The following is a 46,078-nucleotide window of genomic DNA, read 5'->3' on the forward strand; positions in this document are numbered from 1 at the left end:
TAATACATTATCTGGTGACGATAGCAGAAGGGTCACACCTGTTCCCATACCGAACACAGAAGTTAAGCCTTCTAACGCTGATGGTACTTGAGTGGAGACACTCTGGGAGAGTAGGAAGTTGCCAGATTTATACATAGAATAGAAGCTCTATCTCGTAGGTCGAGGTAGGGTTTTTTTATTTAAATATTGTATTGTTAATACATATATATTATAATTTAGTAAACTAACTAATAATATATACTGATGGGTTATGTAAAGGGGGATTAGCTTTGGATATTAAAGAAATGTTTTATAATGGTATTTCTTTTGAAGAATTTGTAAATATGGATGAAGATTCTTACAAGGAAAAAACATTGGAAATTTTGAATGGGATATATTTTAATAAGGAATTTATAGAAAGAATTAAATCCATAGATAAAAAGATAAATGTTTTAATTTGTGCAGAAATTTGGTGCCCTGATTGTATGGTAAATGTACCTGTTTTGGAAAGAATGAAAAATATAAACAATAATATTAAAATTTCTATAATAGATAGAGATGAAAACGAGGATTTTTTAAAAAAATTTATTAAAGGTGAAAAAGTCAAGATACCTACTTTTATATTTTTTGATGAGGACTTTAATGTTTTAGGTACTTTTGTTGAGAGACCTAATATTGTAAAAGAAGTTTATAAAATAGGAGATCAAACTGCTGTTATTGTTACAATGAGGAAATATAGAAAGGGAGAATATACAGAAGAGACTCTAAAAGATATACTAAATATTTTAAAATATTAGTATAACAATCATTGATATTTTTAACTCAACTAAATTGGTTTAGAAAGGTACATAAGGGTATGTAATATAAGAGAATATATAGAGAATATTTATATTTTATTCAAGATGTGAAAACAACTATATTATATGTAAAAAACATGGATATTCTAAATGAATTAAAAGGAGATCGATAATATGAGGTATGAAGGTACGGTTTATAGACCCCCAAGTGAAGCTTATAGTCTTATAGTCCAGGCTACTATAGGCTGTTCCCACAACAAATGTACTTTTTGTTCTATGTATAAAGATAAGAAATTTAGAATAAGACCATTAGAAGAAATTATAAAAGATTTAATGATAGGGAGACAAAGCTATAAAAATGTAAAAAAGATATTTATAGCAGATGGTGATGGTCTTATTATGAAAATGGATTATTTAAGAAAGATACTAAGAGCCATAAAAGAGCTTTTTCCTGAATGTGAAAGGGTTGGGATATATGGTTCACCTAGATCTATTTTACTTAAGAGCAAAGAAGATTTGTTAGAGTTAAAGGATTTAGGATTAGGAATTATATATTTAGGAGTAGAATCTGGTAGTGAAAAAATTTTACAGAAAATAAATAAGGGGGTTACTCCTAATGAGATGATTTTAGCAGGAGAAAGAGTTGTAGAATCAGGAATCAAACTTTCAGTGACACTTATATCAGGTATAGGAGGAAAAGATATGTCACAAGAACATGCTATTGAATCTGCTAAAGTTATGAATGAAATTAACCCTGACTATATAGGACTTCTTACACTTCTAGTAGAAGAAGGTACAGAATTTTATGATGAAGTTGAAAATGGAGAATTTCAACTTTTAACTCCCAAGGAAGTCCTTATTGAAACTAGACAATTTATTAGCAATTTAGAAGTTGATAATTGTATATTTAGGAGTAATCATGCTTCTAATTATGTTCCATTGGGAGGTACTTTGAGAAAAGATAAAGATTTAATATTAGCACAAATAGATGAAGGATTAAAATTAGAAGGATTAGAAGAAGGGGAAGTATTTAGAAGACTATAATATATTGCAAAAAATAAAATATAATGTTATAATAGAAAAAATGAGAGGCACACGAATCTTTAATTCAGTCCTGTGAGACTGGCAAGATTGTGATAAACGGTTTAGTTATGCAAAAAACTTCTTGCTAGTGTCAAGAAGTTTTTTTATTACAATCAGATAGTGTAGGCCTTTTAATTCAGTCCTGTGAGGCTGAAAAGGGGAGATCTTAGAATCTCCTTTAATAAAAAAAGGGGGTTTTTTAATGTCTGAACATATATTAAAAGAAGAATCTTGTTCTAAAAATGGCTTAAAAACTAAAGAATCTTCAAGAAAGGCTATTTTAGCTCTTCAACATTTGATTGCTATGTTTGGTGCAACAGTCTTAGTTCCAATTTTAACAGGATTGAATCCATCTATAGCTTTGTTTTCAGCAGGAATGGGTACATTAATATTTCACTTATGTACAAAAGGCAAAGTTCCAGTATTTTTAGGTTCATCTTTTGCATTTATACCTGTTGTACTCACTGTAAAGGAAATGTATAACGGAGATTTATCCTATGCTCAAGGTGGAATGATGGTAGCAGGTATAATATATGTAGTTTTATCCTTTGTAGTAAAGAAGATTGGCGTAGATAAGATAAAGAAATACTTGCCGTCACAAGTAGTAGGACCAATGATAATAGTAATAGGTATGAATCTTATACCTACAGCTTTTGATATGGCTTCTAAAAACTTCTTAATTGCAACAATCACTCTTATAACAGCATTACTTGTGAACTTTAAAGGTAAGGGATTTTTTAAACAATTATCAATTTTAACAGGTGTAGTAGTAGGATATTTGCTTTCATTAAAATTAGAAATAGTAGATTTAGCATTAATAAAAGAAAGTCCTATCATATCATTACCGCCATTTAATCTTCCAAAGTTTGATTTAGGTGCTATATCTATAATAGCCCCTGTAGTATTAGCAGTATTTATGGAGCATATAGGAGATATAACTACTAATGGTCAAGTAGTAGGGAAAAACTTCGTTGAAGATCCAGGATTAAATAGGACATTACTTGGAGATGGACTTGCTACAATAGCTGCTTCTTTAATAGGAGGTCCTGCTAATACAACTTATGGAGAAAATACAGGAGTACTTGCTATAACCAAAAATTATGATCCATCAATTTTAAGACTAGCTGCAATATTTGCCATAATATTAGGATTTGTATCTAAAATAGGAGCGCTCTTAAGTAGTATACCAATACCAGTAATGGGCGGAATAAGTATTATGTTATTTAGTATGATATCCTTAATAGGAGTTAAAACTATAAAAAATGATAAAGTGAAATTTAATTTTAAAAATATATTAGTAATGATAACTATATTAGTACTTGGACTAGGAAGTGGAATTATAGAAAAAAGATTTGGCATAACTATAGGAATACCAGTAACAGAAACTGTTAAGATTACAGGACTAAGTTTTGCAGCTATAGTAGGAGTAGTATTGAATGGAGTACTAAATAGAAACTAAACAACTATTTATAAAGAGCTGTGAGTCAGAATAGAAAGACTGATTCACAGCTCTTTATTTAGCAAAATAGACAAAAGTAAAAATAATGTATAAAATAAGATAAGGAAAATAATATCTTATCAAATATAGAAGGAGTTATATATATGTCTGTGAAAGTAATTGTTGTTGGTGGTGGAGCTGCAGGAATGATATCAGCTATTTCTGCCAAAAAAAATGGTGCAGAAGTAACTATATTAGAAAGAAATTCACGAGTAGGAAAGAAAATATTAGCAACAGGAAATGGAAGATGTAATTATACAAATAAATTTTTGGATGTAAAAAATTATCATGGAAAGAATTTTAAATTTGTTTATAGTCCTTTATCTCAATTTGGTGTAGAAGAAACTATATCTTTTTTTGAAAAATTAGGTATTGTCCCAGCAATTGAGGATAGTGGAAAAGTCTTTCCTCTATCTTTCCAAGCTTCTAGTATATTAGATGTTTTGAGATATGAATTAGATAATTTAGGAATAGAAACAATATGTAATGCTTTTGTTAAAGATATAGAAAATAAAGGTGGAAAGTTTTTAATAAATTTAAAATATGGAAGAAGGTTTAGTGGAGATAGGGTTATATTGGCTACGGGTGGTAAGGCTATGCCTTCTACTGGTTCAGATGGTAATGGATATAATTTAGCTAAAAAATTAGGACATAATATTGTGGATATATTTCCTGGACTTGTACAATTAAAATTAGAAGAAAATTTTCTTAAAAGTATTAATGGAGTGAAAGTTTTAGGTACTGCCTATCTCATAAACAAAAATAAGATTTTAAGAGAAGATAGGGGAGATATACTCTTTACTGATTATGGCATATCTGGCCCTCCAATTCTTCAACTAAGTAGGAAAGCTTTGGAGCTTTTAAATAATGGGAAAAAACCAATATTGAAAATATCAATTTTAAATAGTATAGATAAAAATGAGTTAGAAGAGAGTTTGAAAATTCGGTTTGTATATATGCCTAAAAAGCCTATAGAAATTGGACTCATAGGTCTTATAAATAAAAGGCTAATTCCAGTTATATTAAAAGAAACTAAAATTGATAGATTAAAAAATATAGCTAATTTATCTAATGAAGAGATAGAAAAAATAGCCCATATATTAACGGATTGGAGATTTGAAATAAAAGGAAGTAAGTCTTGGTCAAATGCACAGGTAACAGCAGGAGGTGTAGATACAAGAGAAATAGAAAGTAGTACAATGGAATCTAAATTAGTTGAAGGACTTTATTTTGCAGGAGAATTAGTAGATATAGATGGAGATTGTGGAGGATTTAATCTCCAATGGGCTTGGTCTTCTGGATATATTGCAGGGCAAAATGCTGGGATAAAATAAGTAGGAAGATATGCAGAAAGGAGAAATACAATGTTAAATATGAATAAAGAGTTAGCTAGACTAGAGAAAGAAGGTACTCCTATAAAAGTAGCTATAGTTGGAGCAGGAAAAATGGGTAAAGGTTTAGTTAATCAGATGTCAAGAATAAGAGGAATGTTGCCTGCTTTAGTCATAAACAGAAATGCTGAGAAAGCAATAAATGCACTTTTATCTGCAGGTATTAAAAAAGATGACATGGTTATATCTAATTCTTTGAAGAAGATTAATTTTGCTTTAGAAAAAGGGAAGTATGTAATTAGCGAAGATATAGATATAGCAGCAAAAGCAAATGAAATCCAAGTTGTAGTAGATGCTACAGGTGTTCCTAAGGTAGGAGCAAAACTTTCTATGGATGCTATTCATAATGGAAAACATATAGTGATGTTAAATGTAGAAGCAGACTCAGTAGTAGGTCCAATACTACATAGATATGCTAAAGAAGCTGGTGTTATTTATACAGGAACTGCAGGTGATGAACCTGGAGCAGTTATGGAATTATATGATTTTGCAGTAGGATTAGGATTTGAAGTTTTAGCTATAGGAAAAGGGAAAAATAATCCTATAAACTTAGAGGCAAATCCAATTACTGTATATGATGAGGCATTAAAAAAGAAATTAAAACCCAATATGTTAGCAGCATTTATTGATGGAACAAATACTATGATAGAAATGACTTGCATGGCAAATGCTACAGGTTTTGTTCCAGACATTAGAGGTGGACATGGCATAGTTAGCAATATAGATGACTTAACTAGTTTTATGAGATTAAAAGAAAAAGGAGGAGTTCTCAATAAATATGAAGTAGTAGATTATGTTAGAGGAATAGCTCCAGGGGTATTTTTAATATTTACGACAAATTTAGAAGAAGTTCACAGTCAATTAGAATATTTAAAAATGGGATCTGGACCTAATTATGTTCTATATAGACCATATCACCTTACTAGTCTAGAAACACCTAATACAATATTTGAAGCTTGTATAAATCGAAGAGCTACTATAGCTCCAACGGAAGGGGTTATAGCTGATACAGTAACAGTAGCAAAGAAAAATTTAAAAGCTGGAGAAAAATTAGATGGTATTGGTGGATATACAGTATATGGTAGTATTGAGGAATATAAAGTTGCTAAAAATCAAAATCTAGTTCCTATTGGTCTAATAGATGAAGATACTAAAGTACTTAGGGATATTAAAAAGGGAGAATTTATTACTTATGATATGGTAGAGCTAGACTGTAATAGCTTAATATATAAGTTAAGGAAACTACAAGAGGATAATATGTAGATAAAAATCTGGAATAAAACAAGGAGGTATAAAATGTATGAAATATTAGCATTAGATTTAGATGGTACACTTCTTAATGAGGAACATAAGTTATCAGAAAAAAATAAGGAAGAATTAGCTAAATTAAAAGAAGAAGGTGTGAGAATAATACTAGCTTCAGGGAGAGAGCCTACATCTATTTTACCCTATAGCAGAAAATTAGGTTTAGAAGAAATGGTAATAGGATTTAATGGCGGTATAATATCTGATTATACTGGAGAAGAAATAATATATGAAGAGAATATTGATAGTGAAATAGCAAAAGATATAATTAAAACATGTGAAAAAAAAGATATATATAATGTAGTCTTTATAAGAAATACCTTATATGTTTCAAATAAAAAAGATAAGAGATTTGAAATCTTTAGAAATTATTCTACATCCAAGATTGAAGAAGTAGGATCTTTATATAATTTTATAGAAAAAAATAATATGTGGAATATTATTGGTAAATTACTTCAATGTGGTGAAAATGAATTCCTTTCTATATTTAAAAAAGAATTAGAACGAAAATATTCTGAAGAAATATCTGCTCAATTTTCTTTGCCATGTTTCTTAGAAGTATATAGTTCTAAGGCAAGTAAAGGAAAAGCATTGAATAGAATAACTAAAAGTTATAATTTAAATAGAGAGAGTGTAGTTGCAATTGGAGATGGAGAAAATGATATATCTATGATTGAATATGCGAAGGTAGGCATAGCTATGGAAAATGCATTAGATAGGGTAAAAGAAAAATCGGATTTTATCACCCTTTCAAATAGTGACGATGGTGTAAGCCATGCTATTAAGAAATATTGGAGAGATTAAAAAATCTCTCTTTTACAATTTAAAAAGAAGTTTAAAAAAAATAGTATGATTTTGTTGTTTCTATACATAATAAATAGTTAAAAAATAAACTATTCTTGACATAAAAACGATTCCATAATAGAATGTGTCTGCAAAGAATTTATTAGTCTGAAAAAAATTTCAAGGAAGGGTTGCTATGAATAAAAAAGGATATGATACAAGATTAATGGTAAAATGCTCTCAAATGTATTATGAAGAACATTTAAATCAGGGAGAAATAGCAGAAAAATTGCAAATTTCAAAATCTTCAGTTTCCAGAATATTATCTGCTGCGAAAAAAGCAAAGATAATAAAAATTACAGTAAATAATCCAATAAAAAACCAATACATACAGTTGGAGAAAGAGTTAGAAAAAAGGTTTGATTTGAAAGAAGTGATAGTTGTAGATAGCATGGCTGATGAACCTGAAGAAATAAAGAAAGAATTAGCCAAAGCATCAGCAGAATATCTTGAGAGAATTATCAAAGATGGCCAAACAATAGGTGTGACTTGGGGAACAACTTTAAATAAAATTAAGAATTATATAAATAATGACAAAAAGAGAGATATAACTTTTCTACCTTTGGTTGGAGGAATAGGTGAAACAAATATAAATATACATCCAAATAGTATTGCATTAGATTTAGCTAGAAAATTTAAAGGAGATTGCAAATTATTACACGCTCCTTCTATAGTAGATGATCCTGTCAGAAAAGATATGCTTATTGAAGATAAGAATATTCAGAGTTTATTTAAACTTATGAAAGATGTGGACATTTCACTAATGGGAATAGGTTATCCATTATTAAATACTTCAACCCTTTTAGAAAGTGGATATTTCACTATGAAATATATTAAAAAATTAGAAGAATTAGGGGCAATAGCTGATATTAGTTCATTATTTATTGATAAGTATGGAAAAGGGGACAATTTTGAATTAAATAGAAGAGTTATAGGGATTGATTTAGAAGATATAAAGAAAATACCATTAAAAATAGGTATTGCTGGCTATGTAGCAAAGAAAAGGGCTATATTAGCAGCTTTAGTAGGAGGCTATATAGATGTTTTAATTACAGATGAAAATACAGCAGAAGCAATTCTTGCCTTGTCTGATAAATAGATATTTAAAGATACTAAAATTTTTAGCAATATTATTTTATTAATTGTTAATAAATAGTAGGTGATAAAGTGGATAACATTTCTAAAGCTATGATATTTATCTTTGCTATGTGGATACTTCAAGGTTTATTTGCTTATATTCAAGTGAGACACTTTAATAATGTAATAAAAGATATGAAAAAAGAAGGAAAAATTTTAGTAGGGCAAGAAAAAGGAAAATTTAGTGTAGGTTCTATAGTAATTTTAGTTTTAGATAATAATGATAGAGTAGTTGCAGCGAAAGAAATGAAAGGAATAACTGTATTTAATAGATTTAAAAATAAAAATGAGTTTATAAATAAATCTATAGTAGAGTTAAAAGAAGATATTTCAAATATTAAGAACAAAGCTACTAGAAAAGCATTAAAAACTGCAATTAATCAATGGACAAGCATATAATTTTATAGTAAAGAAAACCTTGTCATAAAAGATATAAATGTGTGAAGCTTTAATTAGTTAAAAGGATAATAGGAAGGAGGAGTTTCATGGAAGCTTTAGCAAAATTAGCAGAAGGATTTATTGGATTATTTGAAGAAGGAGGAAAAACTTTTGTTGGATTAGTAACAGGTATCCTACCTACATTGATTGTACTTATTACTTTTGTTAATGCAATAGTAAAAATTATAGGGGAGGATAAGGTTCAGAGAGTAGCACAAAAGGCAACTAAAAATGCCATTACTAGGTATACAGTATTACCATTGATAGCTGTATTTTTTCTAACCAATCCAATGTGTTATACATTTGGTAAATTTTTGGACGAAAAGTATAAACCTGCATATTATGATGCAGCAGTATCATTTGTACATCCTATAACAGGGCTTTTTCCGCATGCTAACCCAGCTGAATTATTTGTATATCTTGGAGTGGCGGAAGGGATAAAAAAATTAGGACTTCCTTTAGGACAACTAGCTGTAAGATATTTTATAGTAGGCTTAGTTATTATATTTATTCGTGGATTGGTCACAGAATTTATGACTATTCGCATGATGAAAAAAAGACAGGGCTAAACCATTTCAAAAATAAGACATGGGGGGATAAGGTATGGTATATAATGCTGTAAAAGTGGAAAAAGGTTCTGGCGGATGGGGCGGACCTTTAATAATAAAACCAAAACCAGGTAAAGATAAAATATTATCTGTTACTGGAGGAGGAATTAGCCCTGTTGCCAATAAAATGGCTGAGCTTACAGGTGGAACTGTTATAGATGCTTTTAAAACATCAGTGCCTGATGAAGAAGTAATTGTAGCAGTTGTAGATTGTGGGGGAACTGCTAGATGTGGAGTTTATCCTAAAAAGAAAATTTTAACTATAAACTTAACTCCAGTAGGACAATCTGGTCCTTTGGCTAAATTTATAACAGAAGAGCTTTATGTTTCAGGAGTTACTGAAAAAAATATTGTCTTATTAGATGAATCAGAAGTTGAAATCAAAGAAAAAGAAATTAAAGAAGCGGAAATTAATGAAGAAAAAACAGAAATTAAGTTTGAATCACAGAAAAAAACCAATATTGTAGAAAAAATTGGGAAAGGCATTGGAAGTGTAGTATCTATTTTTTATTCAGCAGGTAGAGATTCTATAGATTCTATAATTAAAAATATATTACCATTTATGGCTTTTGTCTCTATGTTAATTGGAATTATTTTAAAAACAGGAATAGGAGATGCTATAGCTAAAGTTATTGCACCTTATTCGGGAAGCATAGGTGGATTAATAGGTATTTCTATTATTGCAGCTATACCAGTATTGTCACCTTTGCTTGGACCAGGGGCAGTTATAGCTCAAGTAGTTGGAGTTTTAATAGGTGTGGAAATAGGTAAAGGAAATATACCACCACAATATGCATTGCCAGCCTTATTTGCAATTAATCCACAAGTAGGTGCTGATTTTATTCCAGTAGGGTTAAGTTTAGGAGAGGCGGAACCCGAGACTGTTGAAGTAGGTGTACCAGCTATACTATTTTCAAGATTAATAACTGGACCTTTAGCAGTAATAATAGCATACTTATTCAGTTTTGGTTTATATTAATTTCAAAAAATATATTTTTGCTAGTATAGGAGGAAGATTATGAAGTATTCAGTAAAAGTAGTTGGACTCGGAGATATGGTAAATGAATTTATTCAAGAAAAAATGCTTATAATTTTCAATGAAGATGCACCAGCAGAATTGGCTGAAATTTCTGTACTTCATACAGTTGATACTTTAAAAGGAGATGTAAATGTTGGAGATATGGTCTCTATTGGAGAATTAAAATATGAAGTAGTAGCTGTAGGAGATGAAGCAAATAAAACATTAAGAGAATTGGGTCATTGTACATTTAAGTTTAAAGATTCTAATACTGTGGACTTGCCTGGAGTTATTAATTTAAAGGGAGAAGAATTAAAAGAAATAGTTATAGGCAATTTAATAAATATATATTAAGTAAAATATGAGGAAATCCTAGATGGGATTTCTTTATATTTTTTCGATAATATAAGATACAAAACTAGATGGAAAAGAAGAAAAATTATAGCTTATTATTGACTATTAAAAAAATAGGTGTATAATTTGTGTGAAATTAAATTAATTGTATGAAAATAATTTCAAAGAACTATTTAATATTAATTATAATATAGGAGGGATATAAAATGTTAGGGCTTAATACTAAATTAGCTAATTTAGATTCTGAAGGCAAGAAAATAAAGGTTGGATTAGTTGGAGCAGGACAAATGGGAAAAGGCATGGTAAGTCAAATGGTATTGATGAAAGGAATACTTCCATCTCTAGTAGTAGATATAAACATAGAGAATGCTATAGAATCTTATAAATTAGCTGGAATTAAAGAAGAAGACATAGTAGTTGCTAAAAATTTAAAAGAGGTAAACATAGCTATGGAAAAAGGCAAATTTGTAGCAGCTGATGATTCAGAATTAGTTACTAAAGCAAATCTTATTGATGTAGTAGTAGATGCTACAGGAGTACCAGATCTTGGTGCTAAATTAGCTATGGATTCAATATTTAATAAAAAACATATTGTTATGCTCAATGTAGAAGCTGATGTAGTAGTAGGACCAATACTTAATAAAATGGCTCAAAATGCAGGAGTAGTATATACAGGTACTGCAGGAGATGAACCAGGTTCAGTCAAAGAAATATATGATTTTGCAGATGCAGCAGGTTTTGATGTTTTAGCTATTGGAAAGGGAAAGAATAATCCTGTAAAATTAGATGCCACTCCAGATAGTGTGTTTGAGCAAGCCACAAACTCAGGAGTTAGTCCTAAGATGCTAACTTCATTTGTAGATGGTACAAAAACTATGGTGGAAATGACTTGTATGGCAAATGCTACTGGATTTATTCCAGATATAAGAGGAGGACACGCACCATCAGCTGTAGTAGATAAGTTACCTAAACTATTTAGTTTAAAGAGTGAAGGCGGAATACTAAATAAATATAAAATAGTTGATTATGTAAATGGAATTGCTCCAGGAGTATTTGTAATAGTTACAAGCAAATTGCCACAAGTTCATCATGAGATGCAGTATCTAAGTATGGGACAAGGACCAAATTATGTTCTATATCGCCCTTACCATTTAACTAGTTTGGAAACGCCACTAACAGTTGCAAGAGCTGCAATATATAATGAACCAACTATTATTCCTATGAATGGAAAGCCAATAGCTGAAACCATTGCTATAGCTAAAAAGGATTTAAAAGTAGGAGAAAAGATGGATGGAATAGGTGGGTTTACTGCATATGGTAGTATTGATACTTATGAAACAGTAAAAGAGGAGAATTTAGTGCCATTTGGTTTAATAAATAAAAATGCTATAGTTAAAAAAGATATTAAAAAAGGTCAACCAATAACTTATGACATAATAGATTTAGATAAAACAACTTTAATATATAAACTTAGACAATTGCAGGAACAACTAATAGGATAAAATATAAAAATTATAATAAAAAATGGAAATCAACTTAATTGATTTCCATTTTTTATATAGAAGAAGGATTCCAATGGTAATTAAATTACCCTCATTAAGTGTAAGACTTTTTTCTAATTAATAAGATTTAATATACAAACATTTAACAATAATTATACCATTCTTTTAACATATGTCAACATCATTGACATATGTTAAAAGAATGGTATAATGAAACTAAAGAAATAAAACTATTTAATTCATAGGTGTAGCTGGGAGGATTGTTATGAATAATAGCCGAAAGAGAAAACTTGCTGAAATAGCCTATATGTACTATATAGATGGAATGAGTCAAAATCAGATAGCTAAAGAATATTCAATTTCTCGATCTAAAGTATCTATGTTGCTGAATGAGGCTAGAGATAAAGGTATCGTAAAAATTGAAATTCAAGATTCAGATTTATATTGTTTTGATCTTCAAAGACAACTAGAAACAATATTTGGATTAAAGAAAGCTATAGTTGTACCAAAGTTATCAAAGGATGAAAATGGTTTAATAACTCAATTAGCAGATGGAGCTGTAGATTATTTGAGTCAAATCATTGAACATAATATGACAATTGCTGTTTCATGGGGGAGAACACTATATGGAGTAGCTAGTAGAATTAGATCTAGTGGTAAAACAAATATAGTTATATCACCTTTAGTAGGTGGCATTGGCAATGAAATGAACATATATCATTCTAATGTGATAGCAGATACTATGGCTAAAAATTTAGGAGGAAGTTCACTAGGTTTATATTCTCCAGTATTTGTAGCAACAAAGGAAGTAAGAGATTTAATATTTGCAGATAAAAGTATTAAAAAAGTTTTAGAAAGTAGTGCAAATGCAGATATTGCAGTTGTTGGAATAGGTGGCATAGTATCTTCTACTATGACAGATATAGAGCTCTTGCAAAAGGAAGATATAGATAAGTTATTAGATTGTGGAGTCGTAGGGGATATTGGAACTTGTTTCTTTGATAAAAATGGACAGGAAGTAGAAAGTATATTTACTGAAAAAACTGTTGCCCTTAGCCTAGATAAATTAGAAAAGATACCCACAATAGTTGCAGTAGCAGGTGGAGAAAAGAAAATAGAGGCTATCCATGGAGCGTTAAGAGGAAAGCTAATGGATGTATTAGTTACTGATGAGAGTGTAGCAAAGAGTATTTTAAAGGATTATATGTAAAAAATTAAACTATTATGCTTTTAAAGCGGGAGGGATATAAATGATTGATATTAGTAAAGAAACAATTTTGGAAATGTATAAAAGAATGAATGAAGCTAGAGCATTTGAGGAAAAAGTAAGCTATTTTTTCGCAAGGGGCATGGTACATGGTACAACTCACCTTTCAATTGGTCAAGAAGCTTCAAGTGTTGGAGCTTGTATGGCATTAAATAATGATGATTTAATAACTTCAACTCATAGGGGTCATAGTCAAGTTATAGGAAAAGGGATAGATTTAAATAAAATGATGGCAGAACTTCTAGGAAAATATACTGGATATTGTAAAGGAAAAGGTGGCTCCATGCATATAGCTGATGTAGATGCTGGAAACTTAGGAGCTAATGGAGTTGTAGGAGGAGGTCATGGAATAGCAGTAGGTGCTGCCCTTACTCAACAAATGAAGAAAACAGGAAAAGTAGTACTTTGTTTCTTTGGAGATGGTGCTTCTAATGAGGGAAGTTTCCATGAAGCATTAAACTTAGCTTCAGTATGGAAATTGCCAGTAATATTCTACTGTGAAAACAATCTATATGGTATGAGTGTACCACAAAATAAGGCAATGAATATAAAAAACATAGCTGATAGAGCAAAATCTTATGGAATTCCAGGGCATATAATTGATGGAAACAATGCGGTAGAAGTATATAATAGAACAAAAGAAATTGCTAAATATGTAAGGGAAGGTAATGGCCCTGTATTAATTGAAAGTAAAACTTATAGATGGCTGGGTCATTCAAAATCTGATGCACAAATTTATAGATTAAAGGAAGAAGTAGAAGAATGGAAAAGCAAATGTCCAATTAAGCAGCTTAGAAATTATATAATAGAAAATAAAATATCAACTGAAGAAGAACTAGATAAGATTGAAAATAATGCTAGAGAATCAATTGAGAAAGCTGTTGAGTTTGCAAATAATAGTCCAAATCCACCAATTGAAACTATAACAGAAGATGTATATGCATAGGGAGGGATAGAAATGAGTGAACAAATGAAGGAAATGACATATAAAGATGCAGTTAAATTAGCAATGGTTGAAGAAATGAGAAAAGATGAAAATGTATTTTTAATGGGAGAAGATGTTGGCTTATATGGAGGAGCATTTGGTGTATCTGTAGGAATGCTTGAAGAATTTGGTGAAGAAAGAGTTAGAGATACTCCTATATCAGAAGCAGCTATAGCAGGAGCGGCAGCGGGAGCAGCTGTAACAGGAATGAGACCTATTGCAGAAATAATGTTTATGGATTTCACTACAATAGCTATGGATTCATTAGTGAATCAAGCAGCAAAAATGCGTTATATGTTCGGCGGAAAGGCCAAAGTTCCAATGGTTCTAAGAGCACCTGGCGGTTCAGGAACAGGAGCAGCAGCTCAACATTCTCAAAGTTTAGAAGCGTGGTTCTGTCATGTACCAGGACTTAAAGTAGTAGTACCGGGAACAGCAGCTGATGCAAAAGGGCTTTTAAAAGCAGCTATAAGAGATGATAACCCAGTAGTATTTGTAGAACAAAAAACTTTATATAAAGTAAAGGGTTCTGTACCAATAGATGATGAATTTATAATACCTCTAGGAAAAGGAGAGATTAAAAAAGAAGGAGAAGATGTAACTATAATAAGCTATGGAAGAATGCTTCCTAGAGTATTGAAAGTAGCAGAAGAATTAGAAGAAGAAGGTATAAGTGTAGAAGTATTAGACCCTCGTACTTTAGTACCTTTAGACAAAGAATTAATCATAAATTCAGTTAAGAAAACAGGTAGAGCAATTCTTGTAAATGAAGCTTGTAAAACTGGAGGATATTTAGGAGAAATAGCGTCGGTTATTTCAGAAAGCGAAGCTTTTGACTATCTTGATGCACCTATTATAAGATTAGCAGGATTAGATGTACCTATACCATATAATCCCGAACTAGAAAGTGCAGTAGTACCAAGTGAAAAGCAAATAAGAGATGCAGTATTCAAAGTTTTAAACCGATAGGGGGGATAGGATATGGCAATAGAAGTAATAATGCCTAAAGCAGGTATGGATATGCAAGAAGGTCAAATAATTAAATGGTACAAGAATGAAGGAGATTACGTAGAAAGAGGAGAAATTCTATTAGAAATAATGACAGATAAGGTAAATATGGAGGTAGAAGCAGAAACTTCTGGTTACCTTTTGAAGATATTAAAAAACAATGGTGAAACAGTCCCAGTAGTAACTCCTATAGGTTATATAGGTGAAAAAGGGGAGGAGATTCCCGAAGTAAAAGAAAGTAAAGAAACTGTTCAAGATAAGTTAGAGATAAAAGAAGAAATTGAAGAAATAAAAACTAAAGAAGAACCTGAAGTATTAGAAATAAAAGATAAGATAAGAGCTACTCCAGCTGCAAGAAGAATGGCTAGAGAAAGAAATATAAACTTATTAGAAGTAAAAGGTTCTGGACCTAAGGGACGAATTCAACAAATTGATGTTGAAAACTATAAAGAAGGAGATATAAAAATTACGCCCCTAGCAAGAAGAATTGCAGAAGTAGAGGGAATAGATTTAGAAAATATTATAGGCAGTGGATTTGAAGGGAAAATAATTAAAGAAGATGTTCTAAAATTAGTAGGAAAAGAAGAAAAAAATATTACTGAAGAAGTCATGGAAGATGGAAGAACTAGAGTAGTTCCTATGTCTAATATGAGAAAGATTATAGCAAAGAGAATGTCAGAAAGTTATTTTTCTGCACCAACATTTACTCTAAATACAGAAGTAGATATGACTAAGGTTATAGAGTTAAGAAGAACAGTTAAGGAACAAATTCTAGAAGAAACTAAAAAGAAAATAACTATTACAGATATAATACTATTAGCTACAGCTAGGGCATTAAAAAATCATCCATTAGTAAATGCAAGCTTATCAGAAGATGGAGAAAATATCATATACCATGATTATGTAGATTTAGCTATGGCCGTTGGATTAGAAAACGGACTTCTTACTCCAGTTATAAGAGGTGCAGATAAAATGACTTTAACTGAAATAGTTGTAGCTGCAAAAGATGTAACTGAAAGAACAATTAATATGAAACTATTACCACATGAATTGCAAGGAAGTACTTTTACAGTAAGTAATTTAGGAATGTATGGAATAACCCATTTTGATCCAATTATAAATCAACCAAATAGTGCAATATTAGGTGTAAATACAATAGTAGAAAAATTAGTCCCTGTAGATGGTAAAGCAAAGGTTAAACCTATGATGACTTTAAGTTTAACAGTAGACCATAGAGTTATAGATGGGGTAGTAGGAGCTAAGTTTTTGCAAGATTTAAAGAGTTTATTAGAAAATCCAATTAAAATATTAATATAAAGTCCTACCATATTTACAGTAAAGGAGGTATTTATCTTGGCAACGGAAGTAATAATGCCTAAAGCAGGTATGGATATGCAAGAAGGTCAAATAATCAAATGGTACAAGAATGAAGGAGACTATGTGGAAAGAGGAGAAGTTCTATTAGAAATAATGACAGATAAGGTAAATATGGAGGTAGAAGCAGAAACTTCTGGTTACCTTTTGAAGATACTGAAAAACAATGGTGAAATAGTTCCAGTGGTAACTCCTATAGGTTATATAGGGGAAAAGGGAGAAAAAATTTCTGAAAGTGAAAATGTTCAAATAGAAGAATTTGAAAAAAAGGAAGTAGAAGTAAGAGAGCTCAAAGAAGATAAGAACAAAGAAATTTATGATGTAATAGTTATAGGTGGAGGACCAGCTGGATATGTAGCAGCTATAAAAGCAGCTCAATTAGGTGGAAAAGTAGCTTTAGTGGAAAAAAGTATATTAGGTGGTACATGTTTAAATAGAGGATGTATACCTACAAAAACTTACTTAAAAAATGTTGAAATAATTGAAGAAATAAAGAAAGCAGATAGAAGAGGAATACTTATAGAAAATCCCCAAATAAAGATAGATATGGATAGAACTGTTGAACTGAAAAATGAAGTAGTTATGACATTAACTAATGGTGTAGTAGGACTTTTAAAGAGTAACGGAGTTGCAATATTTAAGGGTATAGGAAAAATAACTAAGGGCAAAAGAGTAATAATAAATGAAAAAGATATTATAGAAGGGAAGAAAATTATTTTAGCAGGTGGTTCTAAAACAGCTAAAATCAATATTTCTGGTATAGAAAGTAGATTGGTCATTACAAGTGATGAAATTCTTAATTTAAAGGAAGTACCAGAAAGATTAGCTATAATAGGTGGAGGAGTTATTGGAGTAGAATTAGGATTGGTGTTTAGTTCCTTTGGTAGTAAAGTAACCATAATTGAAATGATGGACAGATTGGTTCCAAATATGGACAAGGATGTATCTGCAAATCTATTTCAAAATTTAAAGAGTAGAGGAATAGAAATACTTACTTCTACGAAATTAGAAGAAATAGTTGAAAAAGATAATAGACTAATGTTAAAATTAGAAGGAAAAGATGATCTAATAGTCAATAAAGCATTATTATCAATAGGGAGAGTTCCAGATGTAGCAGGTGTAGGAGAAATTGAATTTGAAATGGATAGAGGAAGAATAAAAGTAAATGATTATATGGAGACTAGTGTAGAAGGAATCTATGCTCCAGGTGATATAAATGGCAAATTAATGCTTGCCCATGCTGCAACTCAAATGGGTGAAATAGCAGCTATAAATGCAATGGGTGGGAAAGAAAAAGTAAAACTTAAAAATACACCAGCTTGTATCTATACTATACCAGAAGTTGCTTCAGTAGGCCTTACTGAAGAAAGTGCAAGAGAAATATATGATATATCTATTGGTAAATTTCCATTTGTAGGAAATGGAAGAGCTTTAGCTTCAGGGGAGACTCAAGGGTTTGTGAAAGTAATAGTGGATAAAAATTACGGAGAGATTTTAGGAGTTCATATGGTAGGACCTAAAGTTGCAGAATTAGCAAATGAAGCAGCTACACTAATGGAGATGGAAATTACAGTATATGAGGCTATAGAAATAATTCATGGACATCCTACATTTTCAGAAGCTTTTGTAGAAGCTTGTGAAGATGCATTAGGAAAAGCTATTCACTTACCTAAAAAAGCATAGAAAATTATGAGTCAGGTATGAAATCCTGGCTCATTTAATTTTTTAATTAATTGCTATTTTGATTTTTCTTATAGAGTGGTTTATAATTTTATTAATATGTAAAAAAGATGGGGGTGTTTACAGATGATATATGTTACAAGTGATTCAACTAAACCTCAGTTTAATTTAGCATTAGAGGAATACGTTTTTGAATATTTAGATGAATATGATGAGATTTTTATGCTGTGGCAAAATGAACCTTCTATCATAGTTGGAAAACACCAAAATACTATAGAAGAAATAAATACTAAATATGTTAAAGAAAATAATATACATGTTGTAAGAAGACTTTCAGGTGGTGGTGCTGTATACCACGATTTGGGAAATCTAAACTATACTATTATATCTAAAGTCGAGGGCTCAAATACTTTTGATTTCAAAACGTTTTCTCAGCCAGTAATTGATGTATTAGCTGATTTGGGAATTAAAGCAGAATTTACTGGGAGAAATGATATAGTGATAGGTGGACAAAAATTTTGTGGAAATGCCCAGTATATGAAAAAAGGTAAAGTTCTACACCATGGTGCTATATTATTTGATACCGAATTAAATATTTTAGGTAAATCTTTAAAGGTATCTAAGGACAAGATCATATCTAAAGGTGTAAAATCTGTAAGAAGTAGAGTGACAAATATTAAAGACCATTTAAAAAAAGAAATTACTGTTGAAGATTTTAAAAATCTTTTATTAAAACGTATGTTTGGAGGAGATAAGGAAATACTCCCATATGAATTATCAGAAGAAGATTTAAAAAATATTAATGAACTTGTGGAAAAAAGATATGGAACTTGGGAGTGGAACTATGGCGAATCTCCAGAGTTTAATATAAGGAAATCTAATAGATTTCAAAGCGGAAAAGTGGAGACTCTCATAGATGTAGATAGAGGAGTTATTAAAGAACTTAAATTTTATGGAGACTTTTTTGGACATGGAGATTTAGAAAATGTAGAAAATAAATTGATAGGTATAAAGTATAATGAAAATGATATAAAAGATGTTTTAAAGGATGTAGATATAGACTATTATTTCTCAGGCATTTCAATGGAAGAACTATTAAGCTGTATTATTGACTAAATTAACTTGACAAATAGAAGTATTATGATGTATCATTATTCAAAACAGAATTTAATATTTAAAGGCGAAGATAAGGAAAGTAGTAGAAGAAACTAGTCTAAAGAGAAATAATCATTTTTGGTGAGAGATTATGGCTAGTCTTTTATGAAAATCACCTTGGAGTCTAGTATCTGAAAGTATAATAGGATACTACGTATTATGCGTTAAAATTTTTGAGTGATAAGGTATGTACTTATAAATTGGGTGGTACCGCGATATTTTCGTCCCTAGGTTTTTTAAACTTAGGGATTTTTTATTTAAATATTGTCAGGTTAAATAAATTATAAAAATTAAAGAAAGGATGAATAAATATGACTTTTGAAGAACTGTCTAAATCTCCAATAGCTAAAAGAGAACAAGATGTATCAGATTATTGGGACGAAATTAATTTATTGAAAAAAAGTGTTGAAACAAGAGAAGATGACAATCAATTTATATTTTATGAAGGGCCTCCAACAGCTAATGGAAAACCAGGTATACATCATGTCATGGCTAGAACATTAAAAGATGTTGTCTGCAGGTATAAAACAATGGAAGGATATCAGGTTAAAAGAAAAGCTGGGTGGGATACTCATGGTTTGCCAGTTGAAATAGAGGTAGAAAAGCAATTAAAGCTAAAAGATAAACATGATATTGAAGAATATGGAATTGAAAAATTTAATAAAAAATGTAGAGAATCAGTTTTTAAATATGAGAGTCAATGGCGTGATATGACAAGAAGAATGGCTTATGAAATTGATTTAGACAATCCTTATATTACTTTAGAAAATGATTATATTGAATCTGTATGGTGGATATTAGATAAGTTTTATAAAGAAGGACTCATTTATGAAGGACATAAAATACTTCCATATTGTTCAAGGTGTGGAACAGGTCTTGCTTCTCATGAAGTAGCGCAAGGTTATGAAGAAATAAAAACAGATACAGTAATAGCTAAATTCAAAAGAAAAGATAAAGATGAATATTTCTTAGCTTGGACCACTACACCATGGACATTACCAAGTAATGTAGTATTGACAGTTAATCCAAAAGAAATATATATAAAAGTAAAATATGAAGATGAAATATATTATATAAGTAAAACATTAGCGGACCATGTCTTAGGAGAAGGAGAATATGAGGTTCTTGAAGAAATAGAGGGAAAAGATTTAGAGTATGTTGAATATGAGCAACTTATACCTTTTGTAAAAACAGATAAAAAAGCTTTCTTTATTACACTTGCAGATTATGTAACTACTGACGATGGTACAGGAATAGTTCACTCTGCTCCTGCTTTTGGTGAAGATGACTATAATACAGGGTTAAAATATAACCTTCCAGTATTAAATCCAGTAAGTGAGGAAGGTAAATTTTTAGAAACTCCATGGGAAGGTAAATTTGTAATGGATGCAGATCCAGATATAATAAAGTGGCTGAGAGACAATGGAAAACTTTTCAAAAAACAAAGAGTAGCACATAATTATCCACATTGCTGGAGATGCCATACACCACTTCTATATTATGCAAAACCTAGTTGGTATATTGAAATTACTAAACTTAAAGACAAATTAATTGAAAATAACAATGATGTAGAATGGTATCCAGATTTTGTAGGGGAAAAAAGATTTGGAAATTGGCTAGAAAACTTAAATGATTGGGCAATTTCTAGAAGTAGATATTGGGGAACACCTCTTAATATTTGGAGATGTAACGAATGTGGGCATATAACAAGTATAGGATCAAGGAAAGAATTAAGCGAGAAAGCTATAGAGGATATTGATGAAAATGTAGAACTACACAGACCTTATGTAGATAATGTTCATATAAAATGTGAGAAATGTAATGGAACTATGACTAGGGAAAAAGATGTAATAGATGTCTGGTTTGATAGTGGAGCTATGCCTTTTGCACAGCATCATTATCCATTTGAAAACAAGGAGAATTTCGACAAACTATTTCCAGCAGATTTCATATGTGAAGGAATAGACCAAACTAGAGGATGGTTTTACTCGCTTCTTGCTATTTCTACATTTGTAACAGGCAAATCACCATATAAACGAGTCTTAGTTAATGATCTTATTTTAGATAAAGAAGGCAGCAAAATGTCTAAATCTAAGGGAAATACAGTAGATCCATTTAAATTATTTGACAAATATGGAGCAGATACTTTGAGATGGTATTTACTTTACGTATCACCACCATGGACTCCTACTAAATTTGATGAAGAAGGATTAAAAGAAGTAGAAAGTAAATTCTTTAGAACTATAAGAAATGTATATAATTTTTTCACACTATATGCTAATACAGATGGAATAGATCCAAGAGAATTCAATATTGAATACAAAGATAGACCAGAATTAGATAGATGGATACTCTCAAAATATAATAGCCTATTAAAAAATCTAGAAAAGAACATGGATGAATATGATTTAACAAAGGCTGTAAGAAATATACAGGAGTTTGTAAATGAGGATTTATCCAATTGGTATATTAGACGTTCAAGAAGAAGATTTTGGGCTACAGAATTAGACGGAGATAAGAAAGCGGTTTATAGTACTACTTATGAAATACTTGTAGGAATTAGTAAAGCTATAGCACCATTTGTACCTTTTACTGCAGAAGAGATATATAGGAAATTAACAGGAGAAGTATCTGTACATTTAGATTATTATCCTGTAGCAAATGAGGAATTAATAGATTCTAAACTTGAAAAGAAAATGGATTTAGTAAGAGAATTAGTTACTCTTGGAAGAGCAGCTAGAGAAAATGAAAGAATTAAAGTTCGTCAACCATTGAATGAAGTTTTAATAGATGGAAAATATGAGGAAACAATAGATGATTTAGTTCCTCTTATAAAAGAAGAGCTTAATGTAAAAAATGTAGTATTTGAAAAAGATTTATCTCAGTTTATGGACTATTCATTAAAGCCAAATTATAAAGTTGCAGGTCCAGTACTAGGACCAAAGATTAAAACCTTCTCTAAAATCCTAAATCAAGTAGACAGTCGTGAAGCTGTGGAAAAATTAGAAGCAGAAGGTAAACTAGTATTAGATTTAGATGGAGAAAAAGTTGATATAGAAAAAGATTATGTCCTTATTAATATTTCAGCCAAAGAAGGGTTTAATGTATCTACTGGAAAAAATTTATTTGTAATACTAGATACTACTTTAACTGGTGAACTTCTTAAGGAAGGATATGCAAGAGAATTTATTTCTAAAGTTCAACAGATGAGAAAGAACAATGGATATGAAATGCTAGATAATATAAATATATATTATAATGGAGATAGTGAAATAGAAAAATCTATACAAGAGTATGAAGACTATATAAAGAAGGAAACTCTTGCAGTATCTATTGAGAAAGTTGAAGAAAATTCATTTGAAAAACAAGATTTAAACGGACACGAAACGGGAATTAAATTAGAAAAAGTAGAATAATATTTTTAAAATAAAGGTTTTAAAAAAGTAGGGTAGATAACTAGTTATCTACCTTACTTTTTTATTTCAGGAATCTATGTAGAAGTATCTATTAGGATTTATCTAATATTTTTATAGTATATGGTATAATATGGTCTAGATAAATTGATTTGGAGGGATATATATGGATAAACTTGAAAGTTTAGCAAAAGAATTAGAAGAAATTCAAGTTGATTTAATGAGGCGTAGTTGGGTTCAATATACTGTAGGATATGATTTTGGCATTGATGAGGTTTATGAAAAACTTAATAGTTTTATGTCAGACAAGAAAAATTTTTATATAGTATGTAAATATTTAGATATGGATTTAAATGAAATAGACAAAAGAAAAGTTGAAATACTTTATAATGCTTTCAAACCCTATCATTTGAGCAAAGAATTAAATGAGTTGAACTTGGAAATTCAGAAAAAAACTAATGAGCTTTCTCAGGTGTTGAATACTTTTAGATTTAATATTGAAGGAAAGGAAATTACATCTGTAGAAATCACACAAATACTTTCAAATGAAGAAGACAGAAATTTAAGAAAAAAAGCTTATTTTGCAAGAAATCAAATTAATAAACCATTAGTAGACGCTGGTTTTATTGAATTGATTAATTTGAGAAAAGAATATGCTAAAGCTTATGGTGATAATGATTTTGTAGAGCATAAATTAAAAATAGATGAATTGAGTCCAGGTATATTTAATAGTTGGAAAGATGAATTAAGTAAATATATAGATATATTGAATAATAAAAGAATGGAATATGCAGAAAAGTTTATTCATGAAAATGAGCTTATGCCTTGGGACCAAGATTATATAGGTTCAAAAATAGCCCCTTCATTAAATACTACAGTAGATATGTCTAATTATTATAATATTTTAATGAGATTTTTCTTGAATTTTGGAATTGATATAGATAAATACAATATTACTTATGATATATTTTCTAGGAAGAATAAATCTGAATGGGGATATAATTTTCCAATTGAAACAGGAAAAGATTCAAGAATCCTTGCTAATGTAAAGAATAAATATCATGAATATGAAGTACTACTTCATGAAACAGGACATGGAATACATTCATTCTTATTAAAACCAGAGGAAAGAATTCTTAATGCAGGTGTTAGCGGAATAATATCTGAAGGAATAGCAAATTTATTTGGTGGATTTATCTATGAAGAGATATTTTATAAAAATTTTTTTGGTAGTGAAGTAAAAGATGAATTTGTTGAGATGAAAGAATTTGATAAACTAAATTATTTAAGATTTGTAGGGGATATATTTTTTGATCAAGAGCTATATAGGAATAATATAGAAAATTTAGATGATATACATGAAGTTTATTTCAAAGTATTTGGGGAATTATTTAATGACAAAATTTATAATGAAGAACCTCCTTTTGGATATAGGATTCATCATACTACCCATCCAATATATATGCATAATTATTTCATGGGAGATGTAACTTGTGAAATGCTGAAGAAAGTATTCAATAAAAAATATGGTACTTCCTCCATAACAGAAAAACCTAGGGAATTTGGAGAATTCTTGATAGATGAAGTAATAAATCCTTCAGGACTATATAAATATGAAGACTTATTTGAAAGAATAAGTGGAGAAAAGTTTTCATTTAAATGGTATTTAGAATAGGAATAAATATGAGAAGAATTCTGTAATAAGAGGGGTATTGGCATATGGGAAAAGATAATTTTGGAGGTTGTAAGAAAAGTAAATTAGTAATTAATTGTATTAGTATAGTTTATTTTCTAATAGTAGTAAAAATAATACTTTTAAAGAGTATTCCGCTTTACTCGTTGCATAAAATGTCCAATATAGGATTTAGAAGTGTTAACTTAATTACTTTTTACTCTATTGTAGAAATGATACTCGACAGAAGTGCTAGTATAATCAGGGTTATATTAAACATATTAGGTAATATAATAATATTTATTCCTAACTATAACTACCTCATTTTTTAAAAGTATACAAGGTTCATTATACATTATTTTTTATGAATGTGGGACATAATCAAAATTGGTATAATAGGACATTATCATAAATCAGTTATAATCAATATAAATTTGTCTAAAAAAGTTTTGGCATTTAGATAATATAAAAACACATAGATAAGGAGGAATAAGCATTGTATTTGAGTTATATAAATTCATTTAAATATGAGAGAATTTATTCAATGGAGTTGATATAAATGAAAAAAAATATCTTAAATCATAAACTATTAATACTAGTAAATATTGTCTTTGTTGTAGCTGTGTCAGTTGTTGAAGCTTTACAAGCTATACTTTTTAAAACAATTGTTGATACCGCAACTGGAACATTAAGCTATAATATTGCTACCTTAGCAGTATATTCAATACTTTTTTTATTATCAGTATTCATATTTGAAACTTCATCAAAAGTGAGTAGTGCAGCTTTAAATAAAGCAGTTATGATAGATTATAAACAATCCATTATTGAGAGTTTTATAGGTTCTGATAGTCAAAAAAGGGTAACTAGTTCAGAACTAATATCATTATTGAATAATGATATTAAAGTGATAGAAGATAATTATCTTAAAAGTATAATAAGTATTTTTAAAGATGTTTTATTATTTATAGTATCTTTATTTTTATTATTACGTATTAATATTTATCTAACATTAGTAATTATTGCATTCGGATGGATCCCGGTGGTTATACCACAATTATTTATCAAGAAGAACCAAGCTTTAAAGGGGAAATATCTTGAAGACTTAGAGAGATTTGTTAATCGAATCAAAGAAATTGCTCAAGGGTTTGAGGTAATTAAAGGGTTTAATATTGAGGAAAAAGTATGTACTGTTACCTTAAAAGATAATAGTGATGCTGAAATTTCAAAGTTTAAGTCTGATGCCTTCGATGGATTTCAAGGAGCTATATCTATTGTGTCAGGATTTGCAATATTTTTTATGAATCTATTAATTTCTGGTTACTTTGTTATGAAGGGTAATATAACAGTTGGGTCAATGATTGCTGCTGTTCAGCTTATGAACTATATAGTAAATCCACTTATATCTATTTCTATGTATGTTACAAAAATAAAATCTGTTGATAAAGTTATAGAGAAGATACAAGAAAAACTTATTAATAATAATATACAGGATGTAATGCAGGGTAACAAAGAATTTAAATTAAAAAATATAATTAGCATAGAAGGGCTAACCTATTCATATGAAGATCAAAAAGACGTAATATCAAATATAAGTATGAAATTAGAAAAAGGTAAGAAATATGCCATAGTGGGAGAAAGTGGATGTGGTAAAACTACCTTATTAAAGATATTAATGAATCAAATCACTGACTATCAAGGAGAGATTATCTTTGATGATGAAAATATTAGATCATTTGATCCAAAGTCCTACTATAAGAAGGTGACCCTAATACAGCAAAATGTATTTATGTTTAGAGATACTCTGAAGAATAATATCTGTCTATATAATGATTGTACTGAAGAACAACTTAATAAGGCATTAAAACAATCAGGGTTGACAAAGACTGTAAGTATGCACCAAGAAGGTCTAGATACGATAGTTGGTGAGGGTGGAGTAGAGTTGTCTGGTGGAGAACTAAAAAGAGTTGCTATAGCTAGGGCATTGATTAGAGAATCAGAAATTCTACTTGTGGATGAGGCAACATCCGCTTTAGATAAAGTTATGGCAAGTGAAATAGAAAGTACATTAATTAATTTAGATGCAACTATATTAGCTATAACTCATCAATTGGATGAGAATATATTGAGTAAATATAACGAAATATTGGTTATGAAGGATGGAAAAATAATTGAATCTGGTAACTTAGAAAAGTTGATAGAGAATAAAGGTTATTTTTATTATATGTTTAGTATTGGAAATAATAATTCAGCTATGGAATTACAAAATATTCATTAAGAGGTGATCTATCTTGAATATTACCGAAAACAAACCCTTTTATGATCTTTTATTGGAAAGAAGAGTAGAAACAGAGTTTAATACTTCTGTTATGGTTTTGAGTATTACAGTATAATAGAGAAAATAGATAATATTGAATATAAAGAATTTAAAAATAAAATCAATTATGTAATAATAAATTCTGAAAAAATAACTATAATAAGAAAAAGAAAATGGTGAAACATGGGAAAAGATAATTTTGGAGGTTGCAAGAAAAGTAAATTAGTAATTAATTGTATTAGTATAGTTTGTTTTCTAATAGTAGTAAAAATAATACTTTTAAAGGGTATTCCGCTTTATTCGTTGCATAAAATATCCAATATAGGATTTAGAAGTGTTAATTTAATTCCTTTTTACTCTATTGTAGAAATGATACTCGACGGAAGTATTAGCACAATGAGGGTCATATTAAACATATTAGGTAATATAATAATATTTATTCCTATGGGTGTAATTTTTAGTATAAAAAAGCCCGATCTTTCTATAAAGAATATATTAGTATTTATTATATCTGTAAGTGTATCATTTGAATTATTACAATTTATTTTTGGATTAGGAAGTACTGATATAGATGATGTTATATTGAATAGTTTAGGTGGAGTCTTAGGTGCAGTATTTATAAGAAGATTTACATCTGACTTAAAAGGAACTGAATTATTAAATAAAACAATTTTAATATTATTAATTATGGTAGGTAGCGGAATTGCAACAATTTTTGTATATGACAAGAGTTTGCTATTTTCAAATTTAGGAACAAACTATATCGAAGAAAATATTGAAGTCTTGAATTATGGAAAGCAGGGTACAGAAGATTATTTTGGAGATATAACTAAATATGAAGATATACTATGTATATATGGCTAAATCCTGCTTATAATACAGGAAAAAAGAAAACTAGTGGGGATAATATAAGCATAAAAGTTGATAACAATACTAAAATTATCATAGGAAGAATTCAAAATCAAAAAGAACTATTCAGGTCGAATATAGTTAAAACTACTTATAACGAAATTCAAAAGAGAGAAATCCTAAAAATAATAAATGAATCCAAAAATCCTAAAGTACGTGTCTGGATAAACAATTCAGTAAAAAATGAAATTAAATTAGCAAATCAAATATTAATAACAATCTATTGAGAATTAGGATAGCTTACGGTAGTGTAAATAAATGCTCTTTTTTTAATATAAAACAAGACACCACACTATTTCAAGATATTCATATTTTTGATTGTGTAATTCAAAATTTACTATAGTTTACATGAGGTTTTTAATAGAAGTAAGGAGGTGTTTAATTTTAGAACCCAAATTTAGCTAAAGAAATCTTTCTATTATAAAGGATATTGCTTAAGGTAATATTCCTTAAGCAATACATAGCTCTGTATTTTAAAGAAGATTAAGGAGGAATTAATTATGGAACAAATTCAAATTAATAATAGAACATATATAAGTAAAAGAATTTATGATTATAAAAATTATAATGAGACAATTAAGGTATCTATATTTTCAACAAATGAAATAAGATAAAAATATTTGATTTTACACAAATCTAAAGGAAAATATACAGATTTCACAATAACTGGCTTATATAAAATATATAAGTTAACTCATATATTAGAGAACAAGCCTAATATAAAAAAATATCAGGAACAAAATAAATAAAGATTCTTCAAATATACTAAATAAGCATTATAATAAAAGATAAAAAAAATTTAATACAAATAAAGTTAAGGCAGAGTTGTCTGCTTATTATAATAAAAACTATATTTCATTTATCTTAACAGGATTAAAGTATAGTTTTATATTAAAAGAAGATCCTAGAATTTTTTGATATGATACTTCCAAAGTAGACAGTCTAATTAATTAAAAATAGACTATCTACTTGGAGGTATTTTTTTATGGGAAGAAAACCAAAATACAGTAAAGAAGTAAAAATTAAAGCTTGTAAGGATTATGAAAAAGGAAAAGTTAGTTTTAGAGATATTTTTAAAAAAATTGGAACTACAAAAGAAGTTGTACGTAGGTGGTACCTAACATACAAAGAACATGGGGCTAGTGCATTTGAAATATCAAATAAGAATCGTTCATATAGTAAAGAGTTTAAATTATCAGTAATAGAAGAATATATCTCAGGCAAATATTCGCTACCAGACTTAGCTGCTAAATATAATATTGTCGCAGGGGTTATTAATAGCTGGGTTAATAAATGGTATAATGGTATAGAAATAAAGGATTATGATCCTAAAGGAGATATCTATACTATGAAATCAAGAAAAACCACATTTGAAGAAAGATTAGAGATAGTAAAATGGGTTATTGAAAATGACATGAGTTATAAAGATGCAGCTGATAAGTATTCAATTACCTATGCACTTGTATATAAATGGACAAGGGCATATATAAACAAAGGACCAGAAGCTTTAAAATATCAAAAGCGTGGACCAAAGCCAAAGTCAGAAATTGATGAAAGCAATTTAACTGAAGTTGAAAAACTAAAGCTTGAACTAGAAAAAGAAAAAGCATTAAGAAAAAGAAGAGAATTTGAACTTAAAGTTCTTAAAAAAAAAGAGGAATTCGAACAACAACTTCAATCTCGAAAGTAAGACAGGAAGCAGAATACAAAACAATAGATTTTTTTAAGGATAAAGGATATACAATAATGATGCTATGTGAAGTTTTAGGAGTTTCAAGAAGTGCATACTACAAATATAGAAATAGGATTAAGCCTGAAAAAGAAAAGCAAGATGAATTACTTTGTTCATTAATTAATGAATATCACTCAACCTTCAATGGGATTTTAGGATATAGAAGGATGACCATGTTCATAAACAAATTAAACCATAAATCATTCTCTGAAGGATACATATATAGACTTATGAATATTTTAGGTATTAAAGCTAGGATTAGAAAAAAGAAAGTTAATCGTAAGAGAATAAAACCAGAGTATATAAAAGAAAATGTTCTATCAAGAGACTTTATTGCTAGGTTTCCTAATCAAAAGTGGCTTACAGATGTAACTGAATTTTCAATTTCTGGAGATAATAGAAAGCTTTATTTAAGTCCGATCATGGATCTTTATGATAATAGTATTATTGAATATGAATTTTCCTTTAAAAACAATAATCAACTTGTGTTTAAAATGTTTGACAAAGCAACCCAAAAATATCCTGACGCAAAACCTATATTTCACAGTGATAGAGGGTTTCAGTATACTGGAAATACCTTTAAAAGCAAGATTGAAGAAGCTGGAATGACCCAGAGTATGTCCAGGGTTGGTAAATGTATAGATAATGGTCCTATGGAAGGTTTCTTTGGTATATTAAAATCTGAAATGTTTTATGGAAAGAAGTTTAAATCTCTTGAAGAATTAATAGAAAAAATAGTTGAATACATTAAATTTTACAACGAAAAAAGATTTCAAAAAAAGTTAGGATGCATGGCTCCTTTAGAATATCGAAACCACGCATCTATAAGTGCATAATATTTTAATTAAATTATCTGTCTACTTGACATGGGTCAGTTCATATTTAATAAGCTTCTTTTTCTGTTTTTAGTTTTTTAGATTTGCTAAGCATTCTTAATCTCACTGTTATTATTTTTTAATTGAACTTAGTTTGTTTTCTAAATAAACGATTAAATAATCCAGGCACAAAAAAGTAATGTAGGTAGGTCTGTACACCTACCTACAAATGAGTCTCTTTAAAATGGTTCCGGTGTATCTCTTGTATCATTTCCTATTCTACCTTTTAATATTAAAAACAAGTTAACATTGTGATAATTCAATATAGATAAAAATCTATTTTGGGAAAAATTTTACATTACACATAAATAATGTTATATTAAAACTAATATTATTTAAGGAGATGATATTATAGAAACTATAATAAAAGCTATACCTAACCTTATCCCAATGATAAAAAGTTTAGTTTTAACTATTATTATATGTTTAGTTGCTTTTATGGTAATAGTTAAAATTTTTCGCAAAATAAAATAGAGAATAAAATATTAAACATGTGTTTAATATTTTAATTTAAATAATAAAGGGGGATACACATGAAAAAATTAAGTATTGTTTTATCTATTATTTTACTTTGCAGTAGCTTTGGAATAACAAGCTATGCAGAAAATGAAAACGATTTATTAAAAAAAGCTGATAGTTACGGTTTCAAAGAAGCAGAGGAGTTACCAGAAGGTGTTGTACCAATAGAAGTAAATTCTATTGAAGAATTAGATAAAGTAATGGAATCACTAAATAGTATGGAAAAAGATTTTGAAAATTCTAATTTAGAAACATCTTACAAAATAAATCCAAAAACATCCTTGAGTAGAAGTAACAACATATATAGATACTGTTTCTCTTTCCAACAAATTTAGACCAGTAGCCAATACAAAACTTACTCTATCTTGTACTTATGAATATTATGCAAAAGGTTCTTTCTATGGAATAGAAAGAGCACGTGATCATGGTTGGAGTTTATATGGAAACACTCGCAATGTAAGTTTGTCAAATAGTAGAAGTAGTGCTAACGCAAAAAATGGAGTTCTAACTGTTAGTGGTCGAACTCAAGTAGATTATTATATCTTAATCAAAGGTACAATTAGATACTATAGCAATGTAGCAGATGCTAACTTCAAATATTCTCTAGAAAAAGGTATGTTTTCTAAAAATTTTAATTGGCAAAAATAAACTAATTTAATTTAAATAATAAAATCCACGATTTTTTAATCGTGGATTTTATGGTAGTGTAAATAAATCTGTGCTCAAGTGAAAAATAAATGCTCTTTTCTGGCAAGAATTAAGATAATAATAAAAACCAGAAAGGAGCATTTTTATGAATATATTACCAAAAGAAGTTTTAAGAGAAATGATTAATGATGAAAATTTGAAGAGAGCAGGAGACCTTCATTCATATTTAAAAGAGATTTTTAAAGATGCTTTACAAGAGATGTTAGAGGCAGAACTTGAAGTAGAATTAGGATATTCTAAAGGGGATAAAAAGAATAAACAAACTGATAATCGTAGAAATGGATATTCACAAAAAACTGTAAAAACTCAGTTTGGAGAGATGGATGTAGATATACCAAGGGATAGAAATGGTGAATTTGAACCAGTAGTTGTACCTAAAAATAAAAGAAATATATCTGGGATAGAACAAAAGGTGATTTCTCTTTATGCCAGAGGAATATCTACAAGGGATATACATGACCAAATTAAAGATATTTATGGAATTGAAATGTCTGCTGAAATGGTTAGTAAAATAATCGATAGGTTAATTCTTGAAATAAAAGAATGTTAAACCAGGCCTTTAAGACCAATATATCCTTTTGTCTTTATGGATGCAATACATTACAAAGTTAGAGAGGATGGTCAAGTTAAAAATAAGGCAGCTTATGTAGTACTAGGGGTTGATTTAGATGGATTTAAAGATATATTGGGTATTTGGATAAGTAAAAGTGAATCTTCGAAGTTCTGGTTAGGAGTACCTAATGAACTGAAAAATAGAGGGTTAGAAGATGCATTGATATTTAGTGCTGATGAATTAACAGGTCCTAAAGAAGCCATTTAAACTGCCTACCCTAAGGCTGAAATACAAAGATGTATAATTCATCAGCTTAGAAATTCTTTTAAATATGTTAGCTATAAAGATAAAAAAAGAGTTTGCAAGAGATTTTAAGGCAGTTTATACAGCTATCAATGAAGAGATTGCATATGAAGCATTAGAGGAGCTTGAAGAAAAGTGGAACATCAAATATCCATTTGCAATTAAAAGTTGGGATATGAATTGGGATGTATTATCCTCATTCTTCAAGTTCCCTAATGAAGTTAGAACCATCATGTATACAACAAATATTATAGAAAGCTTGCATAGATAAATTAGAAAGATTACAAAGACTAAATCAGTCTTTCCCTCGAATCAATTTTTAGAAAAGATGATTTATCTAGCAAGTCAAAATGTAATGAGAAAGTGGAATAGACGCTATAAAAATTGGGATTATATCCTCAATCAATTAACTATCTATTTTAAAAGAAGGATAGAACCTTACCTCTAAAATAGATTTATAGCTTAATTGAAAATTAACTGTTTAATAAGTAGAAAATAAAGCATTAATTCTTACTTATTAAGCCCACTTATCCATTATAGGAATTATTGTCAAAGTTATAAGATTTTATGTATATTATCCTAACACTTTGGCAAACTAAAACCAAGATATAAGTTTAACATTTATATCTAGTTTAATATTTCTTGTTAGAAAAGAGCTATCACTCTTAGATTAAAAGCACAAACTAATTTACAGACTTAAGCCATATATAAAAACTAATTCTTTAATCTCAAGTGCTAGTTTTCATACTCTTATTAACTTTTTATGGCATAATTTATTTAAAAAAAGTTCCTAGCATTTTTGAATGTTAGGAACTTTTCATTCTCAAAAGTATTTCTTTAAAACTTTGGCTCTTCAATTTTTCTTCCTTGAACATATCTTTCTATAATTTTTAATATATATAAATCTTTGTATTCTTTACAGAAAAATTTTTGTTATTTAAGATTTTAGTTAGCCTTAAAAAATAATCATAAGTCTTAAAAATAAATATATATATATTTATTGATTTTCAAGAAAAATCTTTTATTAACTAAAAGTATGTCTATAATTGTATTACGAATGTTTATTAATTAGGAAGGTATTCTAGAGTTTAAGTAGAATATATATATTAAAGTACTTAATAAATATATCTTTCAGTTATTATATGTATATCCTTCTTTAAAAATAAAAAGATATTTTAAAAGAAGGACAGAGGAAAAAGTAATAGTTCATATTTCTATTACCCTAGATACCATTCAATATAATCAAATTGATTTAACCTACTTTTGTGATAAATATTTTGTTTCTTTTATTCGTTAGTATACGAATGGTTTAAGTTCTTTATTTTCCAGATAAAAAATATTATTCAAATTTTACGAAGTAATTTATTATGAATATAGAGTTTGAAATCTATTTTTCAAAAGAAGTTATTAAATTAATAGCTTTTTTAAACATGTCTTTTAAAGTCATATACCACCCCGAATATAGTAGTAAAAGAAGGTTTCAGGGGGTATTGGCTTTATAAGAAATAGATGGTAATATTTAGTTACATTTTAATCAAAAATTAAAAGAAAAGGGGGTGTGGTGAGTGAATACACCAACTATAGGAACTGATGGAGCTGGATGTGCAGCATGTGTATCTTGTTTCTCCTGTGGAACATGTGGGACAACTCCTGCAGTGGTAGGAGCAGTTAGTTTAATGTCAACATCAAGTCTTGCAGATTGGTAAAGCAAGTATAAATATGGATTCATTTTAATGAATCCATATTTATACTTAAACAAAATATAGATATTAGATTTAAATTGATTTACAGTATAAATACTAATGTTAGATATATAAGTTTTATTATCTTAAAAGATGTCACAAATAATATTTATCATTTTTCGAATGACAATACTATTCTACGAATGTAAGTGAATAATGTTTGAAAATTTTAGTTTGGGTTTAAACAAATCGAATTTGATACTACGATATTATACAAGGAGGTATTTTTATGAAATTGTATTTAGATCCATTACCTAAAATATCAAAATACACAATGCCACAATCCGAGATATATTATATATATGTTCCCGAAACAATAGATAGACCAGAGAAACGATATTTATTAAATGATACGGCATTAGAGATAATATCATTGTATAATGGTACTAATACATATACTGATATTATAAACCATTTGAGTCGAAAATATAAGGAAAAACCAATGTCAATGGAAGAAAAAGTAAATACTTTTTTAAGCCAATTAATACAATATGGATTTAACATAAAGCAACAGAAAGATTCTACACCACATAATTATTTGATTAGACAATATGAAAATATATATCCAAGCGTAGTTAATTTACAACTTACAGAGAAATGTAATTTAAAGTGTAAGCATTGTTATGGAGAATTTGATATAAATGGAGAAAAAGAAATGTCTTTAGAAGAAGTTGAGTTTATATTAAAATCATTAGAGGAAATAGGAGCACATACAGTAGAAATAACTGGTGGAGAGCCTTCTATTTATCCACATATTGCAAAAGTCCTAAAAAAAATAGATGAAATAAGTATACCGACTGTTATGTTTTTGACCAATGGAGTATACTTAAGTGATGAATTGTTAGAATCTATGATAGCGATAAAGAATAAACTTTTTGTGCAAGTAAGTTTACACAGTTTTAAAGAAGAATATTTTGATTGGTTTACAAATTCTAAGAATAATTTAAAAAAAGTTAAAAACAATATTAAAAAGTTGATAGAAAATGATATAAAGGTTAGAGTTACATCTATATTTACACCTAATAATATTAATGAAGTTATAGAAATAGGAGAATGGGCATTTAATAATGGAGTTAAGTTATATGCTCCTTCAACAGTTGTATCATTAGGAAGAGCAACAAATATCGATGAGTTTGATAATCTTCATATAAATGATATGGAAAATATTAAACAGTTACAAGATTCTATAGAAGAGATACATAAAAGATATCCTAATTTCATATTAGAGTCTCCAAAGCCAAAAATTAATTGCGGTGCATTAATAACACAAAGTAGTATAGCAGTTAATGGCGATTTAAAACTTTGTAATATGGATACGGGAGAATATTTTAACTTAAAATTAGGGAATGTATTAAATAAAAGTGTTAAAGCAGTATATGATGAGAACATTGATTTTTTTAACGAATTAAGAACACTTAAAGCACCCAATAAAGATTCTGAAGATTGCATTGATTGTAGTGAAAAGCTATTTTGTAATTATTGTACATTGAGAGGATTAATTGGTTCAAAAAGAGTAGAAGGGCAATGTAATTGGTATAATAAAATAAATCCAATATTAAAAGAATGTTTTAATTAGAAATATTGGTTCTATAAACTAATATATATAAATAGCACAATGTCTGATACGCTAATTCAATTCTTGTATAAGGATTTCACTATTTCCTGTAGGCATTTATTTTTCAAGAAAAACATTATACCATATATAAATTAAATTCATCAATTTTTAATAAAATTGTAAATTGGAGATGTGTTAGGAGGATTTAAATGAAAAATATAGTGGAAATAAAAAACTTAACAAAGTCATATCCTAATTTTAAACTGGACTCTATTAATATGGAACTGCCTTATGGGGAAATTATAGGTTTAATAGGAGAAAATGGAGCAGGAAAAACAACTTTAATTAGTTTATTGCTTAATCAATTACACTTAGAAAGCGGAGAAATTAGAATATTTGATATGAAATATAATAAAAATGAAATGAAAATAAAACAAAATATAGGATTTGTTGTTGATGAATGTTGCTTTCATTCTTGTTTAAACCCTAAAGAAATAAATAATATAATGAAATATATATATTCGAAATGGTGTTCTGAAACATTTTTCAAGTTATTAAAAGATTTGAAAATATCAGAAGTAATAGAAGTTAATGAAATGTCAAAAGGTATGAAAAAAAAGCTAATGCTTGCAGTAGCATTATCACACAATCCAAAATTATTGATATTAGACGAAGTTACATCAGGACTAGATCCTGTAATAAGAGATGATATTCTTACAATTTTACAAAGAAGTGTATTAAATAAAAAAACTACAGTTATTTTTTCAACACATATAACAAGTGATCTTGATAAAATTGCAGATAAAGTAGCATTTTTACATAAAGGAAAATTAGTTTTTTATGAACCTATGGATATATTGAAAAAAAAATATAAGATAGTAGAGTGTTCAAAAAATAATTATAACATTATAAAAAAAGAAAACATTGTAACATCGTATTTGCAGAATGGAAAATATCATGTATTAATTAATAATAAGGAGAATATTAGTAATTATAAAGGTTTAGTTGATGTAAAAACACCTAATTTAGATGATATTATGTTAGCATATATAAAAGGAGATAGGAATTATGATAGGGCTACTTAAAAAAGATTTTTATTTAATAATTAAGAATTTCAAAGCTATACAAATATTCGCATTGATACCACCTATTTTTGCAGCTACACAAAATCCTAATTTTATAATGCCCATATTTTCTATTATGGTATCAATGATTTTAGCATCTCAGGTATCCCAAACTATGAATATAGATGAATCAGAAAAATGGAATAGAAATTTAACTGCTATGCCTATATCGAGCTCAAGAGAAGCTGGTAGTAAATATATATTATTAATACTGACTGCATTATTATCAAGTGTAATTTTGTTATTACTAGGTTTTTGGGCAGAAAAAAAAGGTTTAATAGCGGAGCCGTTTATTTTAATATATTCATTATTAGGATTTTTTTATGCTATTGCGTATGGATCGATAATTATACCAGCAGCATATAAATTTGGAGTGTATAATACTAAATATATTCTTATGATTTTTATATTTATACCAACAATAATTCCATTAATATTAAATTCGTTAGACATTAATTATAATTTTGATTTTATATTAAGATTAAGATTGAGTACAATTGTTTCAATTATAATATTTTTGACTATAGTTATGATGTCAATTTCATTTTTATTATCTAAGATAATATTATATAAAAAAGAAATATCATAAAAAATTGACAACATAGTCGTTTTAAAATAAAGTTCTATGTTCTTAACAATTATTATAGTTTTTTGTTATAAATTATAAAGTTATTAAGGTCATAAAATGTAAAGAGGATAAAAAGGTGCATAGGAGTACTCCTATGCGTCTTTTTATCTAAAAGTATTTCTTTAAAACTTTGGCTCTTCAATTTTTCTTCCTTGAACATATCTTTCTATAATATTTCTATCATCCCCAATATATATAAATCTTTGTATTCTTTCTTCTAGTGTAAGATTTTCTGCATATCCAAGATTAGAATCATCTATAACTAAGGCATCAAAATCATAGCCGTTTTCAAAGCTACCTACTTTTCCAAAGAAACTTCCTCCTCCTTTAGTTCCAAGATAGAAAGCCTCTGACGTAGTAATAGGATTATATTTTTTATTCGTTTCTAACCATTTAATTTTAGAAGCTTGAATAGCTGATACCATCACCTTCTGTATACTTGTTTCATGTCCCCCTGATATATCTGTACCCAATCCTACAGGAACATTTGCATTTAGGAATTTTCTTACTGGCATTATTCCACTAGATAGATTATAGTTAGAACTTGGACAATGGGCAGCATATACCTTATTTTTAGCCATGAGTTCAATTTCTTCATCTGTATTATATATACAGTGGGCCATTATAGTTCTAGTTTGACCAAATAGATTAAACTCGTTATATACACTAGCATAGTCTTTAAATTCTGGTTCTAGTTTTTTTACCCATTCTATTTCATTAGTATTTTCAGAAAGATGGGATTGAACAGGAATATTATATTTTATAGCTAAATTTCCTAAACCTTTAAGTAATTCAGAAGTACAAGTAGGCACAAATCTTGGTGTAATAATAGGTTTTACAATATCTGATTTGTCTTTATATTTTAATATTATTTCTTCTGTTTCTCTTATAGAAGTTTTAGTGTCTTCTAATATATAATTTGGAGTATTTCTATTCATATTTACTTTTCCAATATATGCACCTAATCCAGATTCAATAAATAAGTCAAATAAAAGTTCTGTACTTTCTTTGTGAATACTATTAAATAATCCTACTCTTGTAGTACCTACTTTCCACAATTCATGAATTAAATTTTTATAAACTTTTTTTGCATATTTTATATCACTATATTTCCCTTCCTCAGGGAAAGTATATTTTTCTAACCAAGGTATAAGTTCACTATCAAGGCCTAACCCCCTATTTGGGAATTGAGGGGCATGAAAATGTAAATCTACAAAACTAGGAATAATTAATTTATCCGTATAGTCAAATACAGGTATTCTTTTTAAGTTTTTATCCAATTCTTCATATATACCTTTCACCTTACCATCTTCCACAACAATATAAGAATTTTTATAGACTTTAAAGGTTTCCATAGTTGGTGTAAAAATGATATTGCTTTTAAAAATTTTAAATTTATTGTTCATATACATCTCTCCTTAAATTTTAGCTAAGTAAACCTATAATCTATTCTATATACTAAATGAAAAACCTTTGTATAGTTTTAACAAAAAATTAAAATAATTGATTGTTACCAGGTTTAGTATATCAGTACTATATATAAGGGACAAGGTTAAAAGTGCTAGGATAATTTTTAAATTCATGATATAATTTATATTGGTAGCAATCAATTATTTTTCCTTTATACCTTTATGAAAAGGTTTTCTTCAATGTTTTTTAAGGCGAATACAAGGTTTAAGAAGGATTCTTAAAACCTTTGTAGAATATATTTAGATAGAATATTTTTAATTATTCAAAAAATAATAAATATGCTCGCTAAGGGGGAACGATATAATGAAAGTATACCAAACGAACCAAATAAGGAACGTAGCTTTGATAGGGCACTCAGGTAGTGGGAAAACAACATTAACAGAAGCTGTACTATTTAAAACAGGAACAACTAAAAGACAAGGAAAAGTTGAGGATGGAAATACTTTTTCAGATTTTGATAAGGAGGAAATCTCCAGAAAGGTTTCTATAGGGACTTCAGTAATACCTAGTGAATGGAATGGTATCAAATACAACTTTCTAGATACACCAGGATACTTCGACTTTGCTGGAGAAATGTATAGTGCATTGAGAGCAAGTGAAGCAGCGATAATATTGGTTGATGCTTCATCAGGAGTGGAAGTAGGAACAGAGAAAGCTTGGAAATTTACAGAAAAGAAAGAAATTCCAAAGATGATTTTCTTAAATAAAATGGATAAAGAAAACGTTAATTTTGATAAAGTTTTAAATGAAATAAAAGAATCTTTTGGAGATAAAATAGTACCTTTTACATTGCCTATTGGTCAGGCTGAAGAATTTAAGGGGATAGTTGATGTAATTGATCAAGTAGCAAAAGAATATGAGGGAACTCAAGACAAAGAAGTTGACATTCCAGAAGAATATAAAACCCAAATAGAATCCATTAGAGAAATATTATCAGAAAAAGTTGCAGAAACTAGTGAAGAACTTATGGAAAAATACTTTGAAGGAGAAGCTTTTACAGATGAGGAAATACGAAAAGGTTTAAAACTTTCCTTTAAAAATGGGGATCTTGTTCCATTAATCGTAGGTTCAGCAGAAAATGCTATGGGAATAGATACACTACTAGAGGCAGTAAAAAAATACGTTCCAGTACCAAATGAAATAGAGATAGTAAAAGGATACAAAGGTGAGGAAGAAGTAGAAAGAAAGGTTAGTTCAGATGAACCTTTTTCAGCTGTTGTATTTAAGACTATTGTAGATCCATTTGTTGGTAAACTTTCTTTATTTAAAGTTTTGTCAGGAAAAATAACTAAAGATCATAATTTATACAATTCAAACAAAGATGAGCATGAAAAACTAGGAGGTTTATTTGTACTTAGAGGTAAGGAACAGATAGAGGTTTCTGAAATAGTAACTGGAGATATTGGTGCTACTTCTAAACTACAAATAACTGAAACAGGAGATACCCTTTGCGATAAAGAAAATTTAATTCGATATGATGAAATTGATTATCCAGAACCATGTCTGTTTTTAGCAGTTGAGCCAAAAGCAAAAGGAGACGAAGAGAAAATTGGCTCATCATTACAAAGATTAACAGAAGAAGATCCAACTTTTGTAACTGAAAGAAATAATGAAACAAAGCAATTGCTAATTGGTGGTCAAGGCAATATGCAGCTTACAGTTATAGTAGATAAATTAAAAAATAATTTTGGTGTAGAAGTAGATTTAATAGATCCAAAGATTGCTTATAGAGAAACTATAAAGGGCAATTCAAGTGTTCAAGGAAAACATAAGAAACAATCTGGTGGTGCAGGTCAATATGGAGATGTCCATATAAGATTTGAGCCAAGTCAAGAAGATTTTGTGTTTGATGAAGAAATATTTGGTGGTGCTGTACCAAAACAATATATACCAGCAGTTGAAAAAGGTCTTGTTGAATGTTTAGATAAAGGGCCACTAGCAGGATATCCAGTAGTTAATGTAAAGGCAGTATTATTTGATGGTTCTTATCATCCAGTAGACTCAAATGAAATGGCATTTAAAATAGCTGCTTCCCTTGCATTTAAAAAGGGAGTGAAAGAGGCAAATCCAGTACTTTTAGAGCCTATTATGAAGGTGGAAGTACTTGTTCCAGACGAATATATGGGAGATGTAATGGGAGATATGAATAAGCGTAGAGGTAGAATATTGGGAATGGATCCTCAAGAAGACGGAATGCAGCTTATTATGGCAGAAGCTCCACAATCAGAAATGTTTAAATACGCAATTGATTTAAGAAGTATGACTCAAGCCAGAGGAAGTTTTAAAATGGAGTTTGTAAGATATGAGGAAGTCCCATCAGATATTAGCGAAAAGATAATAGAAGAAGCCAATAGAGATAAAGAATAAGATTAAGACCACTTTTTTAGTGGTCTTAATTTTCCTATATTAAAAAACAAATATAGTAGTAATAATGAGTATAATCGAGCAAATAGAATAAATACGTATTTATTTGAATAAAATCCACATTTAACGCTAAAACTAATCATTGAAAAATAAGAAAAAATAGTTACAATAATATAAAGGACAAAGAAAGTCAAAGTCAAAACATGGGGTGATATTTTGCCTGGATTAAGTAATATAATAGAAGAATTTTTAAAAGAACTTATACAAGAAACAGAAGATGGAATTGTTGAAATACAGAGAAACGAATTGGCTCAACAATTTGAATGTGCACCTTCTCAAATTAATTATGTACTTACTACTAGATTTACACCTTATAAAGGCTATTATGTAGAGAGTAGAAGAGGTGGTGGTGGATATATAAAGATAATGAAGGTGGAAATGGATAGGTATGAAAATATTAATGATTTAATTATAAATGCTATTGGAAAATCTATAACTAAAAATAAAGCATATAGTATAATTGAAGGATTAGAAGAAGAAGGATTTATTACTAATAGGGAAGAAAAACTAATAAAGGTATCAATAGGAGATAGAGCATTGCAAAATGTTAAAAAATATAGAAATAATTTAAGAGCCGATATTTTGAGAAATATGCTTTTAGTGTTATTGAAAAATTAGAGGTGATAAAATGGTCTGTCAAGAATGTGGTAAAAAGTCTGCAACTATGCATTTTACTAAAATTATTAATGGAGATATAACAGAACTTCATCTTTGTGAGGATTGTGCAAAACGTTATAAAGAATTTGATTTTGATACATCTTTTTCATTCCATAAATTTTTAACAGGACTTATTGATAATATTCAAGGAGAACCTGTTAAGACGGAAGGAAAAGAATTAAAATGCGATGTATGTGGTATGAGCTATTCTAATTTTAAACAAATAGGAAAGTTTGGGTGCCCTCATTGTTATGAATCTTTTAAATCTAAATTAGTTCCTCTATTTAGAGAAGTACACGGTCATGGCAGTCATATTGGAAAGATTCCAAAGAGAGCAGGAGGAGTTATAGGTTTAAAAAAGGAAATAAATAAGTTAAAAAACAAATTAGATATTTTAGTAAAAAACGAAGAGTTTGAAGAAGCAGCAAAGGTGAGGGATCAAATAAAGGAAATTCAAAAAGATATTGAAAATAATTAGAGGTGGTATAATGGTTAAATGGCTAAAGGAGAAAGGCTTGGAAGATGATGTGGTTATAAGTAGTAGAATTAGAATAGCTAGAAATATAGAAGAAATAAAATTCCCTCAATCTATGAACAAAGAGGAAGTTGAAAATATAACAAAAGATATATTGAATGCAATGAGAGAATCACATAAAAATGAAAATTATAAATTTTATGAAATAGGAAGATTATCATCTTTAGAAAAAAATATGTTTATAGAAAAACATTTAATAAGTCCTAATTTAGTGCAAAGACCAGACATAAGTAGCTTTCTATTAAGAGATGATGAAAAGGTAACCATAATGATAAATGAAGAAGACCATCTAAGAATTCAGACTCTTTTTCCAGGATTAAATTTGGAAGAAGGGTGGAAACTATCAAATGCTATAGATGATGGACTAGAGGAGTATCTGGATTTTGCATTTGATGAGAGATTTGGCTATCTTACATCCTGTCCTACTAATACAGGAACAGGTCTTAGAGCTTCTGTGATGCTTCATTTACCTTCTTTAGTACTCACAGGATATGCAAACAATATTTTTCAAGCAGTAGGTCAAATAGGTTTAACTGTAAGAGGTCTTTATGGAGAAGGTACAAAGGCTTTAGGAAATATATTCCAGTTATCAAATCAAACTACTTTAGGAGAAACTGAAGAAGAAATCATACAAAAATTGAAAAACGTTGCTATACAGATTATAAATAAGGAAAGAGAAATAAGGCATAATTTGTTAAATACAAGAGAAGTAGAAATAGAGGATAAAGTACTGAGATCTCTTGGAATTTTAAAGTATTCTAGAATTATATCATCTGAAGAATCCATGAATTTGTTTTCAAATGTAAAGATGGGGATTGATATGGGTATAATTACAGATATAGAGGCTAAAGATATAATTAATTTGATGATGTTAACACAACCAGCAAGTTTACAGGCTTATTTTAAAGAAGATTTGAACACGCATGAAAGAGATATGAAAAGAGCAGAATTAATAAGAGAAAAGATATAGATTAGGAGGGATAATATGGCTATGTTTGGTAGATTTACGGAGAGAGCACAGAAAGCCATACTATTAGCACAAGAAGAAGCTCAAAGACTAAAGCATAATTATGTAGGTACTGAACATATATTGTTAGGGCTTATAAGTGAAGGGGAAGGTATAGCTTATAGAGCATTAAAGAGTCAGGGAGTGGATTTAGATAAGGCTAGAATTCAAGTTGCAAATGCAGTAGGATATGGAAAATATGAAACAGATATATTAGGTTTCACACCCAGAACTAAAAGAATATTTGAATTAAGTTTTTTAGAAGCTAGAAATTTAGGACATAATTATATTGGTACAGAACATATACTTTTAGGACTAATAGGAGAAGGCGAAGGTGTAGCAGTAGCAATTTTAAAGAGTCTAAATGTAGATGTAGAAAAATTGAAAAGAGATATAGTGGAAATGCTTACAGAAAGCAATTCTAAAATATCACAAGGGAATCAAGAAGCAAATACACCAAATTTAAATAAATATAGTAGAGATTTAACAGAATTATCTAAGGAAGGCAAAATAGATCCTGTTATAGGAAGAGATAAAGAAATACAAAGAGTTATACAAGTACTAAGTAGAAGAACCAAAAATAATCCAGTGCTTATCGGAGAACCAGGTGTAGGAAAAACAGCCGTAGCAGAAGGATTGGCTCAAAAAATTGTGGAAGGTCAGATTCCAGAAATAATTAAGGAGAAAAGAGTTGTTACATTAGATTTACCAGGTATGTTAGCAGGAGCTAAATATAGAGGAGAGTTTGAAGAAAGACTAAAGGCTGTAATGGAAGAGCTCAAAGAATCTGGAAATATAATATTGTTTATTGATGAATTGCATACAATAGTAGGTGCTGGAGCAGCAGAAGGAGCAATTGATGCTTCTAATATATTGAAACCAGTACTTGCAAGAGGAGAAATTCAAGTTATAGGAGCAACTACTATAGATGAATATAGGAAACATATAGAAAAGGATTCTGCATTAGAGAGAAGATTTCAACCTATAATGGTAGATGAACCTAGTATAGAGGATACTGTAGAGATATTAAAGGGACTTAGAGATAAATATGAAGCCCATCATAGAGTGAAAATAACAGATGAAGCTATTAAAGCAGCAGCAGAGTTATCAAGTAGATATATTACTGATAGATTTTTACCTGATAAAGCAATAGATCTAATTGATGAATCAGCTTCTATGGTTAGACTTCAATCTATTACTGCTCCTGATGGTTTAAAGACTATTGAAGAAAAATTAGAAGAGCTTTCTCAAGAGAAAGAAGAAGCTATAAACACACAAAACTATGAAAAAGCTGCTGCAATAAGAGATGAAGAAAAACAGCTAAAAAATCAATTAAAAACTAGAAAAGTAGAATGGGAGCAAGAGAAAAAAACAGCTAATATGGAAGTTGGATATGATGAAATTGCAAAGGTTGTATCAAACTGGACAGGAATACCTGTAAGCAAAATGACTGTTGAAGAAAGTGAAAGACTTCTTAAATTAGAAGAGATACTTCATAAGAAAGTTATAGGTCAAGATGATGCAGTAGAAGCTGTTTCTAGTGCCGTAAGAAGGGCAAGAGTAGGACTTAAAGATCCAAGTAAGCCTGTAGGAACTTTTATATTTGTTGGACCTACTGGTGTAGGTAAAACTTATCTTGCAAAAGCATTGTCAGAAGCATTATTTGGTGATGAAGATTCTATGATTAGAATAGATATGTCTGAATACATGGAAAAACATTCTGTTTCAAGACTAGTAGGGTCTCCTCCAGGATATGTAGGATATGAAGAGGGAGGACAGCTTACAGAAGCTGTTAGAAGGAAACCTTATTCAGTTATATTGTTTGACGAAGTAGAGAAAGCTCATCCAGATGTATTTAATGCATTATTGCAAATATTAGATGATGGTAGACTTACAGATTCAAAGGGAAGAACTGTAGATTTCAAAAATACAGTTATAATTATGACATCTAATGTAGGAGCAACTACTATTAAAAAGCAAAATATTTTAGGGTTTGCGGCACCAAAAGATGAAGAAAAAGAAGAGTATGAAAAGATAAAAGAAAATATAAAAGATGAACTTAAACGAACCTTTAGACCAGAATTTTTAAATAGAATAGATGAAATAATAATGTTCCATCCATTGAGTCAAATAAATGTAAGGGAAATTGTAGATGTAATGGTAAATGATTTAGAAAAGAGACTTAAAAAAATGGAGATTAATATTAGGATTAGTGAAAATACTAAGGAATATATTAGCAAAAAAGGCTTTGATCCAGTTTATGGTGCTAGACCTTTAGAGAGAACTATAACTAAGATGATAGAAGATCAACTTGCAGAAGAGATTTTAAAGGGAAATGTATCTAAAGAAGATGATATATTTATTGACTACAGTAATGAAAAGCTAGTATTTAAAAAAGGGGCTGTTTCAAAATAAAAAGCCCATAAAAGTAAAACAGGCCGAAGAGCGGTAGCTCTTCGACCTGTTTTTTAGTATAATTTATCTGCAATGAAATCACATACTAAAATTAATTATAAA

37 protein-coding genes, 1 rRNA gene, 1 pseudogene and 1 other annotated feature are annotated in these 46,078 nt (G+C 29.0%); of the genes and pseudogenes, 38 read left to right on the forward strand and 1 reads right to left on the reverse strand.

Annotated elements, in window-relative coordinates:
* Positions 1–10 precede the first annotated feature (10 nt).
* The 33 genes and pseudogenes from rrf to NSA23_RS15075 all read left to right on the forward strand — a co-directional run bounded on the left by rrf (position 11) and on the right by NSA23_RS15075 (position 37,430).
* Positions 11–127, forward strand: a 5S ribosomal RNA gene (rrf, locus tag NSA23_RS14915).
* A gap of 142 nt (positions 128–269) precedes the next feature.
* Positions 270–776, forward strand: coding sequence for a thioredoxin family protein (locus tag NSA23_RS14920; protein WP_050069836.1), 507 nt, complete (start codon positions 270–272; stop codon positions 774–776).
* Positions 777–950: 174 nt separating this feature from the next.
* On the forward strand, positions 951–1,820 hold the full coding sequence (locus tag NSA23_RS14925; protein WP_042682505.1) for a radical SAM protein: 870 nt from the start codon (positions 951–953) through the stop codon (positions 1,818–1,820).
* 241 nt (positions 1,821–2,061) lie between these two features.
* Complete coding sequence (locus tag NSA23_RS14930; protein WP_042682502.1) at positions 2,062–3,318, forward strand: uracil-xanthine permease family protein; 1,257 nt, start codon at positions 2,062–2,064, stop codon at positions 3,316–3,318.
* Positions 3,319–3,461: 143 nt separating this feature from the next.
* Positions 3,462–4,691 (forward strand): BaiN/RdsA family NAD(P)/FAD-dependent oxidoreductase, encoded by a 1,230-nt coding sequence (locus NSA23_RS14935; protein ID WP_257490721.1) that lies wholly within the window; start codon positions 3,462–3,464, stop codon positions 4,689–4,691.
* 30 nt (positions 4,692–4,721) lie between these two features.
* Positions 4,722–6,011: an NAD(P)H-dependent oxidoreductase gene (locus NSA23_RS14940; protein WP_257490722.1), complete on the forward strand. Its 1,290-nt coding sequence runs from the start codon at positions 4,722–4,724 to the stop codon at positions 6,009–6,011.
* Positions 6,012–6,044: 33 nt separating this feature from the next.
* A complete protein-coding gene (locus tag NSA23_RS14945) occupies positions 6,045–6,857 on the forward strand; it encodes a Cof-type HAD-IIB family hydrolase (RefSeq protein ID WP_042682495.1) in 813 nt (270 codons plus the stop codon).
* A 175-nt stretch (positions 6,858–7,032) separates the two neighbouring features.
* A complete protein-coding gene (locus tag NSA23_RS14950; protein ID WP_257490723.1) occupies positions 7,033–7,995 on the forward strand; it encodes a sugar-binding transcriptional regulator in 963 nt (320 codons plus the stop codon).
* A gap of 68 nt (positions 7,996–8,063) precedes the next feature.
* Positions 8,064–8,432 (forward strand): transcriptional regulator GutM, encoded by a 369-nt coding sequence (locus NSA23_RS14955; RefSeq protein ID WP_257490724.1) that lies wholly within the window; start codon positions 8,064–8,066, stop codon positions 8,430–8,432.
* 86 nt (positions 8,433–8,518) lie between these two features.
* On the forward strand, positions 8,519–9,040 hold the full coding sequence (gene srlA / locus NSA23_RS14960) for a PTS glucitol/sorbitol transporter subunit IIC (RefSeq protein ID WP_257490725.1): 522 nt from the start codon (positions 8,519–8,521) through the stop codon (positions 9,038–9,040).
* Between the two features lie 34 nt (positions 9,041–9,074).
* Positions 9,075–10,058 (forward strand): PTS glucitol/sorbitol transporter subunit IIB, encoded by a 984-nt coding sequence (srlE, locus tag NSA23_RS14965; protein WP_257490726.1) that lies wholly within the window; start codon positions 9,075–9,077, stop codon positions 10,056–10,058.
* Between the two features lie 39 nt (positions 10,059–10,097).
* Positions 10,098–10,451, forward strand: a complete 354-nt coding sequence (locus NSA23_RS14970; protein ID WP_042682486.1) for a PTS glucitol/sorbitol transporter subunit IIA — start codon at positions 10,098–10,100, stop codon at positions 10,449–10,451.
* A gap of 206 nt (positions 10,452–10,657) precedes the next feature.
* Positions 10,658–11,953, forward strand: coding sequence for an NAD(P)H-dependent oxidoreductase (locus NSA23_RS14975; RefSeq protein ID WP_042682484.1), 1,296 nt, complete (start codon positions 10,658–10,660; stop codon positions 11,951–11,953).
* A gap of 265 nt (positions 11,954–12,218) precedes the next feature.
* On the forward strand, positions 12,219–13,163 hold the full coding sequence (locus tag NSA23_RS14980; protein WP_257490727.1) for a sugar-binding transcriptional regulator: 945 nt from the start codon (positions 12,219–12,221) through the stop codon (positions 13,161–13,163).
* Positions 13,164–13,203: 40 nt separating this feature from the next.
* Positions 13,204–14,166: a thiamine pyrophosphate-dependent dehydrogenase E1 component subunit alpha gene (locus NSA23_RS14985; protein ID WP_276537103.1), complete on the forward strand. Its 963-nt coding sequence runs from the start codon at positions 13,204–13,206 to the stop codon at positions 14,164–14,166.
* A 12-nt stretch (positions 14,167–14,178) separates the two neighbouring features.
* Positions 14,179–15,174 (forward strand): alpha-ketoacid dehydrogenase subunit beta, encoded by a 996-nt coding sequence (locus tag NSA23_RS14990; RefSeq protein WP_042682479.1) that lies wholly within the window; start codon positions 14,179–14,181, stop codon positions 15,172–15,174.
* A gap of 12 nt (positions 15,175–15,186) precedes the next feature.
* On the forward strand, positions 15,187–16,530 hold the full coding sequence (locus NSA23_RS14995) for a dihydrolipoamide acetyltransferase (protein WP_257490728.1): 1,344 nt from the start codon (positions 15,187–15,189) through the stop codon (positions 16,528–16,530).
* Between the two features lie 36 nt (positions 16,531–16,566).
* Complete coding sequence (gene lpdA / locus NSA23_RS15000) at positions 16,567–18,270, forward strand: dihydrolipoyl dehydrogenase (protein WP_257490729.1); 1,704 nt, start codon at positions 16,567–16,569, stop codon at positions 18,268–18,270.
* A gap of 123 nt (positions 18,271–18,393) precedes the next feature.
* Complete coding sequence (locus NSA23_RS15005) at positions 18,394–19,383, forward strand: lipoate--protein ligase (protein ID WP_042682473.1); 990 nt, start codon at positions 18,394–18,396, stop codon at positions 19,381–19,383.
* Positions 19,384–19,441: 58 nt separating this feature from the next.
* Positions 19,442–19,654: a binding site (T-box leader), on the forward strand.
* A 79-nt stretch (positions 19,655–19,733) separates the two neighbouring features.
* Positions 19,734–22,838: an isoleucine--tRNA ligase gene (gene ileS / locus NSA23_RS15010; RefSeq protein ID WP_042682471.1), complete on the forward strand. Its 3,105-nt coding sequence runs from the start codon at positions 19,734–19,736 to the stop codon at positions 22,836–22,838.
* 163 nt (positions 22,839–23,001) lie between these two features.
* Complete coding sequence (locus tag NSA23_RS15015; protein WP_042682468.1) at positions 23,002–24,510, forward strand: gluzincin family metallopeptidase; 1,509 nt, start codon at positions 23,002–23,004, stop codon at positions 24,508–24,510.
* Between the two features lie 556 nt (positions 24,511–25,066).
* A complete protein-coding gene (locus NSA23_RS15020; RefSeq protein ID WP_075052129.1) occupies positions 25,067–26,782 on the forward strand; it encodes an ABC transporter ATP-binding protein in 1,716 nt (571 codons plus the stop codon).
* A gap of 222 nt (positions 26,783–27,004) precedes the next feature.
* The gene (locus NSA23_RS15025) at positions 27,005–27,685 is read left to right on the forward strand and encodes a VanZ family protein (RefSeq protein ID WP_050069834.1); all 681 of its coding nucleotides are present in this window, start codon (positions 27,005–27,007) and stop codon (positions 27,683–27,685) included.
* The gene (locus NSA23_RS15030; RefSeq protein ID WP_042682466.1) at positions 27,670–27,957 is read left to right on the forward strand and encodes a hypothetical protein; all 288 of its coding nucleotides are present in this window, start codon (positions 27,670–27,672) and stop codon (positions 27,955–27,957) included. The genes NSA23_RS15025 and NSA23_RS15030 overlap by 16 nt, the downstream gene beginning before the upstream one ends.
* A gap of 758 nt (positions 27,958–28,715) precedes the next feature.
* On the forward strand, positions 28,716–29,420 hold the full coding sequence (locus NSA23_RS15035; RefSeq protein WP_042682463.1) for a helix-turn-helix domain-containing protein: 705 nt from the start codon (positions 28,716–28,718) through the stop codon (positions 29,418–29,420).
* Entirely contained in the window at positions 29,408–30,298 is an 891-nt protein-coding gene (locus NSA23_RS15040; protein ID WP_042682460.1) for an IS3 family transposase, read from the forward strand. Before NSA23_RS15035 ends, NSA23_RS15040 begins: the two co-directional genes overlap by 13 nt.
* A gap of 572 nt (positions 30,299–30,870) precedes the next feature.
* Entirely contained in the window at positions 30,871–31,191 is a 321-nt protein-coding gene (locus tag NSA23_RS15045; protein ID WP_042682458.1) for a hypothetical protein, read from the forward strand.
* A gap of 127 nt (positions 31,192–31,318) precedes the next feature.
* A complete protein-coding gene (locus tag NSA23_RS15050; protein ID WP_042682455.1) occupies positions 31,319–31,504 on the forward strand; it encodes a hypothetical protein in 186 nt (61 codons plus the stop codon).
* 145 nt (positions 31,505–31,649) lie between these two features.
* Positions 31,650–32,868: pseudogene (locus NSA23_RS15055) on the forward strand (IS256 family transposase).
* Positions 32,869–33,985: 1,117 nt separating this feature from the next.
* A complete protein-coding gene (locus NSA23_RS15060; RefSeq protein WP_187116677.1) occupies positions 33,986–34,126 on the forward strand; it encodes a hypothetical protein in 141 nt (46 codons plus the stop codon).
* 265 nt (positions 34,127–34,391) lie between these two features.
* Entirely contained in the window at positions 34,392–35,738 is a 1,347-nt protein-coding gene (locus NSA23_RS15065; RefSeq protein ID WP_257490730.1) for a PqqD family peptide modification chaperone, read from the forward strand.
* 188 nt (positions 35,739–35,926) lie between these two features.
* Positions 35,927–36,802 carry an ABC transporter ATP-binding protein gene (locus tag NSA23_RS15070; protein ID WP_042682443.1) on the forward strand — a complete coding sequence of 292 codons (876 nt, stop codon included), beginning with the start codon at positions 35,927–35,929 and terminating at the stop codon, positions 36,800–36,802.
* Complete coding sequence (locus NSA23_RS15075; RefSeq protein WP_042682441.1) at positions 36,786–37,430, forward strand: ABC-2 transporter permease; 645 nt, start codon at positions 36,786–36,788, stop codon at positions 37,428–37,430. Before NSA23_RS15070 ends, NSA23_RS15075 begins: the two co-directional genes overlap by 17 nt.
* 161 nt (positions 37,431–37,591) lie before the next feature.
* Here the strand turns inward: NSA23_RS15075 and guaD are convergent, their stop codons facing one another.
* A complete protein-coding gene (gene guaD, locus NSA23_RS15080; RefSeq protein WP_257490731.1) occupies positions 37,592–38,875 on the reverse strand; it encodes a guanine deaminase in 1,284 nt (427 codons plus the stop codon).
* A 367-nt stretch (positions 38,876–39,242) separates the two neighbouring features.
* Between guaD and fusA the strand changes: the two genes are divergently transcribed.
* From fusA to NSA23_RS15105, 5 genes are all read left to right on the forward strand, one after another.
* The gene (fusA, locus tag NSA23_RS15085) at positions 39,243–41,306 is read left to right on the forward strand and encodes an elongation factor G (RefSeq protein ID WP_042682435.1); all 2,064 of its coding nucleotides are present in this window, start codon (positions 39,243–39,245) and stop codon (positions 41,304–41,306) included.
* Between the two features lie 213 nt (positions 41,307–41,519).
* Positions 41,520–41,981: a CtsR family transcriptional regulator gene (locus NSA23_RS15090; protein WP_042682433.1), complete on the forward strand. Its 462-nt coding sequence runs from the start codon at positions 41,520–41,522 to the stop codon at positions 41,979–41,981.
* Between the two features lie 10 nt (positions 41,982–41,991).
* Positions 41,992–42,498: a UvrB/UvrC motif-containing protein gene (locus tag NSA23_RS15095; protein WP_042682431.1), complete on the forward strand. Its 507-nt coding sequence runs from the start codon at positions 41,992–41,994 to the stop codon at positions 42,496–42,498.
* A gap of 10 nt (positions 42,499–42,508) precedes the next feature.
* On the forward strand, positions 42,509–43,525 hold the full coding sequence (locus NSA23_RS15100) for a protein arginine kinase (protein WP_042682514.1): 1,017 nt from the start codon (positions 42,509–42,511) through the stop codon (positions 43,523–43,525).
* A gap of 15 nt (positions 43,526–43,540) precedes the next feature.
* Complete coding sequence (locus NSA23_RS15105; RefSeq protein WP_257490732.1) at positions 43,541–45,976, forward strand: ATP-dependent Clp protease ATP-binding subunit; 2,436 nt, start codon at positions 43,541–43,543, stop codon at positions 45,974–45,976.
* The last annotated feature ends 102 nt before the right edge of the window (positions 45,977–46,078 follow it).

Source organism: Anaerosalibacter massiliensis, assembly GCF_024623155.1.
GTDB lineage: Bacteria > Bacillota > Clostridia > Tissierellales > Sporanaerobacteraceae > Anaerosalibacter > Anaerosalibacter massiliensis.

Excerpts from the sequence above, each read along its gene's own strand:
- NSA23_RS14925 (WP_042682505.1), top strand. The coding sequence starts at position 951 with ATGAGGTATGAAGGTACGGTTTATAGACCCCCAAGTGAAGCTTATAGT.
- NSA23_RS14930 (WP_042682502.1), top strand. The coding sequence starts at position 2,062 with ATGTCTGAACATATATTAAAAGAAGAATCTTGTTCTAAAAATGGCTTA.
- NSA23_RS14935 (WP_257490721.1), top strand. The coding sequence starts at position 3,462 with ATGTCTGTGAAAGTAATTGTTGTTGGTGGTGGAGCTGCAGGAATGATA.
- NSA23_RS14940 (WP_257490722.1), top strand. The coding sequence starts at position 4,722 with ATGTTAAATATGAATAAAGAGTTAGCTAGACTAGAGAAAGAAGGTACT.
- NSA23_RS14945 (WP_042682495.1), top strand. The coding sequence starts at position 6,045 with ATGTATGAAATATTAGCATTAGATTTAGATGGTACACTTCTTAATGAG.
- NSA23_RS14950 (WP_257490723.1), top strand. The coding sequence starts at position 7,033 with ATGAATAAAAAAGGATATGATACAAGATTAATGGTAAAATGCTCTCAA.
- srlA (WP_257490725.1), top strand. The coding sequence starts at position 8,519 with ATGGAAGCTTTAGCAAAATTAGCAGAAGGATTTATTGGATTATTTGAA.
- srlE (WP_257490726.1), top strand. The coding sequence starts at position 9,075 with ATGGTATATAATGCTGTAAAAGTGGAAAAAGGTTCTGGCGGATGGGGC.
- NSA23_RS14970 (WP_042682486.1), top strand. The coding sequence starts at position 10,098 with ATGAAGTATTCAGTAAAAGTAGTTGGACTCGGAGATATGGTAAATGAA.
- NSA23_RS14975 (WP_042682484.1), top strand. The coding sequence starts at position 10,658 with ATGTTAGGGCTTAATACTAAATTAGCTAATTTAGATTCTGAAGGCAAG.
- NSA23_RS14980 (WP_257490727.1), top strand. The coding sequence starts at position 12,219 with ATGAATAATAGCCGAAAGAGAAAACTTGCTGAAATAGCCTATATGTAC.
- NSA23_RS14985 (WP_276537103.1), top strand. The coding sequence starts at position 13,204 with ATGATTGATATTAGTAAAGAAACAATTTTGGAAATGTATAAAAGAATG.
- NSA23_RS14990 (WP_042682479.1), top strand. The coding sequence starts at position 14,179 with ATGAGTGAACAAATGAAGGAAATGACATATAAAGATGCAGTTAAATTA.
- NSA23_RS14995 (WP_257490728.1), top strand. The coding sequence starts at position 15,187 with ATGGCAATAGAAGTAATAATGCCTAAAGCAGGTATGGATATGCAAGAA.
- NSA23_RS15005 (WP_042682473.1), top strand. The coding sequence starts at position 18,394 with ATGATATATGTTACAAGTGATTCAACTAAACCTCAGTTTAATTTAGCA.
- ileS (WP_042682471.1), top strand. The coding sequence starts at position 19,734 with ATGACTTTTGAAGAACTGTCTAAATCTCCAATAGCTAAAAGAGAACAA.
- NSA23_RS15015 (WP_042682468.1), top strand. The coding sequence starts at position 23,002 with ATGGATAAACTTGAAAGTTTAGCAAAAGAATTAGAAGAAATTCAAGTT.
- NSA23_RS15020 (WP_075052129.1), top strand. The coding sequence starts at position 25,067 with ATGAAAAAAAATATCTTAAATCATAAACTATTAATACTAGTAAATATT.
- NSA23_RS15025 (WP_050069834.1), top strand. The coding sequence starts at position 27,005 with ATGGGAAAAGATAATTTTGGAGGTTGCAAGAAAAGTAAATTAGTAATT.
- NSA23_RS15030 (WP_042682466.1), top strand. The coding sequence starts at position 27,670 with ATGTATATATGGCTAAATCCTGCTTATAATACAGGAAAAAAGAAAACT.
- NSA23_RS15035 (WP_042682463.1), top strand. The coding sequence starts at position 28,716 with ATGGGAAGAAAACCAAAATACAGTAAAGAAGTAAAAATTAAAGCTTGT.
- NSA23_RS15045 (WP_042682458.1), top strand. The coding sequence starts at position 30,871 with ATGAAAAAATTAAGTATTGTTTTATCTATTATTTTACTTTGCAGTAGC.
- NSA23_RS15065 (WP_257490730.1), top strand. The coding sequence starts at position 34,392 with ATGAAATTGTATTTAGATCCATTACCTAAAATATCAAAATACACAATG.
- NSA23_RS15070 (WP_042682443.1), top strand. The coding sequence starts at position 35,927 with ATGAAAAATATAGTGGAAATAAAAAACTTAACAAAGTCATATCCTAAT.
- NSA23_RS15075 (WP_042682441.1), top strand. The coding sequence starts at position 36,786 with ATGATAGGGCTACTTAAAAAAGATTTTTATTTAATAATTAAGAATTTC.
- guaD (WP_257490731.1), bottom strand. The coding sequence starts at position 38,875 with ATGAACAATAAATTTAAAATTTTTAAAAGCAATATCATTTTTACACCA.
- fusA (WP_042682435.1), top strand. The coding sequence starts at position 39,243 with ATGAAAGTATACCAAACGAACCAAATAAGGAACGTAGCTTTGATAGGG.
- NSA23_RS15095 (WP_042682431.1), top strand. The coding sequence starts at position 41,992 with ATGGTCTGTCAAGAATGTGGTAAAAAGTCTGCAACTATGCATTTTACT.
- NSA23_RS15100 (WP_042682514.1), top strand. The coding sequence starts at position 42,509 with ATGGTTAAATGGCTAAAGGAGAAAGGCTTGGAAGATGATGTGGTTATA.
- NSA23_RS15105 (WP_257490732.1), top strand. The coding sequence starts at position 43,541 with ATGGCTATGTTTGGTAGATTTACGGAGAGAGCACAGAAAGCCATACTA.